Here is a 57,671-nt window from a genome sequence, read left to right as displayed (position 1 = left end):
TTTTATTTTACTAGTAATTGCAAACAGTTCGATTTACTTCATTTTCAAGAAGACCATGGAAGACAACGCAATTGAACGTTTGCAAGCAGAAACAAGCAATGTAACAAATGGGCTAAAGCAAACGAGTGCGACGGTTAAACAAGCCAATTTGCTTCGTGCCTATTTGCCTCCTAACGGGATGATTCGTATTTTACCTAAATCCGGCAGTCCTTTAGTTGTATCCGTTACGGATCAAACGAAAGAGCTTCAGGACTTACCTTATTCCTATTATTCAAATGAACAAACAAGCATCAAAGAAGATGATGGTCATCTATACGCGATTTCACACACCCCTGTCATTTGGACGAACGGTGAAGTTGTTTCTTTGGAAGTCACGGAACAACTGGCAGATGTGGAACAATCTCTGCAGACATTAAAATTTATCTTGCTCATTGCCTCTCTTGTTATATTAATTCCAACTATATTTGCTGGACGGCTTTTAAGTAAAATTATTTTGCGGCCTATCAAATCTCTTATTCATACTATGGAAGAAATTCAAGTGTCTCGCACATTCAAAAAAATTGACCTCTCTTCTCCTTCTAAAGATGAGTTAGATCAAATGGCCAACACCTTCAATAATATGATGGATTTATTAGAGGAAAACTATAAAAAGCAAGAGCAGTTCGTATCCGATGCTTCTCATGAATTAAAAACACCCCTGACCGTTGTAGAAAGCTATGCCAATATGCTAAAACGCTGGGGAATGAAGCGGCCGGATATTTTAGAAGAAGCCATCGAAGCTATTCACTCTGAGTCTTTACGCATGAAACAGCTTACGTCTCAAATGCTGGTGCTTGCGAAAGATGAGTCGCAGTGGGAGCTTCACCTGGAACACGTAGATGCGGCGGCGGTCTGTAACCAAACAATCAAGCATCTAGAACAAGCCTTTGAACGAACCATTTATTTAAATATAAAAACGGATCATCCCGTCGTAACAGCGGATGAAAAACGCTTAAAGCAGCTGCTGTACATCCTCTTAGATAATGCCATTAAATATAGTGAAAAAGCGGTAGAGGTAACCATAACAAGAAGCAAAAGCTTTATGATTACGGTCACAGATCAAGGAATTGGTATTCCAAAAGAAGACTTATCAAACGTGTATGAACGCTTTTTTCGCGTAGATAAAGCAAGAAATCGAGAAACCGGTGGTTCTGGACTTGGATTATCCATTGCTCGAAAGATTGTAGAAGCTCATAGCGGGCGTATTGAGATTAACAGCCAAGAAGGAAAAGGGACATCAGTAACGGTTTCCTTTCCTCTTTGATTTCTCGCCTTTTCTTAGAGATTTTTAAGAATTGCCTGCTATACTACTTTTTAAGATACTGGAGGTGAATGTATGAAGAAAACGGTGCTTTTTATACTTATTTTTCTTGCTGTTGGTTCAGCTTGCTTTTACGGAATAGCAAAAGCAGTGAATCGTCCTGATACACTTTTATCCGAATCTGACGTCAGCAGTATGATTCAGCAAAAATATGGCGGCACTATTGAAAATACAAGCTTTTCTCAAAAAGATGATGAACCGATTTATCGAATCACTTTGCTTAAAGATGATATTCCATACCACATCACAGTAAATGGAGAAAATGGAGAAGTCCAGTCATTAATCAAACAAAAAGTAGAGAAACAAACGTCTACTCAAACTAAAAATAATACAGAAGAAGAGCAAAAAAAGAGCGAGCAACCACTAGTTTCTCCTACATCCGACGAGCCTCTCATTTCAATGGAACAAGCAAGAGACATTGCTTTACAAAAAGTAAAAGGAACGTTTTCTTCAGTTGAAATAGAAGAGGAAGAAGGCCAAACCTTTTACGAAGTCGAAATTGATCAGTCTAAAACAAGAGAAGCTAAAGTGATGATAAATGCTTACTCCGGACATGTAGATTCCATCACCTATGAAAATGACGATGATTAAAAGTACAGCGGAAAGCTGTGCTTTTTTTATCCATTTTTATTTATTTCTAAGAAAATTTTAAACTTCTTCTTCTTTTCCTTTAAAGTTCATTAGCTAAGATAGTCTTAACAACAAATCGAGGAGGCCATAACATATGAAAGTTATTACAACCGTTTTAGCCAGTGCAGTACTAGTCGGTGGATTAGGTGCAAGCGCATATGCAATGACAGACCAGTCCAAAAGCAATGATAAGAAGCAAACCACAACGATTGAAGAAGCAAAGGCAAAAGACATTGCCCTTCAAAAAACAGACGGCGGCGACATTACAAATATCCAATTAGCCGTAGATGACGGCGTTAAACAATATGAAGTAGACATCACAAAAGGTAATAAAGAATACGATGTAGACATTGACAGCAGCAGCGGTAAAATCATTGAATTTGATGAAGAGCAAAAAGACGGTGAAGATGAGAAAGAAGAGGAACTTCAAAACGTTTCCCCTGCTATTTCATTAGATCAAGCGATAAAAACAGCTTTAAAGAGCGCTAAAGGAACCGTCAATGAAACGGATCTAGACCAAGAAAACAACCGTTTAGTATATGAAATTGAAATTGACACAGCCGATAAACGTGAAGCAACTGTTTCAGTAGATGCCAAAAACGGCGGCGTGATCAGTGTAGAAATAGATGATTAATAGAAAAAGCACACTCCAAAAGGAGCGTGCTTCTTTTTTTATACCGCTAATTTAATAACCGTTAATACAATACCAATCAAGAATCCACATAGAGCTCCGTTCACTCGAATCCACTGCAAATCTTTTCCGACATTGTTTTCCATCATATCCACAAGTGTTTCATCATCTAATTTATCTAAGTTTTCTTGAACAAGCTGTCCAATTTTCGAATGATTCTCGTCTACAAAGCTCATGATTTGCTTTTGAATAGCCGTATCAATTGCTTCTTGACGCTGTACATCCTCTTCAAGAGCATTCAGCCAGCTCTCTACGTAAGGAACGGCGTAGCTTTTCATAAATTCAGGGCTTTCAATGAATGCTATCACTTTCGCTTTCATTTTATCGACGATTTCTGTTAATTTATTCGTTACGTTTAATTCATTAATCGTTTTTTGTTTCCATGCTTCTAATTTTTCAAGAAGTTCTTCATTCTGCTCCAAGCCTTGCAGCTCTTTTCTAATTCCGTTTACCAAAGCAAGGCGGTATTCATCCTCTTCGTTACGAAGACGCCCTGTAATAGAAAGCAATAAATTTTGCAAAATAGACCCTAGCTTCTCTTCATTAATCATGCTTTGAAATGATTTGAGAGCAAATTGTAAAATACCATCAAGCTCAATATTATCAAGCGCATTTTTAGCAATACTTCCGAGCTGATACTGCGTTTCTTCTTTTTTAATCCAGCTCTCCCCTTTATTTAAAAGAACATCAAGCGCTTTTTCATCATACTGATTTTTCACCACTTCTCCAACAATCGAATGCACAATAGGCTTTAACTCTATTGCTGAAAGCGATGATTTGAGCTCTTTTTCAATAATAGGAACGACTTTCTCTGTATCCACACGATTAATCGCATCAACAAGCAGTGCGGTTCCTTTTTGTTGAATCGTTTCCGAATGAACACCTTTTCGAACAATCGGAAGCAAACGCTGTGTAAACGCAATTCTTTTTACTTTTTCTTGAATACTTTCTTTTGACAGCCAGTCGTTTTCAAGGGTTGAGACTAGCCCTCTTGTAATACGCTGTCTGTTTTTAGGAAGCAGCGCAGTGTGTGGAATAGGAATGCCTAAAGGGTGACGAAAAAGAGCCGTAACGGCAAACCAATCCGCTAATCCGCCGACTAATCCAGCTTCGAACCCACCTTGAAGCAACCGACCCCAAATTGAATCACCAAAAGGCATTGTGGCAACGAAGCCCACTCCCATAATCGCCAAAGAAATCACGGCTAAGTGCTTTGATTTCTTCTTTGGATTTGTTGTAAATACATTATTTGATTCCATTGTAGTCCTCATCCTTTATTTATTTAACTAAACATTTCATCTAGAAATATGTAACGTGATACAGAAATTTCCGCAAAAAAAAGAAAGACAAGCTTTTACCCTCGTCTTTCTAGTATATTGCCTTTTTGCTATACTTCAAACTTTTTTTCTTTTCGACTTTTATTAATAAATGAAAAAATGAGGAGTACGACCAAGATAACCGCACATACACTGGATCCAATCACATTGTTTTTGTTAAACATAAATGATACAAAAATAACAAGCAGTGCTGCTGTTGCAAAGAGCGTTGTATAAGGAAACCACTTTAATGCGAAAAACGGCTTTTCTTTATACCCTTTACGCAGCTTTAATTGAGCTAAACAAATACTTACCCAAATAAGAATAATCGTGAAGCCGGGAATGGTCATTAAATAACTAATTACATTATCCGGTGTTTTATAAGCTAAAAACACACCCATTAAAATACAAACAGCCGTAATCATCAAACCATTAATCGGAATACCGTTTTTCGAAACTTTCAAGAAGCGCTTTGATGCTTCTCCGCTTTGAGCCATAGCATAGAGCGTACGCGAAGTTGCATACATCCCTGAATTCGCTGCTGATAAAACAGCCGTTAATAAAACGAAGTTCATAATATGAGCCGCACCCGGCAGTCCGGTGATACTAAACACTTGCACAAATGGACTGTCTTGTCCTGATACAGAATTCCAGGGCATAAGGCCGCAAATAATTAAAATAGGCAAAATATAAAAGCCAATCACCCGCCATACTGTGCCTTTGATCACTTTCGGTAACACGTTTTTCACATCTTTTGTTTCCGTTACGGCCACACCAATTAATTCAGCTCCGCCGTAAGAGAACATCACAATTAAAAAGGCACTCAGCACACCGCTCATGCCGTGAGGGAAAAAGCCTCCATGAGCCGTATAATTTGCCCAGGGGTTTTGCACATCACTTGGAATCACACCGAATAAAATGAAAGCTCCCAAAATGATAAAAGCGGTAAGAGCAATTACTTTAATACCGGCAAACCAAAACTCAATTTCTCCGTAATACTTAACTTGAAATAAATTCATCCCTACAATCAGCACTGCACAGAGAAAGCTTAAGAGCCAAAGAGGTACAGAAGGGAACCAAAACTTCAAAAAGCTTCCTCCCGCAAGCAGTTCAACAACTGTCACGACAATCCAGTTCACCCAGTACAGCCACCCTACAATAAAAGAGGTTTGCGTACCGAATGCCTTATGCACTAAATTTTGTACGTTCATATTCGGATAGACAATTGCCATCTCCGCCAATGCTGTCATTACAATAAATAAGATAAGACCGCCAAATAAATACGCCAGTACAACACTTGGTCCTGCAATACCTAGCGTATCAGCACTACCTTTAAAAATACCTGTTCCAATCATACCGGCAAGCGCAATGAGCTGCACATGACGAGGCAACAGACCTTTTTTTAAATTTTGATCTTGTTTTTCCATGATGCCCGTCCCTTCTGTTCATTTTACGTGTTAGTTTAACCAAATCACTTCTTGCGCAAAAACCCCTACCGGATATTCAGTAGGGGGTGAACCAACACTGTTTTTCTTCTCTATGTTGAATGAAAATGATCTGATTTTACCACTGTTACTTTAGTCATTTTATGCGTTGAATTAATACATTGTCAATGTTATTTATTTTCCAAAAATAAAGTCAAAAGAGTATCTACACCCTTTTGACTTCTAGTCTTCTTGCAATGATGGATAAAGCATAGTTTACAATAAAATACATCATCGCGATGATCAAAAACATTGGGACTACGTAACTTTGTTTCTGTCCGTAAATGATTTGAGCGTTATGCAGCAAATCAGGAAGTGCGATCACTACTGCAAGCGACGTATCTTTTAATAAGGAAATAAATTGACTAACTAAAGGAGGTACCATTCTCCGCAAAGCTTGAGGCAGCACAACGAAACGAAGCGTTTGATAATAGTTTAAACCTGATGAACGCGCCGCTTCGATCTGTCCTTTTTCAATTGATTTCAATCCGCTTCGGATAATTTCTGAAATCATAGCAGATTCAAATACAGTGAGGGCCACAATCGCTGCTGACGTAATTTCCATATCAATTCCGATTTCAGGTAAAGCAAAGTATGTAAAAAAGATAATTAAAAGCAGCGGCAAATTCCGGATAATTTCTACGACAAAAGCGAGTACATGAGACAGAACTGGAATGCGGGCATACCTTAAAATACCTACTATACTTCCAATAAGAAAACTTAACACAATCGAAATGAATGCCACTTTTAAAGTGACCCAAAATCCTTCCATTAAGAAGGAAAGGTGATCAGGAGAATAAGCACCCATAAAATCCATCACTTTCACTCCTTTCAGCTTGTTTTACCAAGACGTTTCTCAAGATAACCAACTCCTAAGCTTAACGGAATGGTTAGAACTAAATAGAACAGAGCCACAAAAATATACACATCAAACACTACGTAAGTTTGAGAGGAAACAAGATCTGCCTGATACATTAAATCAAAACCAGCAACAATCCCTAACACGGATGAGTTTTTGACTAAATTAATGAATTGATTTCCAAGAGGAGGAATGACGATTTTAATGGCTTGAGGCAATATAATGAACCGCATCGCCTGACCGTACGTAAGGCCGGATGAACGTGCCGCTTCAAGCTGTCCTTTTGGAACAGCCATAATTCCCGCTCGTATGGCTTCGGCTATAAAAGCTGCCGTATAGATAGTTAGTCCCAGCACTCCGGCAGCTGTACCGCTGATTCCCGCCACAATAAAAATAAAAAAGACGATAACCACAAGGGGAATATTTCGAATGAACTCTACATAGACCGTACCAATTACATTTACTATTTTGAGAGGGGCTATTCGCATTACCGCAATGATCGTGCCAAGTACAAAGCTGGCCACTAAAGCGATCAGACTGGCGATAATGGTGTACTTAAAACCTTCTAAATAAAGATCCATATTGTTCGTCAGAATTGAAAAATCCAGCAATTTTCTTCCTCCTTTCAACTAAACAAGCAGGATGAGCATAATGCTGCTCATCCTGAGAAAAGAAAACTGTACGCTTATTGTTTGATCCACTTGTCGTGAATTTCATCATATTTTCCAGAGTCTTTTATCTTTTTAAGCGCATCGTTTAAGGCATCTACCAGCTCTTTGTTTCCTTTTTTCACAGCAATGCCATAAGGCTCTTCTGTGAACGGCTTTCCTACCAATTCATAAGAAGGATCTTCATCAGCCATTCCATAAAGAATAGCATCATCAGTTGTTAAAGCATCTCCTTGCTTAGATTTTAAAGCTGTAAATGCTTCTGCATAGTTTTCAAACTCTAATACCGTTGTCTCTGGTGCTTTTTCGCGAATATTAATAGCTGAAGTTGATCCTTTAACAGCCAACACTTTAGTACCTTTCTTCAAATCATCAACGCTTTTAATTTTACTGCCTTTTTTCACAAGCAGAGACTGTCCAGCTTGGAAATATACATCCGTAAAGTCTACTTCTTTTTTACGTTCATCTGTAATAGTCATTGTTGCAACAACAGCATCAATATCTCCTTTTTGAAGAAGAGGAACCCTTGTTTTGGACGTAACTTCTTTAAATTCTACCTTGTTTTCATCGCCTAAAATCTCTTTAGCCAGCTGCTTAGAAATATCAACATCAAAACCTTCTACTTCACCCGTCTTTGGATTCTTTAAGCCAAACAAACGCGTATCATTTTTAACTCCAATGACGATTTTCCCTCGGTCTTTGATTTCAGTGAGCGCATCTTTTTTAGCTGATGATCCATTCGTTTCTTCACTTTTCCCTCCGCAAGCTGCTAACATCATAGCCGCTGCTAATGAAAGCACAGCTGCCTTTAAAAACGTTTTTGATTTCTTCATATTACTCCCCCTATTAAACAATTAATGATTTAAAATACGGCTAAGAAATAAACGTGCCCTTTCTTCTTGCGGGTTTTCGTAAAACTCAGCCGGAGTTGCCTCTTCTAAGATTTTTCCTTGATCCATAAATACAATGCGGTCCGCTACTTCTTTTGCAAACCCCATTTCATGAGTTACAACTACCATGGTCATTCCTTCTTTAGCCAATGTTTTCATGACATCCAGCACTTCTCCAATCATTTCTGGATCAAGAGCAGAGGTAGGCTCATCAAAAAGCATAATTTCTGGCTTCATCGCAAGTCCCCTCGCAATAGCTACACGCTGCTGCTGGCCGCCTGACAGCTGGGATGGGTAGGCGTTAGCTTTTTCACCGATTCCGACTTTATCTAAATAGTATAGGGCTGTCTTCTTAGCTTCTTCTGACGACTGTCCCAATACTTTCATAGGTGCTAAAGTGATATTTTCTAAAACTGTTTTATGCGGATATAAATAAAAATGTTGAAACACCATACCTATATTGCGGCGCAGTTTATTAATATTTGTTTTTTTATCCGCGACCAATATATTATTTACCGTTAACTGTCCGTTAGATATTGTTTCTAAATAATTTATGCATCGCAGCATCGTGCTTTTACCTGAACCCGAAGGTCCAATTACGACGACAACTTCACCTTTTTCAATTGTTAAATTGATATCTTTTAATACGTGAAAATCACCGTAATATTTATTCACTCCGTCAAAAACAATCATTTTCCCCCTCCTAATTTGCGAACAACAATAAATATTTAAATTTTTAAAATATTTAAAATATATTAAAAATTATATTCTTACCCTTAAAGCAAAGTCAACAGTTGACAAATTATCTCTTTTTTGTAATCAAAATGAACTATCTTCAAATAAAATATGCTAGAAAAATAAAAGGCTTTGTTGGCATTTGCCGATATGTAAGCATACGTTCGCCAGGCTGAAGGTACTTGTATAAGCTTAATCAATAGATTATATTAGTTAACGCATATCTTTATACGAATTGTCTTTCATTTTTAGGGGGCAGTTCTCTCTAATCACCCCTCTTTCTAATTATCCGTCTATATCTTTATTATATTAATATATATAATTCTCTTAACGGTAAATTAACAAAAAAAGAAAATACAAGCTTCTATTCGTGTTAGAGGTTCTGACATAGATATAGTGAAATTGTATTATCCCTCTAAAAAAAACACGCTTTATTAGCGTGTGTGGTCTTTTATATTTTCCAGACTCATCTGAAAATGTGGATAGTCTTTAAACCCTTGCCAATCTCCTCCCCATTCGAATCCTAAATTTTTTGCGATATCTACAACCTCCATCCAATCAGACTGATTGTTATTATTACCGTCATATTCCATGTCCCAAATAACTCGTCCGTCTTTTAACTGAATAGCAAAATCAATAGCTAGTCCATAGTTATGATAAGACTGGCCGCCCTTTGAATAGGTAACAATATTGCCTTCTTCCGTCCTGCCTTTTGCATAAAGCTTATCTTGTTCTTCTTTTGAACGGAAACCTTCCGTAATGACAATCGAGATTCCTTGGTCACTTGCTTGTTGAACAAGTTTATTTTTCTTTTCTTCTACGACAGGATGCAAATCAGTTGCTCCTGAAAAATCTTCTAGCGTTGGACCTGGCTTTAACTCATCGCGAAACAAAAATACCAGGCTTACCGCTATCGTAACTATCAAAGCTATTCCCAATTTTTTAAGAACGTTCATCTATATAAAGTCTCCATTCTTTTTTGCTGTTGTTTAGATAAAATCATATCGAATTTCATTTTGTTATCCAATAAAAGAGCTGTAGTGTTCAACAAACGTCTATATTTTTTCGTTTTTTATCTATTTTCACCATTTTTTCACTATTGGTGGTTACATTAACAATTGTGGACAGCTCTGTACCACACCCCTATAACTTTTAAGGAGTGACAACAGCATGAAAAAGAAACTATTCGGTTATATCATGGCAAGCGGTTTAACACTAGGAGTTATGGCCGCTGCAAACTCCACGGCATTTGCAGCCAGCAAAGATGAAACAAGCTCTTCAACAGTTGTAGAGCGAACAAATGGCAGTACAACAAATACGGATGATGCAACACAACAAAAAGTTGATGATATTATGAAAAAAGCACAGGAAAAATTACAAAAACTCGGCGTAAACTTGCCTCAGCACAAAGACGGCCCCTTCAGCAATCTAGATGCGGCTACGAAGAAAAAAGCGAAAGCTATTATGGATCAGTTTCGCGACGGCACGCTGACTAAAGAACAAGCGGAAGCCAAATTAAAAGAACTTGGCGTGAATTTTCCTGAACATAGAGGCGGTCCTTTTAACAATTTAGATGCGGCTACAAAGAAAAAAGCGAAAGCTATTATGGATCAGTTTCGCGACGGCACGCTGACTAAAGAACAAGCGGAAGCCAAATTAAAAGAACTTGGCGTGAATTTTCCTGCTAAAAAGAAAGATTTTCTAAGCGGGGTAGATGCTGAAACAAAAGCGAAAGCTGAAACCATTTTGGAAAATGCAAAAAAAGAAATACAAAAGCTTGGCGTTACAATGCCGTTTGAAAATCACGAGCACAAAGCTCAATAACTAAAAAAGCTACTTGGCTGTTGAAAGCCAAGTAGCTTTTTTATGATACAGTTTTCCTTCTCACTAACGTCATGTACACACCTAATGCTAATAAATCGCAGACCATAATCACAATGCCCATCGGCAGAGCATTTTGCCCTCCTCCAAGACCAACAAGAGGAGCTACGGCTGCTCCGAGCAAGAACGGAAGCAACCCTAGAAGCGCTGAAGCACTTCCCGCGTTAGAAGCTTGATTTTCCATAGCGAGTGAAAAAACGGTTGTGTTCACAATTCCTACGCTCGATACTACAAAGAAAAGCAAGATGCAGACCAAAATAACGGACATGTGAGTAACAATCACGGCCACTAAAAGCAAGCTTCCAACAGCTGCTTGAAGCAATCCATACATAAGAAGAGTTGCTTCTTTTATTTTACCCGCTAAACGTCCTGTCACTTGAGTAGCTATAATTAGTCCAAAACCGTTAATAGCAAAAACAAAGCTGAACATCTGCGGAGATAGTCCATAAATGTCTTGAAGGACAAATGTAGAACCTGAAATATAAGCAAACATGGCACTCATAATAAAACCTTGCGCCAGCGCATATCCCACGAAGACACCATCTTTTAGCAATACGCCAAATGTACGCAGTACTTCTGTTAATCCACCTTCTTTACGGCGTTCGAGCGGAAGCGTTTCTTTTAAACCAAATAAAACGGCAAAAAACATTAGTGCACCAATCACTGCTAACACACCAAATACTCCTCGCCACGACATAATCGTCAGCAGCTGTCCACCAGCAACCGGAGCTAAAATAGGAGCTAAGCCATTTACAAGCATAAGCATGGAGAAAAACTTTGTTAAATCCGAACCTGAAAACAAGTCTCGCACGCTCGCTCTTGAAATAACCATTCCTGCTGCTCCTGCCATACCTTGAATAAATCGCAAAACGATAAAAATCCAAATAGACGGTGCAAACACGCATAAAACAGATGCAAATGCATAGGTGATTAATGCTGCTACAAGCGGCTTTTTCCTTCCGCGAATATCACTGAATGGCCCCATGACCACTTGCCCAAATGCTAAGCCCAATAAGCAAGCTGTCAGACTGACCTGCGCTAAAGAAGCTGAAGTATGCAATTCTTTCGCAAGCGTCGGCAGCGCTGGCAAATACATATCGATTGATAACGGTCCAAATGCGCTCAGTGAACCCAAAATTAAAATAAATAAAATACGATTTCCTCGGCTTAAAGACATTCCTTGGGAAATACTTTGCTGATTCATCTATTGTTGTCTCTCCCTTCAGCAGTTTTACAATAGTCTCATCTTAAACCCTCCAGCTACTGGATAGTCAAGACGTAATTCGAATTTTAATTTCCGTCAGCCGCTCTTCTTCATGATGTGAAATAAATGAATCTACAATCCGCCGAATTAAGAAAGGACCTTCTGCTTTGTATCCTTCCGCTTTAATAAAGTTCAGTAATGCATCGTAATAGACTCCTGTGGTATCTCTCTTTTCTCTCATATAAATAGATGCGTAATCTCCTTCAGGTATTAACGTAACGAGTTCATGCTTAAAAGAAACATCACTTTCGACCAATAAAAAAATGCCATCGTAATCTGTAAATTGTTGTTTTTTCGCGTTTTCTACCGATAGCATAAACCCTACTTTCCCAATCATAATCGGGGTAATATGACTAATTTTCTTTTTTAAATCACGGAGAACACTTTCAGTCCCGTCTAACGTACCTACCTCTGCTTTTACTTGCACAACTTCACGAGAAGGAAGGTGTTTTATGAACGGGGCTCCTATTTGGTTAATATGTCTCGTCTGTTCTAATTCCTTCATTCGAGTTGTTAACTGCACATTCACTCTTTGAAGGTGACGAATTTTTTCTTTTGTTACCTTCTCATATTCCGCTAAAGTTTCAATAAATTCATCCAAGCTGCTGTGCTCCATCTTTCTTTTAATTTCTTTTAAAGGAACTCCCATCAGCTTTAAATAGACAATGATATCTAATTTCTTAAATTGTTCTAACGTATAATATCGATAACCGGTTTGTGGATCAACTTCGTAAGGCTCGAACAGGCCAATTTCATCATAATAGCGAAGTGTTTTAACCGGAATATCATGCAGTCTGGCCATTTGTCCAATCGTAAATTTGTTTTGCACTATAAGTTCACCTTCTTTATGTAAAGCTGCTTGCACTTAAAGCAAGCAACACCGTAATTCTCGTCATTCATTTAGTTCTTGTACAAGCTCTTCCACAATAAGATGTGCAGGCAGTTTTTTTGCCAGCGTAAATCCGGTTCCTGCCCACAAAGAAGTGTACTCTGGATTATTCATTTGTGTAGCTTTTGCTCGAATAGGCTTTGTCATGTAATGAATATGAGGGTAGGCGGATGGTGCTGATTTATCATAGGAAATAAAAAAGGCATTCACAAATCCTCTAGCACGTTTCCCTGTAAAAGCTCGTGTGACACCTGTTTCATTAAAACGCTTATGAAGAATGCTTTCTTTATGAAGAGCACTCGCTCCGCTTTCTGGACAACAAATAAAAGCCGTACCTAACTGGGCAGCAGAAGCTCCTTCTTGTAACACACGTTTTATGTCAGACCCCGTCATCAACCCTCCCGCAGCAATCAATGGCTTTTTAGTGATTGAGCGAACTTCTTTCAGCAATTTCATAAGCGGGTAATCCACCGAACTCTCTAAAAAAGTAGATCGATGGCCGCCGGCTTCAATGCCTTGCAAACATAGCGCATCCGCTCCTGCTCTCAAAGCCACTTCGGCTTCTTGAGGTGTTGTAATCGTAACGAAAACACGGCTTCCAATTCCTTTTAAACTTGCTACAATCTCTCGATCCGGGCACCCAAATGTAAAGCTCACAGCAGGTACTCGATGTTTTTGAATGATGTCGAGCTTGGCATTCCATTCATCATCATCATTCTTTGGTATATCAACTTGACACTCCAAATATTCAGCTGCTTTTAACAGTTCTTTTTGATAACAATCAAGTGCATCAACTGCTACTTTTTCATTTGTCGGCACAAACAGATTCACTCCAAAAGGTTTTTTCGTAAGTGAGTGCATCTCTATAATTTCCTGCTCCAATTCACGCGCACTTTTATATCCCGCAGCTAGAAACCCTAGTCCTCCGCTATTAGATACTGCTGCAGCTAGTTTAGGCGTCGAAACTCCTCCTGCCATGGGAGCTTGTACAATTGGATATTTACATATATCTTCCACGCTTCTCACCTCAGCCTTTCATGCGTTCTCTCTTCATTCTACTATAACCCCAGAAAAAAAAGCCCTCCAAAAGGGCTTTTTTTCCATATATAGATTATGCTCGTTTCAAAAATTGAGATCATAAATGATGCTAAGGAATGCGCACTACCTGATTATTCCCTCAAAGGTTCACCTATGTGGATGACACTAACTCCGTAAGGGGAGTGACAGCCGCTTAGGTTTAGAAAGCCAGACCTGATTGTTCTTTGATCAGGTCTGGCTTTCTACATCGATTACTTATAATGGAGGAACTTTACGCATACAGCTTCTGGAACCGTAACGTTAGATTGAAGAAGCGTTAGCTTTCCACTTTCTTGGTCTCTTTCAAACAGTACCAAGTTTCCTGTTTCTTGATTAGATGCTACAATGAATTGTTCTGTTGGATCTAAAACAAAATCGCGCGGCCAGTCGCCTTCAGTGCCTGTCCATTCTATGAATGTTAACTGTCCAGAATCCTGATCTACTTTGAATGTTGCAATTGAGTTATGTCCGCGGTTTCCTGCATAAACAAAGCGGCCATCTGAAGAAATGTGGATAGCACTCCCTTGATTATTTTCTGTAAAATCAGCTGGAATTGTTGAAACAGCTTGTTGTTGAGTGAAGCTTCCTTTGCTTTCGTCATAAGTTAAAAATAAAACTTCAGAGCTGAATTCTGTCATTGCATACGCATAGCGTCCATTTGGATGGAACGTTAAATGTCTAGGCCCTGAACCAACAGATGTAGAAAGACTGTTGACTTCCTTCAATTTATTCTCTTCCACTTCATATGTCACGATTTTATCAATACCTAAGTCCACAACGGCCACGTGCTTTTCTCCAGGAGTAAAATCGGCATAGTGTACGTGCGGTTTTCCTTGTTGTCCTTTTTTGAGATCTGAATGAGGATGTTCCACTACGGATGCTACATATTCAATTTCCCCTGTTTCTTCATTAACAGAATACGTCTCAACGCTCCCTTTATGAAAGTTAGCAGATAAAACAAGCGTATTATCTTCATTCACTGAAACATAGCAAGGAGGCGCGCCGTCTAGCAGCTGTTTGTTTACAAACTTTAGTTGCCCCGTGTTTGGATCAACCTTAAAAGCAGCTACTCCGCCTTTTTCTCCTTCTTTAATAACTGTATAAAGATGTTCGTTGTCTTTGCTTGCATTTAAGTATGTAGGATTTTCAATTTTAGCCACGGCTTTTACTTCTACAATCTTTTTAGCCTTCGTATCTAACGTAAATGTATAGACACCTTCACTGCCTGCTTTTGTATATGTACCTGCAAATCCAATAAATTTTCCATGTTCACTCATTTTCCTATACCCCTCCTAAAGAATTGTTTTGTTTCATTTATTTTACTATATCATACCGTATTTGTTATAGAGAATGCTCCAATTCAACGTTCATTTATCAGTTTTCCCTACATGCCTATCGTCAAACCCTTCCTTTTTAAGCCTGCATCTTGCATTTTCCTACCATGGGGCGTTATGATTAAGGATGATTTTATATCGCCCCATAGCAGACGGCTTCTGTATTTCCTGGATTTTCAAATAAAGAAGAATGAACTGATGAATAGTCGACTTTCATCGCTATAACCGCTGCTCAACTTTTTTCGTAAAGTTACATCAAAAAAGGAGTGAACAACAATGATCACATTAAAAAGTGAACGCGAAATTAACTTAATGCACGAAGCAGGTAAATTATTAGCTTCTTGTCATAAAGAAATCGCTAAAATGATCAAACCAGGCATAACAACAATGCAAATTGATAAATTTGTTGAAGAGTACTTAGCAAAGCACGGAGCAACGCCGGAACAAAAAGGATACAAAGGATATCAATATGCAACGTGCGCTTCTTTAAATGATGAAATTTGCCACGGCTTCCCAACAAATAAACCGTTAAAAGACGGCGATATCGTAACCATCGATATGGTTGTAAATTTAAACGGAGGCTTAGCAGATTCCGCATGGACTCACACCGTTGGAGACATTTCAGACGAAGCACAGCGTCTAGTAGATGTTACATACGAAGCGCTTTTAAAAGGAATCGAGCAAGCACAGCCAGGAAATCGCACAGGTGACATTGGCCACGCTATTCAAAGCTATGTAGAAGGCGAAAAATTCTCTGTCGTACGCGACTTCACAGGACACGGAATTGGAAATACCATGCACGAAGCGCCTACAATTCTTCACTACGGAAAAGCTGGCAAAGGTACACGTTTAAAAGAAGGTATGGTTATTACAATTGAGCCAATGGTGAATGCTGGTACATGGCATTCTAAAATGGATAAAAACGGCTGGACGGCTCGTACAACAGACGGTAAATTATCCGCTCAATTTGAACATACACTTGCGATTACGAAAAACGGTCCTCTTATTTTAACAGCACATTAAAAAAACAGCCCTTTTGAGGCTGTTTTCTTAATGTAGAGGAAATTTAATAACAAAAACTGTGCCGCGGGAAGAAGTAGATAATAATTTAATCTGTCCTCCGTGGCTTTCTAGAATACGCTGAGCAATTGGCAGACCGAGACCTGTTCCACTATCTTTTGAAGTGGAAAACGGCTGGTACAGCGACTGCTGCATATGCAAAGGAATCCCTTTTCCATTATCTTCAATATACAGACAATAATTATCATCATGAACCTGTGAATAGATTGTAATGACTCCTTCTCCATCCATGGCTTCCATACTGTTTCGAATTAAATTATGAAGAACTTGTTTGATTTGTTTTTCATCTACCTTTAGTATATGCGGCTGCAGTTTCACATCAAAGATAAGCTTATCTTTTTCTGTAAATTTGCTTGAGTGAGTAATCAAAGGCAATAGCTCATTAATAATATCCTGCATACTGACTTTTTTCATTACCGGAGCTCCTGGTTTTGATAACAGCAGCATTTCTTCAATGATGTAATTAATCCTCTCTAACTCTTTCATAAGCAGAGGCAGGTAAAAACGCTTTTTCTCCTCATCAGAGAGAGACTGATTCATAAGAGATATAAATCCATGAATCACGGCAAGAGGATTACGAATCTCATGAGCAGCTCCGGCTGCCACTTCTCCAACTAGAGCAAGTTTCTCAGACTGATGCATTCGCTTTTCTAATTCTTCGGTATCCGATATATCAATGAAATAAAAAATTCTTCCGATGCTCTCGTTCTTCTCATTAAACAGCTGCGTTTGAGAGGCTAAAAAGCAATAGCACGTCTCTTTCGTTCCAAATAATACTTTTTTATTTTCGTGAATTTCTCCCGAATTCACCATGCTCCAAAATTCAGTATTATATTCAGGACATTCCTCCATATACCCGCAAATATCCTTTTCGTCGAGATCTAAAAACTGCTTTGCTGAGGTATTGGCAAATATACTATTTGTCTCATCTTCTATTGTGATAATTCCAACAGGCAGTGAATTTAAGATCTGCTGGCGATATGCTTTATCTTTAATGATTTTCCAAAATGAATCTTCTAAACTAACCGACATTTGATTGATAGAAGCCGAAAGCTGCTTCAGCTCGATTTGCTTTGTGTCTTGAAGAACAAGACCGTATTCTCCGTCTGCAATGTCATTCACTTTTTCAATCATTTGTTCAATTGGTTTCGTAAGGCTCGCACTCATACGATAAGAAACATAAAGAGAAGCCACAATAGCACTTACTGTTAAAATCAATAGTAAAATTAATGAATCTTTAATAATGACAGACAGTGTATCTGATAGTGTATCAAGTGAATCAACCGTCTCTTCTTTTGAACTATTAATATCTTTTTTTATCTGATGCAGATCCGGCAAATAATTTCTCTTAAGATACTCTTTTGCTCCCTCTATATCTCCGTACTTCAGCAGTCCCTGCACGTTATTAGAAATCTTAAAATCCAGCAGCTCAATTTTTTCCTTTAGTGGAATCAACGATTTTGGCACAGGCTGCTTATATCTTTCATTATTTTCGATAACTCGTGTATCATATGATTGATATTCTTCTATCAAAGAGACAGTGGGGTTCTTTAGATTATTTTTCACAATGTATTCTTTTATGTTCAGCTGCTCTTCCCAATAAGAAAGCCACACCATTTGAGGAACATCTTCATCTTTAATTTCGTTGCTTACATGATTCATTTTATCAATGGCATGCACTAAAACTAAAGAGAACCCGCTTAACATGAATGTAATCAAAAGAAGAATCGTTAATATTTGGCTACGGAATGACATGTTGCGAAATAATTGATTCATAATCATCTCTTTCTTTTTCATAGTTACTTCGGCTGTGTAGACATTCTAACTTTCGAATATAAAATTTGTTTTTCCCGCTTACTGTACATCGGTCCAAAAGGCGCTAGTTTATAAACACCGTCCCTGGCGTCAAGTTTGACTTCTCCAGATGGAAGACCTTTTTTACTAAAATAGTCTTTCATAATCACGTTGTAAGCTTGAGGAACATCATTTATCACACTTGTTAAAATAACAGACCTACCCATGTACGCCTGATCATCTAAATATCCTATTACGTACATTCCTTGTGTTTTCGCTTCTTGAATAACTTCTTGATTATACGAATTTCCTTTAGCATAGACGATATCGACACCTTGAGCTTTTAACTCGCGGAGCAGCTTTACTGCTTTTGCTCCATCGTCTCGGCTGTTTACTACTCGATAATAAAAAGCAATCGATGAATCATACGCTTTGATTCCTTGTTCGAATCCTGGATTTTTTTCTTTTGCAAATGTATCAAGTAATCCAATTTTTTTCGTTTTTGTCTTCATGGCAGCTGCCGTGCCTGCCAGGTGCTCTATTTTTGTTTGATCAAATGTATATACAGTTTGGTTTTTATACATTGAAGTACCGTGAATGGTGACGAAATGAACATGAGGATACTTAGGAGCTAGTTCTGTAAAAACGGTAGAAAATTCTCTTCCATGTCCAATTACGACTTTTGTTCCATTTTGAATAACTTTTTCAGCAGCTTCCTTCATTTTTTGGTTCGTATTTACTTCGCTAATAACTTGAGCCGAAACAGGATACTGCTGCTCGATGTTGATTTTTCCTTTATAAGCTAGACTGCCCCAGCTTTGATCTGTCAGTACATCAGAGGTGAGAATTGCAACGCTTGTGTTTTCTACTTTTTTTGTCGTTTGCTGACTTATAATCCCTTGTGTTTTCGAAATAATAATAATTAAAAACGAAGCGACAACAATCAGGGCAAGCAATAAAATCAGCCTTAACTGTCTTGATCGTTGCATAGATCTTCTCCTTTTTGTTTAGCATACTTTCATTATATAAAAAAAGCATCTAAAAAGACTACATCTTTAACGAAATTCCAACTTTTTTCGACATTTCTTTCATATCTTACCTTTTTTAACACTTTCATTCCAAAAGAAAAAAGCAGAAAACATCTGTTTTCTGCTTCTGCCTTCAATCTTCATCTTTTACATCCATATCTTCAGGGATAGGCTCATTTAGGTATTCTTCAATTTGTTTTTTGTACTTTTCCATTTGCTCTAAATGGGTGTTAAACTGCTCTTTATTTAATAAGTAGTTTTCACCATCAAATATAGCTCGTACTTTTCCTTCTTGAATCAATTTCTGCACATATTCTTCAGGAAAAGATAGATACTCTGCTGCTTCTTTTATCGTTAAATACATCCTGCTCCACCTTTTATACGTTGTAGTGTACCTCTTCTGTAGCTTTAACCATTAACTCATACTGACGCAAGCGAAGCTGGAATAATGTTAAAGGATCATGGTAAGCTTCAGGATTGGCTTTCATATGACTTAACACGTCTTGATTTTCATTAATATGCGCCTGTGTTTCTTCAATCGTTTCTTTTAAAACCTCTTTTGGCCTTTCAAAGAATAGTTCAATATCAACTTCTAAATTTTTCTCAAATAAATTAAATTGCATAAAAAACTTTGCCAGCATTGATTCTGTGATATCTTGATAGTCTTGACTTTCAATGTACTTTTTATATTGATTATAAAGCAGCGTTTGGTTTTGAAGAATGGAAGAAAACAGTTTTCCTGCTCCTTTTAACAAGAGCTGCGTTGGATTAACGCGAAGTAAAATATTTTCTTCATCCAGCTGAACCCGATTAGCCATACGATTAACGTCGCGGCGCCAGTCGTCCAGCACTTTAAAATCGCAGGCTAACGTTAATTTTTGCTCATTGTACATCTTATTTAATGACTCTGCTACTTCTTCAATGTCTACTTGACTCGCAATCAGCTCTTCATTTGATGTAGCAATCCAGTCCTTTAAAGAAATGCGGAACTTGGGCAGGACATCTTGCTGCAAGTGCTCTTCCACGCGCATATTCATTTGTTTATTTAGCTCAATATGAACCGTACTAAAATCACTGTCTTCCTTCACTAATTCTGAAGACTTTTTGAGTAAACGAGGGATTTTATTTTTTAGCTTTTTGCTAATATCCTCTTTGATTCCGTGATAAGCCGAAACAATACTACTCGCTTTTTCTTGTTCTAAGTCATCTACTCGATGCAAGAAGCCATTTAATCGCACAAGCATATCTTCGTTCCATTTAATGCTTTCAATCAAATGATTTTCTGTTTGATTTCTCTTCTCCACTAAGCTCTTTAGCATGCTTTGAATGAAGAACAGCAGTCTGCGCGCACGCTCTTCTACTCCAACGTCGTTTGGATCGTAATAGAAATTAGCTTTAATAAACTGAGCCAAGTCTCCGTGGTGCTGACTCGATACGTAGTGAGGCGTATAGGCTAATACATGTGCCTGCGGGAAATCAGCTCCAATGCTTGCTTCAAATTCTTTTGTAATTCGCTCAATCGTTGCTTGATTATAAAGACTGTCCATATTGTTGATGACAAAATGAACTGGCGTATTTGGCGCATGCTCTTTTATCTCCAGCAATAATTCTTTTTCTTCATCAAGCAGCGATTCTTTTGCATCAAGCACAAACAGTAAACCATCTGCTAAAGGAGCATATTTAAATGCATCCTGCTCACGTGCCTCTTGTTCTGTAAAGCTTGGCGTAATAATGCATGAACAATTATGCTTATCAAGGAACGCAAAAGGTTTTTTCACTTCTACAAGCGCCTGGTGAGGAGATTGCTCCGCTCCGTCAATCGTTTCCATCGGAATGATTTCTTGATCAGCGATTTGCTGGATAGATTCTTCCTCATCATGAATGAACACAAAGGTTGTTTCGTGATTTTGCGGTACCTTTTCTTCTGTAATCGATCCCACAAATGAAGACGTTGCAGCATTTGTTCCTGTAATTAATAAGTGTGTCGTATGAGCATCTAATAAAAAATCTACCCACCATTTAAAGGTGTGCCCCACTTCTAAACCATTTTCATTAGCCCATTTAATAATGCCATGGCAAAGCTTGTAGTGATATTCAAGACCATCAATGTCGTTACGCGCCTCAAAAATTAATCTGCCTGCATTTTCGATTGTAATGGTATCAATAGTTGACGGAAACTTTTCATTCCATGAAAGTACGGCTGCAGACGGAAATAACGCACGTGACTTATTGGTAATTTTAAGCCAGTTTGTTAATACGTTCGGAATGACTTCATGCAATTCCTTTACAGAATGATCACTTTCCATTAAGTCGGTATACGTCTCTTGATAAAGAGTTGAAATCTCTTGCCAATAATCATAGAGGCCCACTTCAATATTCAAGAAAATATCATTGATAGTTTTAATCCAAGCAAGATAAGGAGGCTGGCTCTTATATTGTTTCCATAAAGCTGAGACAAGCTGTTTGAAATACACTTGATCCACTTTGTAAAATGCAATCATCACTTGATAAAAATAGTTAGGGATAAAGTTTGCTGTATATCCTTTATCTACGTAAGTCTTTAATACCGCAAACCAATTTAACGATTCTGTCCGAATACACTCATCTACCGCAAGCTCCACTGCGCTGTTAAAGTCTTCTTGCTCTTCATAAAATCTGCGTGCAATCGCCGTGACGTTTGGATAATCCGGCTGAGAAGCAACCAGCTCGTTAATGACTTCATAAGCTCGTTCAATATTGTTATGGTCCGTATAAAGCGAAAACAGCTTTAGCGCTATTTCAGCTTTTAATACTTTTGAATCCGTTTCGATGGATAGGTAAAGCTCTTCAGCTAGCGTAGACAATCCCAACTCATAATGCGCGTCGGCTGTATTTTTCTTCGCCCACAGCTTAAATTCACCATTTACATTCTCCCACTTAAAAATCGCGGACTCAAAATCTTGATTATGGAAGTAAACTTCTCCCTGGGCTAAGCGAACGAGCGATAAGTCGTACCACTCTTTTTGCTGCTCTTCGTAATAAGCTTGTCCAAGGACCTTTACAGGCGGCTGATTTTCATTTTCTTGCATAAACGTTTCGTAATATTTCTTTTTCGTTAACTGATATTCTACCGTCATATAGTCTCTCCTTTTTGATGTCAATATTTTATGTACTCTATCAAATTCCCTTTTTTATACTTTTCATACACGATATTTTCTTACTCATATTTTACGCAAAAAAAGCCTCAAGAACTACTCTTAAGGCTTTTTTTATAACTTTTATACTATAAAAATGGCTATTTATCATAAATGGGCGCTGAAATAACAAATATATTAATAGGCATCCCGTCGAAACAGCCCCATTACTTCTACCGTTTCCGTAATATTTACGAAAGCTTCAGGATCCACCGATTGAATTAACTGCTTGAGGTTTGCAAGCTCATAGCGTGAAATCACCGTCATTAATATTTTACGGTCTTCTCTTGAATAAGCTCCTTCACCGTTCATTAACGTCACGCCGCGCACCAAATTCGTAAGAAGCTGCTGCTTCATTTCTTCACCTTTTCTCGTAATAATGGTTAACGTGAGCTTAATATGGCGAGTATGAATTGCATCCACTACTTTTCCTGTGACGAAAATCGAAAGCATCGTATATAAAGCCGCGTCCCAATTCACAAAAAAACCTGAAACAAACACAACCACGGCATTCATCGCTGATAATATAGCGCCAAGCGGGAATTCTTTTTTATGCGTAAGAAGCATCGCAATAATATCAAATCCACCTGTCGAAGCTGACTGACGAAAAACAAACCCTACGCCAATTCCAGTTAAAACTCCTCCAAAAACAGCTGACAGAATAGGATCTGTACTAACAGCTCTCAAGGGAATCACGTATAAAGCAATTGATAAAGCCACAACGGACAGCAGGGTATGTAAAACAAACCGCTTTCCTAACTTCATAAAACCAATAATTAAAAGGGGTAAATTCAACAAAAAATTCATTGTTCCCGTGCTTGCAGGCGTTAAAATTCCTATAATCATAGCAATACCGCTAATGCCGCTGCTTAACACTTTATGGGGGATTAAAAACCAATTGTATGCAAATCCAATTAACACAGAACCTGCTATAATAGCAATTGCTCTATACATGATGTCCCTTCACCTCTTACCACAAATATAATGTTTTCATTTATTGCTTCTTTATTATAATTCCTAAAATATTGAAAACCTTAAAAAAAGTATATTCAGAAATTTGTTGTGTTGGTGGGGTGGACAAACGGCAAAATAAAACGGACATAACGGCAATTAGCGCTTTTATATCGAGTTTTATCTGCTTTTGGTATGAGCACTCTAACTTTGTCTTTTTCTTGCTTATTCAAAATAAAAAGCTGCTATCTTTACTAAGATAGCAGCTTTGATGAAGAGTTATTTTAATTTTAAGACCGCCACATTCTCCACATGTGTCGTATGCGGAAACATATCAACAGGCTGAACTTCAACCGTCTCATATCCGCCTTTTTCTAAAATAGCTAAATCACGCGCAAGAGTTGCTGGTCCGCATGACACATAGACAACTTTTTTCGGCTTCATGTCAATGATGGTATTCAAAAGAGCTTCGTCGCATCCTTTTCGCGGCGGATCTACGACGATGACGTCCGCTTTGATGCCTTGTTTGTACCAGTTTGGAATGACGACTTCTGCTTCGCCTACTTCAAATTCAGCGTTGTGAATACCGTTTAGCTCAGCGTTTCGCTTTGCATCTTCAATCGCTTCAGGCACGATTTCAACGCCATATACTTTTTTCGCTTTTTGAGCGAGAAATAACGAGATTGTTCCGATTCCACAGTAGGCGTCAATTACCGTTTCTTCTCCTGTTAAATCTGCATACTCAAGCGCTTTGTCATAAAGCACTTTCGTTTGCTCAGGGTTTACTTGGTAAAATGATTTTGCTGAAATGGCAAATTTAACGTCGCCGATATAGTCGTAAATATATTCTTCTCCCCAAAGTACGTTCGTTTGGTTCCCTAAAATGACGTTTGTACGCTTGCTGTTTACGTTTTGAACAATTGATTTTACGTTCGGCACGGCTTCGATAATGTCTTCTATAATACGCTTTTTGTTTGGCAGCTCAGCTGTACGAGTCACAATTACAACCATGATTTCACCCGTTACAAGCCCGTAACGTGCCATGATATGACGAAGCGAGCCTTTATGTTTTTGTTCTTGATAAGCAGAAACGCCATGCTTTTCACAGATTGATTTGACTGCTTGAACAACATCATCATTTGCCTGCTGCTGAATCAAACAGGCATCCATGTTAATGATGTCGTGGCTTCGCTGCTGATAAAACCCAGCGACCAAACCGCCTTCTCGTTCTGCTACGGGCACTTGAGCTTTGTTTCGATAGCGCCAAGGATCGTTCATTCCTAGCGTCGAATGTACCGGAACGTCAGGTAAATGACCAATTCGCGCCATGACGTCTTTTACTTGCTTTTGTTTAAATTGCAGCTGTCCTTCATAGCTTACATGCTGCAGCTGACAGCCTCCGCACTGCTTGTAGACCGGACAAGGTGCTTCAACACGCTGTTCACTAATTGTATGGTGTTTGATAAGCTTGCCAAACGCATAGCCTTTTTTTACTTTAATGACTTTTACTTGGCCGCTTTCGCCGGGCAGCGCATTTTGAACGAAAACAGGAAATCCGTTCACTTTCGCTACACCCGCTCCGTCATGCGTTAAATCTTCAAACGCAACATCTATATATTCATTTTTTTCTACAGGTGGTTTTAATTTTTCCATTTATCGTTACATCCTTTTAGTCATTTGAAAATGCTGAACTGATTGTACCATAAGAGCGAAAGCCAAACAAAGAAAAGCATGAAAAAAGATCGCAATTAGGCGATCTCATTTTTTTCCATCAATTCAGCTGTTGCTTTTGGAACAAAGATTTCTACATGGCGATATAAGTTTACAAATTCTCCAGGCAATAACCCTCCGTACTCGCCATCTAGGTTTAGCTGCATTTTATCATTCGTATGAATTTTAACACGGTTCGCTTTTGTATAAATAATATGAGGATCATTGATATGTTCTCCTCGCAGCGCAAGTGTCGCAATTCGAATAAATTCAGCTAAATTTGCTTTCTTTAAAATAATCAAATCAAACATACCGTCATCTAAAGAAGAATCTGGTGCCAGCTTTTCAAAGCCGCCGACTGAGTTCGTTAAGGAAACGAGGAAGAACATAATCTCGCCGCCAAAGAATTTTCCGTCATACTCAATTTCAACAGATGTTGGTTTAATAGAAGGAAGCATTTCCATGCCTTTTAAATAGTAAGCTAGCTGTCCAAGCATTGTTTTTAACTTGCTTGGCACTTCATATGTTAATTCAGTTAAACGGCCGCCTCCGGCGATATTTACAAAGTAATGCGTTTCTCCGTCGTTTGTTACACAGCCCAAGTCAATTGGCTTTGTTACGCCTTCTACAATGACATCAATAGCGCCTTCAATCGTGCGCGGCACATTAATGGCACGAGCAAAGTCATTGGTTGTTCCAACAGGAATAATACCTAGCTGCGGGCGATAGTCTTGTCCGGCAATACCGTTTACGACTTCATTGATGGTACCGTCTCCACCGGCTGCAATTACAACGTCAAAACGACGTTCTACCGCTACTTTAGCAGCTTCTGTTGCATCACCAGCACAAGTTGTAGCATGACAAGATGTTTCGTAGCCTGCTTGCTCTAGCTTTTGCAAGACTTCCGGTAAGTTTTTCTTAAAAATTTCACGGCCCGATGTCGGGTTATAAATAATTCTCGCTCTTTTCATATTCATCATCCTAATAATGATAATTTGTCACAAATCTTTGCCTACTTTTATCAGTGAAAGAATGCCCCCTCACATTACATCATCAACAAGAGGGGGCATGAACAAACATATTATAAAGAAATTAACCTTGATATACAATATTCACGTTTCGGTTTTTATTCATACCTTCAGCGCGATCGCCCTTACTCATAATAAATGTGAGATGGATATCCACCTCACATTTAGTTATCAAATTTAGCGTTTATTAATTTCTTCTAAAAGAATTTTATTAACCATCGGTGGGTTCGCTTGGCCTTTTGAAGCTTTCATAATTTGACCAACTAAGAAGCCAATTGCACGATCCTTACCGTTTTTGAAATCTTCAATAGATTGAGGGTTTGCATCTAATGCATCTGTTACGAATTTACGTAAAGTTGCATCATCAGAAATTTGTACAAGACCTTTTTCTTTTACAATTTTCTTTGCATCTCCGCCATTTTCAATTAATTCTTTGAATACTTTTTTCGCAATTTTAGACGAAATTGTACCTTCTTGAATTAATTGAATCATACCAGCTAGACCTTCAGGTGTTAAGGCTACATCTGAAAGTTCTTTTTGGTTTGAGTTTAAGTAAGCAGAAACTTCACCCATTAACCAGTTAGAAGATAGCTTCGCGTCTCCGCCCGCAGCAAGCGTTGCTTCAAAGAAATCAGACATTTCTTTTGTTAGCGTTAATACCATTGCATCATAAGCAGGTAAGCCAAGCTCTTCTACATAGCGCTTTTTACGAGCATCTGGAAGTTCAGGAATCGAAGCACGAACACGTTCTTTCCACTCTTCGTCGATGTGTAATTCTAATAAGTCAGGCTCTGGGAAGTAGCGGTAGTCGTCAGATCCTTCTTTTACACGCATTAGAATTGTTTCGCCCGTAGACTCGTCAAAACGGCGTGTTTCTTGCTCGATTAAGCCACCAGACAATAACACTTTTTCTTGACGAATTTCTTCGTGTTCAAGACCACGGCGCACATAGTTAAATGAGTTTAAGTTCTTTAACTCAGCTTTTGTACCGAACTCTTCTTGTCCAACTGGACGTAAAGAAATATTGGCATCACAGCGAAGTGAACCTTCTTCCATTTTACAATCAGATACGCCTGTATATTGAATAATTGATTTTAATTTTTCTAAATAAGCATATGCTTCTTCAGGAGAACGCATATCTGCTTCTGATACAATCTCAATTAGAGGTGTACCTTGACGGTTGAAGTCTACTAGTGAATAGCCATCGCCTGTATGCGTTAACTTACCAGCATCTTCTTCTAAATGAAGTCGGTTGATACGAATACGCTTCGTTTCACCTTTAACTTCTACTTCAATCCAACCGTTCTCGCCAATTGGTTTATCAAATTGAGAGATTTGATAAGCTTTTGGGTTATCCGGATAGAAATAGTTTTTACGGTCAAACTTTGTATCTGTTGCGATTTCACAGTTTAGCGCAAGCGCTGCTTTCATTGCAAAATCAACTGCTTCTTTGTTTAACACAGGTAATACTCCAGGATAACCTAAGTCAATTACACTTGTGTTAGCATTTGGAGCCGCACCAAATGCGTTTGGACTTGCTGAGAAAATTTTAGATTTTGTCTTAAGCTCAACGTGTACTTCAAGACCAATAATCGTTTCAAAGTTCATCTTTATCTCACCCCTTACAGTGCTGGTTTCGCTTTATGATGCTCAGTTGCTTGTTCGAATGCATGAGCAACACGATAGATTGTGCTTTCGTCGAAATGCTTACCGATAATTTGTAACCCTAATGGCAATCCATTTGATAAGCCGCAAGGCACAGAAATACCAGGTACTCCAGCAAGGTTTACTGGGATTGTTAAAATATCGTTTGCATACATTGTTAATGGATCGTCTGTTTTCTCACCAATTTTGAATGATGGAGTTGGTGTAGTCGGTCCAATGATAACGTCATAGTTTTCAAATACAGACTCAAAGTCTTGCTTAATTAACGTACGTACTTGCTGTGCTTTTTTGTAGTAAGCATCATAATAACCAGAGCTTAACGCAAATGTTCCAAGCATGATACGGCGTTTTACTTCGTTTCCAAAGCCTTCGCTTCGAGACTGCTTGTACATTTCGATTAAGTTCTCAGCATTATCTGTACGATATCCGTAGCGAACGCCGTCAAAACGAGATAAGTTAGCAGACGCTTCAGAAGAAGATAATAGATAATACGTAGCTAATGCGTATTTAGAGTGTGGAAGCGATACTTCTTCCCAAGTTGCGCCTAGTCCTTCTAACACTTTTAGTGCATCTAAAACAGACTGGCGAGCTTCTTCGCCCACACCTTCGCCTAAGTATTCTTTTGGAACAGCAATTTTAAGACCTTTTACGTCACCTGTTAAAGCAGATACATAATCCGGCACATCAACATTAGCAGAAGTAGAATCCATTGGGTCTACGCCTGAAATTGCTTGAAGTAAGTATGCATTATCTTCAACAGAGTTTGTGATTGGTCCGATTTGATCTAAAGAAGATGCAAATGCCACTAATCCGTAACGAGATACGCGACCATACGTTGGTTTTAATCCGACAACACCGCAATAAGCAGCTGGCTGACGAATTGAGCCACCTGTATCAGAACCTAAAGAAAACGGAACTTCGCCTGCTGCTACAGCTGCAGCTGAACCACCGCTAGATCCACCTGGTACGTAATCTAAATTCCATGGGTTGCGCGTTAACTGAAGACCTGAGTTTTCAGTTGAAGAACCCATTGCGAATTCATCCATATTTAATTTACCGATGGTTACCGCTTCAGCTGCCTGCAATTTTTGAACAACTGTTGCATCATAAATCGGATCAAAGTTTGCTAGAATTTTACTAGAACAAGTTGTACGTAAATCTTTTGTGACAATATTATCTTTTACACCGATTGGCATACCAAATAATAGGCCAAATTCATCTTTTGTTTGTAGTGCTTCATCTAGCTCTTTTGCATAAGCACGAGCATTGTCTTCATTAAGCGCTAAGAACGCACCTACTTTATCATCTACTTCATTAATACGTTTATATGATTCGTCTACTAAATCTTGTACACGTACTTCTTTCTTGTGTAAAAGGCTATGTAGTTCTGAAAGTTTACGATCGAATAAAGACATCGTAAAGCCTCCTTCCTTATTCTAAAATAGTTGGTACTCGAATGTAGCCATCCTTGTGGTCTGGCGCATTTTTTACTACGTCTTCAATTGGTAAACCTTTAGCTGGCTTATCTTCACGCATTACGTTTTTCATATCCAATACGTGAGAAGTTGGTTTTACATTTGTAGTATCTAACTCATCTAATTGTTCTGCATATGTAATAATAGCATCTAATTGTTTTGTAAATAGTTCTGCTTCGTCATCCGTCACCGCAAGTCTCGCTAAGTTTGCAACGTGTTTTACTTGATCAACAGAAATTCTTGACATGTTCCTTCACCTCCGAATATTCGTCCCACTACAATATACTGATAATACCAAACTTCACTAGCAACAGGCAACATTTCTGAGACTAGTTCCTAAAATATTAAAAACCCCGCCAGGCAAGACAGGGCTTACATTTATCACTTCTATTTTATACCAAATCCATTTCATTCAAACAACATTCCATACTTTTCCTTCGTCATAAAATATTTCTCTCTTGCATAGGTATAAAATAACCTTCTTTTTAGAAAAGATAGATAGAAAGAGAAACATGCTTCAGATGAACATACCACCATGTTTTAATTTCACTAGTCTTTGGGAAAGTAAAGAAAACGAATAACTACTTTACCGTAAAAGAGGTGCTATAAAAATTGAATAAAATACTTATACAGTCAGTCATCCACCAGCGCCCTGTGTATCAGCAAAGCGGAAGATGGTTTGTATTAGATGAAGAATTCAAGTGGGATTTGTCCACCTTGCAAAAAGATGTTTTTGCTTGTTTAAATAAAGCCTTTCATATTCCTATAATTTTTTGTGATTCATGCGAAGCCAATAAAATTGTCTCTGCTCTTGGAGAAGAAGAAGCAGAATACCTGCAGTTTGCATCAGGCGTTTACTGGCGAGAAGTCGGCATTATATTTATTTTTAAATTTGATGACTATCTTCCGCTTATTGAAACGATCTTTCACGAGCTGCGCCACTATATTCAAGATCACATCCCTTATTATCAGAAAGAATTTGAGCTGGATAAAAAGCGCCCGTATGAAGAGCGGACAACTGAACAAGATGCATTTGCATTTGCTGCTTATTATCGTGCTAAGTTTACAAGACAAAATTCTCACGCCATTCCTTCATAGGAGGCAATTTCATAGAATTAGAAAAAGACACTGCTTGAGCAGTGTCTTTTTTGCTTACTCTTCGTAAATATGAACGAACGGCTTGTCCTCATCTGCTTTTCTAACAATGAGAGCTTCAGGTCCGCTTACTGAGTTAATAGAGATACTCGTTTCCATATATGAAGGGAAATGATCAAGCATTAAACCAGCAACGTACTGAGTAAATCCTACAATTTCACCTTTTCCGTAAAATTGGACGGGAATATCAATTGTCATTTTTTGAAGCTGTCCATCTTTGTAATACCCTTTCCCTACTACGCTTGTAAAGTTCGGGAAGTAGTCTTCGATTTGCGCTTTGAACTCATCAAATTTCATCGCATCATCTCGGTGATCTTTTGTTGCATCTGATGATGGGAATAAATAATATTTCTCGTCTAAATCATCCCAGCTGCCAACGGCCGTATCATTTGAACCTGCATTTCCGACAGCCATAAAGTTACCTGGTGTTAAAGAAGCCTTAGCACTTTGTTTAAATAACGCTACTCGAATTGGAACGTTTTCTAAGCCCTTGATATTACGCATCCGCTGCACAATTTCATCGGCCATCTTTTTGCCTTGCTCTTCAATATTTTTATCAGTTAGTTGTTTTTCACGAGCATAACCATTTTCTTCTGTATAATAATGAACAGAATTCATCGCCAGGCCAATTGTGACGCCTCCAAGTTTTACCTTGTCGTCTCCGTCTTGGATAAGGTAATCTTGCTCAGTAATGTTCGCTAAGTACATTGGACTTGTTTCGTTACGAGTTTTCAAATCGCCTTTTTCTGTATCAATTGGGTTTAATCCATTATTCTTAAGTTTCTTTTTCGCCGTAGCATCTTTTGTTTTGCTTTGAAGATCTTTAAACTGTTTATCGCTCAGCTTACGGCTTAACCATGAGCGAATAGTATCTTTATCAAGGTACTGGCCTTCTTGATACACATATTTTTTTGGAGAATAGCTATCTGTCGATAAGCGCATTAAACCTGTTTCAAATTCTTGCGCATCCAAGCGGTTGTTTAAGTTTGCTGCTACTAAGCCTCTTGCCACTCCCGCTTTAAATGGAAGAATTGTTCGGTAATAATCATCTGAAATACTATACTTCGGAATAACTGCTTTTTCTTTCTTGTTGTTGGTTTGTTGAACAGTCTCTTTATCGTCCGAAAGATTCGGTGCACACGCTGAAGTTACAAGCATGACCGCAAGAGAAAGTAACAATATCTTTTTCAACTACACACACCTCTTATTTATTTAATTCCGTAAGTAGCCTTGCCTCATCCCATACTTCAATTTCAAGCTCGTTAGCTTTTGTCAGTTTGGAACCAGCCTCTTCCCCTGCCACAACAAGGTCTGTCTTTTTACTTACGCTTCCTGTGACTTTACCGCCAAGTGCTTCAATTTGTGCTTTTGCCTCATTGCGAGATAGCTGTTCAAGCTTACCTGTTAATACAACGGTTTTACCAGCAAAAACAGAATCTACATTTTCTACACTTACAAGCTTGGGTCCTTTGTATGTAAGGTTTACTCCATACTCTTTTAATTCATGTATAAGTTCTTGAACCTCTTCTTGTGTAAAGTAAGCGACAATAGCATCAGCCATTTTGGCACCAATTTCATTAATTGCCACTAATTCATCATACGTTGCTTTTGTTAACTTGTCTATGGTTTCAAAGTGCTGAGCTAACGTCTTTGCAGCTTTTGCTCCGACATGGCGAATGCCCAAGCCAAAAAGCAAACGCTCAAGCGAATTTTTTTTCGATGCTTCGATGGCCGCAATCAAATTATCAGCAGATTTCTCACCCATGCGCTCAAGCTCGATTAACTGCTGTTTTGTCAGCGTATAAATATCCGCTACATCTTTAATTAACTGTTCGCGAAATAATTGCGATATAACTTTTTCACCAAGTCCATCAATGTTCATCGCATTGCGGGACACGAAATGAATAAGTCCTTCACGAATTTGAGCAGGACAGCTTGGATTAATGCAGCGAAGCGCAACTTCTCCTTCTAAACGCACCAGTTCACTTTCACATTCCGGGCAGTGAGTAGGCATCGTAAACTCTTGCTCTTCTCCCGTTCGCTTCTCCTCAATCACATTCACTACTTCAGGAATAATATCTCCTGCTTTTTTCACTACGACATAATCTCCGATGCGAATGTCTTTTTCACGAATCAAATCTTCATTGTGAAGAGACGCACGCTGTACCGTCGTACCTGCTACTTGAACCGGCTCCAAAATAGCTGTTGGCGTAATGACCCCTGTCCGGCCTACCGTCAGCTCAATATTTACAAGCTTGGTTACAACTTCTTCAGCAGGAAACTTATAAGCAATAGCCCAGCGTGGACTTTTGGCCGTTGTTCCAAGCTCAGCCTGCTGATCAAATGAATCTACTTTTACAACAATGCCATCAATATCATAAGATAGTTCTGGACGTTGCGTTTGCCAGCTTTCGATGTAAGCAATCACATCATCAATGGTTTCACACGTCTGTCTTTCTCTATTTGTTTTAAAACCAAGCTCATCGAGCAAATTCAAACTTTCGCTGTGAGAGTCGATTTCTAATTCTCCTGTATCAGTCATGGCATATACAAAGATATCTAAATTACGTTTTGCCGCAATTTTAGGATCTAGCTGACGCAGTGAGCCTGCAGCTGCGTTACGCGGGTTAGCAAACGGAACTTCATCCCTTTCCATTTTTGCTTCATTAAGTGCTTCGAATGATTTTCTCGGCATAAATGCTTCTCCGCGAACTTCCATTGATAACGGTTCTTTAATTCCCAGTGGAATAGAGCGAATTGTTTTTAAGTTTTCAGTAATATTTTCACCCGTCGTACCGTCTCCGCGCGTAGCCCCCAGTACTAAGTATCCATCTTCATAGCGAAGAGATACAGCTAGGCCGTCAATTTTAAGTTCGCATACATAAGAAAACTCATCTCCAACGGCTTGGCGCACTCGGCGATCAAAATCCCGAAGGTCTTCTTCATTAAATGCATTTCCTAAACTTAGCATAGACGTTTGATGCTGAACCTTCTCAAACGCATCGAGCACTTGGCCGCCGATGCGCTGAGTAGGTGAGTCAGCTGTTTTTAATTCTGGAAATGATTCTTCTATCTCAATTAACTCATTCATTAACTTATCGTATTCTGCATCTGGAACAGATGGCTGATCTAACACATAATATTCATAGCCATATTGATTTAATAAGTCACGTAATTCTTGAACGCGTGATTTTGCTGTCTCAAACTCCATATTCTAGCTCCTTTTCACGATTACACTTTCGTAACCGGGGCAAATTTAGCAAGCAGTCTTTTTACACCTGTAGGACTAGGAAAAGCAATGTCTAATTCTTTTGAATCTCCTTCTCCTTTTACACTTACAACTGTACCAATTCCCCATTTTTTATGCTCGGCCTTATCTCCAACGCTCCATCCAATTGATTCACTGCCTGTTGACACAAGCTTCGTTTTTGCCACGGCCGCTTGTCGGCGCGCTGCAAACGGCGAAGCTGAAGCCCCTGAACGACCAGCAGCAGGTTTGCGCATTGCTTCATTTAAAGATTCCACAAGCTCGCTTGGGATTTCCCCAATGAAGCGCGACTTTGGATTAACGTTTGTTTTACCAAATAGTGTGCGCATTTGAGCATTTAATAAATACAATTCTTGTTCAGCACGTGTAATCCCTACGTAGGCTAGGCGTCGTTCTTCTTCCATTTCATTATCTTCGAATAATGATCGGCTATGAGGGAATACGCCTTCTTCCATACCCATTAGGAAAACAACCGGGAACTCTAGACCTTTTGCTGAGTGAAGCGTCATCAGAATCACTTGTTCGTTCTCTTCTTCTTCCTCATCATCAAGCTTATCGATATCAGCAACAAGTGCTAAATCGGTTAAAAATGCTACTAGGCTTTTATCTTCGCTTGCTTCTTCAAACGTTTTTGTAACAGATAAAAACTCATCAATATTCTCTAAGCGACTTTGTGCTTCAATTGTTTTTTCTACTTTAAGCGCTTCACGGTATCCTGTTCTTTCTAATACTTGTTCCACAAGCTCTGTTACAGACATATAGTCTTGCATTTGAGCTAAGTTTGAAATCATTGATTGGAAGTCACGAAGTGCCTTTGTTGCTTTGCCCGTTAACCCCATCAATTCTACTTCATCAAGCGCTTTGAAAATAGAAATGTCATGAACGTTTCCGTAATTGGCTACTTTATCGACTGAAGTAGCTCCAACTCCGCGCTTTGGAACGTTCACAATACGAGCTAAGCTAATGTCATCATCTTGGTTGGCAATTAAGCGCAAGTACGCAAGCAAATCTTTAATCTCTTTGCGGTCGTAGAACTTAATGCCGCCGACAATTGTATAATTAATATTGGATTTTAACAGCACTTCCTCCATCACACGAGACTGTGCATTTGTACGATACAAAATGGCAAAATCACTGTATTTACGCTTTCCGCTGTCTACTGCTTCTTTAATTTTACGTGCTACAAACTGTGCCTCATCATGCTCACTCATTGCTTGGTAATGATAAATCTTCTGGCCTTCATCGTTTTCCGTCCATAAGTTTTTCACTTTACGATTCATATTGTTTGCAATGACGCCGTTTGCCGCAGCCAAAATCGTTTTCGTTGAACGATAATTTTGTTCAAGCAAAATGGTTTTGGCTTTTGGGTAATCTTTTTCAAATGACAAGATATTTGTAATATCAGCCCCGCGCCAGCGGTAAATAGACTGATCTGAATCCCCTACTACGCATACATTTTCAAATCGTGCAGCTAGCAAACGAACAAGCATATATTGCGCATGGTTTGTATCTTGATACTCGTCCACATGAATATATTGAAACTTGCGCTGATAGTACGTTAACACTTCAGGAACTCGTTTAAATAACTGAATCGTTGTCATAATTAAATCATCAAAATCGAGCGCTTGGTTTTTCTTTAAGCGCTTTTCATACTCTTTGTAGACTTTGCTTACAACTTCTTCATATGGTCCCGCTGCTGTTTTATCAAATTCTTCCGCTACTTTCAGCTCATTTTTAGCTGAACTAATGCTTCCTAATAGCGAGCGCGGATCGAATTTTTTAGGGTCGATGTTTTGATCTTTTAAAATATTTTTAATAACGGACAGCTGATCCGTTGAATCTAAAATCGTAAAGTTGCGATTAAAGCCAATACGATCAATATCTCTTCGTAAAATACGTACGCACATCGAGTGGAACGTTGAAATCCAGATATCTTCCGCTACTCCGCCAACGATACTTGCCACACGCTCTCTCATCTCACGAGCTGCTTTGTTTGTAAAAGTAATGGCTAAAATATTCCAAGGTGCAACTTCTTTTTCTGCCATTAAAAACGCAATTCGATGCGTTAATACACGTGTTTTTCCACTTCCTGCACCGGCCATAAGTAATAGTGGTCCGTCTGTTGTTTTAACTGCCTCTTGCTGCTGAGGGTTTAATCCTGTTAATAATTTTTCACTTAAAAAATTCACGTTTTCACCGCCTATATCGAACATATATTCTCTATTCTACTTTATTTATTTTTCACTGTGCAATATTCTTTTTTACTGCTTTTACAGTTTTTAACGCTTCCGCTAAATTTGTATAAATAACATTTCCTACAATAACCGTATCGGCTAGCTCTCCCATCTCACTCGCTTGCTCTTTTGTCTCAATACCTCCGCCGTAAAATAACTTCGTCTCATTTAGCGAATTTTTAACTTCTGCCACTAATTCAGGATCTCCATACGTTCCGCTGTATTCTAGATAGAAAACGGGCAAATGAAACATGCGTTCAGCCATACGAGCATACGCTACAACGTCTTCTGTGTTCAAATCTGTTTTCGCTTCCGTTAGCGCAGCTACTTTTGCTTCGGGGTTAAGTACGCAGTATCCTTCTACAAAAATTTCATCCCAGTCCATGATTTCTCCGTATTCCTTCATCGCCCCGTGATGTAAATCAACAATCCACTTTGGATCCTTGCTGTTTAAAACGGTCGGAATAAAATAAGAATCAAACCCAGGTGTTACAGAGTCAATTGTTGATACTTCAAGCGCACACGGCACCGTATAGCGGCGAATCCGCATTAACAGCTGCAGTACATTGTCTAGAGTCACTCCGTCAGATCCTCCGACAAGAACCGCATCCGTGCCGGATTCGCAAATTTTTTCTAAATCTGCATCTGAAATCTCTTTATTAGGATCTAATTTAAAGACATGTCTCCACTCTTTAATATCATACATATATGTTCCTCCATTTCTTTACACTTAAAAGTTCGCGCTCGTCCATTTGTTCATTATAACAAAACTAAGAGGGTGAAATGAAAGGAAAACCGAACTTTTCATTACGTTTTTTGTTTTCAAAAAATATGTATAAAAGATATGGTTTTATCCTCAAATTCCGGAAGAAAACATCACAAAAAAAGCCCATTTTGCACAAGGTTATTGTTTCTCTGCATAGGATATGCTAATATATAGCTACTAAAATTCATATGATATACGCTGAAGGATCAATAGTACTTAAATCCTCTTCACAAAGCGAACTAGGGACGGTGGGAGCCTAGAGAATGGTTTAAGGAAAAGGCAATCTGGAGTATATACAGACGAAGGTGGATACATTTTGTATCAACCAGGGTGGAACCGCGGGAAAAACTCTCGTCCCTGGGCATATTGTTGATATGCCCAGGGACGAGAGTTTTTTTGTACCCGCTCTTTTTGTTTCGCTTGAATCACTACCATTTACAGGAGGAATTAGAATGTCAAAAACAATGGATCAAATCGTATCTCACGCTAAACACCGCGGCTTTGTATTTCAAGGATCTGAAATTTACGGCGGTCTTGCAAATACATGGGATTACGGCCCGCTTGGCGTAGAATTAAAAAACAATATTAAAAAAGCATGGTGGAAAAAATTCATTCAAGAATCTCCATACAACGTTGGTTTAGACGCTGCGATTTTGATGAACCCAAAAACATGGGAAGCTTCTGGTCACTTAGGAAACTTTAATGACCCAATGATCGACTGTAAGGATTGTAAAGCTCGTCATCGTGCCGATAAATTAATTGAAGAAAAACTTCAAGAAAAAGGCATTGAAATGATCGTAGACGGCCTTTCATTTGATGCAATGGCTGACTTAATTAAAGAACATGAAATTACATGTCCTGAGTGTGGTTCAGCTAACTTCACTGAAATTCGTCAATTTAACTTAATGTTCAAAACGCACCAAGGTGTAACTGAAACATCAACAAATGAAATTTACCTTCGTCCTGAAACAGCTCAAGGTATTTTCGTAAACTTTAAAAACGTTCAGCGCTCAATGCGTAAAAAGCTTCCGTTCGGTATCGGCCAAGTGGGTAAAAGCTTCCGTAACGAAATTACACCTGGTAACTTCACATTCCGTACGCGTGAATTTGAACAAATGGAACTTGAATTCTTCTGTAAACCAGGCACTGAATTAGAGTGGTTTAACTACTGGAAAGAAACATGTAACAAATGGCTTCTTTCTCTTGGTATGAAAGAAGAAAACGTTCGTCTTCGCGACCATGATGATGATGAACTTTCTCACTACAGTAATGCAACAACGGACTTTGAATACAAGTTCCCATTCGGCTGGGGCGAACTATGGGGCGTAGCTTCTCGTACAGACTATGACTTAAAGCAGCATATGGAACACTCTGGAGAAGACTTCCAATATGTTGATCAAGAAACAAACGAACGCTATGTACCTTACTGCATCGAGCCTTCTTTAGGCGCTGACCGTGTAACATTAGCTTATATGATTGATGCATATGAAGAAGAAACGTTAGAAGATGGCTCTTCTCGTACAGTTATGCAGCTTCACCCTGCTTTAGCACCATTTAAAGCTGCTGTATTGCCACTTTCTAAAAAGCTTTCTAACGAAGCTCGCGCTGTCTTTGAAGATTTAGCAAAATACTTTATGATTGACTATGATGATGCTGGTTCAATCGGGAAACGTTACCGTCGCCATGATGAAATCGGTACACCGTTCTGTATTACATTCGACTTCGATTCATTAGAAGACAATCAAGTAACAATCCGTAACCGCGACACAATGGAACAAAAACGTGTTGCAATTAGCGACCTTAAAAATATCATTGAAGAAGCAACTCAATTTTAATTAAAAAATAAGCGTATGGCTGCTTCAGCCATACGCTTTACTTTTGATTTGAATCTTCTTGAAGGCGTTCTAACACCATTTGATACGCATCGCTTCCATAATTCAAGCAGCGTTTAACACGGGAAATAGTTGCTGTGCTTGCTCCAGTTTCCGTCTCAATTTTATGGTACGTGTTGCCTTCTCTTAGCATTCTTGCCACTTCTAAGCGCTGTGCTAATGATTGAATTTCATTAACTGTACATAGGTCATCAAAAAATTGATAGCATTCTTCAATGTTTTCTAATGATAAAATCGCTTGAAATAGCTGATCTAATTCTTTTCCTCGTAGTTTGTTGATTTGCATCGTATCGAACTCCTTTATCATTGGCTTTCTTTACTGGTTGTTTCTATCTATAAAATACAGTTTCTATATTTATTTGCACATACATTCATTCTGTATGAAGACAGCCAATTTCATACAAATTTCAAATTCCTTTGATACTTTTATATTTTAACGCATTATAGACGGAAAAAGTACTTTTTTATTCATAACATCATAAATTCCTACTGGCGTGATACGAATATAAGGCAAATGTGTAGACGAAAAGAACAGCAGTGAATAGACAGGATCATCGTGTTTGTATCCTCGCTCCCCCAGCACTTTCTTGAGTTCTACCTCTCGTTTACTTAACTCCTCCATCGGCAGATTCGACATGACTCCTTTTAACGGAAGATCCAGTTCGTATACTACTTTCTCATCTTCGGTAATGACAATACCGCCTCCAATTTCTTTCATACGTTTAAATGCACACATCATATCTTTTTTCGATTTTCCAATTAAAATAAAATCACCTGTATTTGAAAATGAACTCGCCAGTCCCGATACATTTGTCGCAAATCCTTTTAACAGCGTATTGATCCGCCACTTGCCTTCTCGGTCCACCAGCACTAAAAAACTTTCATCATGATCAGAGGCTAATACATCTCCGCTCACATTCAAGTGAATTGAATACGGCTCCATAATAACAGCATTTTTCATTTTTACGCCTACTGGCATGGAAAATTGAAAATCGTCCATCGTTAAATCAAAGTCCAACTCTAGCGGTGAAAAACCAAACTTTCCCCAAGGAAATTCTACTGAGGCTAATGCTTGTTCTTTGCCTTCTTTTTTCATCCACTTTCCTTTTGCTAGTACAGAGACCGGAGTAGGCCGCATAGGATCTTCTAAAATATTAATATTAGCCACACAGCCTGTTGCTACATGCCCGTGCAAATGTTCCATGTTATAATAGCGAGCAATATTTACAGACACCATATTATAAGCATCTAACACGGGAACCCCTTCTGAAATAGCTAATGTAATTAACATATCTGACACGCCATTTTGGTAAAAAGAAGGCGGAGAACCGTCTGTATTCATCGTAATATGGTCAAAATAATCTACCTGCAGCTCTTTTAACTCCTGTAGCAATTTTGGCAAATCTGGCCGAATTGAAGAGTGGCGCAAAGCAACGTCATAGCCTTGCGTTAACCGAGCAACAACATCTTCCCCTGTCATAGACTCATGATCGCTGTCTGCCCCTAGTAATTTCATTTTTGCCAAGGTAAATGCTGATGCCCCCGGGAAATGTCCTTCAATATGCTTTCTCATCCTTTTTGTCTCTTGAACCCAGTGAAGCATTAAATCATCCCCGTCTAAAAGCTTCGGCCAACTTGTCAGTTCGCCTCCTTGTAAGACAGCTTCATTTTGTAGCCAAGAAGTAATGTTCGTATGTGAGAAGATGTCAGCCTCTTCATCAATTTCCGTCTGCGAATCAAATCTGCACCACCAGTACAGCGATTGTGGTAACGTTTTCATTTCTTCAATCAATGAAAATGCCGTTTTTTGTTCAAGCTGTAAAGCGAGAATTAAATTATCATTAAATAAAGTCGTTGTTCCGTGCTTGGCTGCATATTGGGAAAAAGTCTGGGGATTATATAACTGAAACGGGTGAACATGCGGCTCAATATACCCAGGAACCACATATTTCTCACTGCAGTCTATAATCTCTGTAGAAGCGTCTGTGTGCTTAGGCATCTGTGAGCCAACGTATACAATACGATCTTGGTAAACCCAAATATGTGCTTTTTTCCACTGCTTCATTCGAGCGTTCAAATATGTTGCATCTTTTAAGACAATAGTTGGTGCTTTTTGACCGTTTAATACTAAGAGCTGCTGTCTAATATGTTTGCTTTTCCAGCGGTATCTTTGTTCCGGCATGCTAAATTCCCCCTAATTTACTATGTATTTTTATCGTAACACATCCTTGATGTAAACGCATTCAGAAACTGTTATTAATTTTATGAATAAAGGTGATAAAACATGAAACCAAATATCGGCATTGTTAACGCATTAATTCGACTTACACTGGGCTTTACCCTTCTTTCTTGGACAACATCTCGTTTATCTCGCAGACCGTACAAAGATTCATACATCTTCCTAGGATTAATGGGAGCTTTAAAAGTGGCAGAAGGTATCACACGTTTTTGCCCCCTTACGTACGCTTATGATTCATGTCAAAAACACGATGAACATGAACACCATCCAAATGGAAATGAAGAAACGTATAATCCTTCGTAAGGTAAAAAGGAGAGCCTAAGCTCTCCTTTTTTATTTTAAAGCTGCTTTTGTTAATGCACGATGGCCGATGTCTTTGCGGTAGAAAAAGCCTTTTTCTAAATCGATATGAGCCATTTGTTTGTATACTTCTTGCTGCGCTTCTTGAAGAGTTGCTCCTTTAGCACCTACTAATAGAACACGGCCGCCGTTTGAAACGTATGTGTCGTTTTCTAAAGCTGTACCAGCGTGGAAAACAAGCGCGTCTTCACTAATCGCATCCAATCCGTTAATTGGCGCACCCTTTTGATAATCTTCTGGGTAGCCTGCTGCTGCTAATACGATTCCGATAGCCGCTTCATCATCCCATTCAATTTCTACTTTTTCTTCTTTCAAAATGCGAAGAAGCACATCGACTAAATCGCTTTTCATACGCGGCAGTACAACCTGTGTTTCAGGATCTCCAAAACGCGCATTAAATTCAATAACTTTTGGTCCTTTTTGTGTTTGAATTAGACCAGCATATAGAATTCCTGTATACTCACAGCCTTCTTCAGCTAATCCTTTAGCCATTGGAAGTAAGATGTTTTCTACAGCCTCTTGTACTTCTGCATCACTGATTTGCGGAACAGGAGAGTAAGCTCCCATGCCTCCTGTATTCGGACCTTGATCGCCGTCAAAAGCACGCTTATGATCTTGTGCAATTACCATTGGATATACATTTGTACCACGTACAAATGCCATTAATGAAAATTCTTCACCATCCAAAAATTCTTCTACAACTACTTTTGCACTTGCTTCTTTAAATTTTTGGTCAACTAGAAAATCACGTAATGTATCTACAGCTTCTTCCACTGTTAAAGCAACAGTTACACCTTTACCAGCCGCTAAGCCGTCTGCTTTAATAACAATTGGAGCGCCTTGCTTTTCCACATATGCTTTTGCTTCCTCGTAAGACGTAAATGTTTCATACGCTGCGGTTGGAATATCATACTTTTTCATGAGCTCTTTTGCAAAGCTTTTGCTTCCTTCAATCATCGCTGCTTGTTTGCGCGGTCCAAAGACTGGAAGACCTTCTTGTTCAAATCGATCAACAATGCCTTCAATTAACGGATTTTCTGGTCCAACAATTGTTAATTCAATCTTGTTTTCTTTTGCAAATAGCACAAGCTCTTCTTGGCTGCTTTCATCGATTGGTACAATCGTTGCCACATCTCTCATGCCCGGATTTCCTGGTGCTACAAACACTTCGTTAACAAGTGGACTTTTTGAAGCTTTCCATGCAATTGTATGCTCTCTTCCGCCTTTTCCAATAACTAAAACATTCACGTTCTTCACCTCATTAATGTTTAAAATGTCTTACGCCTGTAAATACCATTGCAATGCCGTATTCATCTGCTTTTGCAATTGACTCTTCATCACGAATTGATCCGCCTGGCTGAATAATAGCTGTGATTCCTGCTTTAGCTGCTGCTTCTACTGTATCCCCCATTGGGAAGAACGCATCTGAACCTAAAGCTGAACCTTGTGCTTTTTCACCAGCTTGTTCAATCGCAATTTTTGCAGCGCCTACGCGATTCATTTGACCAGCCCCTACGCCGATTGTCATGTCATCTTTTGCAAGTACAATAGCATTAGACTTAACATTTTTAACAACTTTCCATGCTAATTTTAAATCTGCCCACTCTTTTTCTGTTGGCTCGCGTTTCGTTGGAACAGTAATCGTTGCATCATCAAATCCGAACACATCTTCATCCTGAACAAGCACGCCGCCTTTTACAGATGTTAAGAAAGCTTCTTTTTCTGCTTTTTCATCAAGCTCTATCGTTAGTAAACGAAGGTTTTTCTTAGCTGTTAATACATCTAATGCTTCTTGATCGAACGCAGGAGCAATGATGATTTCTAAGAAAATTTCTTTTAACTGAATAGCCGTTTCACGGTCGATAGGACGGTTAGCTGCTACGATACCGCCAAAGATAGATGTAGGATCCGCTTCGTATGCTTTTTGATAAGCTTGAGCAATTGTTTCACCCACACCTACACCGCAAGGATTCATATGTTTGATCGCTACGATAGCCGGCTCTTTGAATTCTTTTACGATTTGAAGAGCTGCATTTGCATCGTTGATATTATTGTATGATAACTCTTTTCCATGCAGCTGCGTAGCTGTTGCAATAGAACCTTTTTGTGTTAACGGCTTTTTATAGAAAGAAGCTTGTTGGTGAGGATTTTCTCCGTATCGTAAGCCTTGAACACGCTCATACGTTACTGTTAATTTCTCAGGAGTTGTTTCACCTGTAATGTTTGTTAAGTATTCAGCGATTAATGCATCATAAGCTGCCGTATGACGGAATACTTTTGCTGCTAATCGTTGATTGGTTTCAAATGAAACATTGCCATCAGCTTTTAACTCTTCTACTACGGTTGCGTAATCGCTTGGATCTACTACAACTGAGACAGAACGATAGTTTTTCGCAGCTGAACGAAGCATTGTAGGTCCACCGATGTCAATATTCTCAATCGCTTCAGCAAGCGTTACATCCTCTTTTTCAATTGTCTTTTTAAATGGATATAAGTTTACAACTACAAAGTCGATTGGCGAGATATTATGCTCTTTCATTTGTGCTTGATGCTCTTCATTATCGCGTAACGCTAATAAAGCACCGTGAACGTTAGGATGCAATGTTTTTAAACGGCCGTCTAAAATTTCTGGGAAATCAGTTACTTCAGAAATTCCGATAACGTCAATACCGTTTTCTTCTAGAGTACGCTTTGTACCGCCAGTTGAAATAATTTCTACTCCTAAGTCCTTTAATTCTTGTGCAAATGAAACAATACCTTCTTTATCAGATACGCTAATAAGTGCGCGTTTTGCTGTCATTTTGTAAACTCCTCCTGATCCGATCTCTCATTTAAAATCTTTCTTTCACTACTACTCTACCATAGTAAAGGATTAAAACTTTTTTGACAAGGTTACATCCTATTTATTTAACTGCGGCTTGTTCAAATAATTCATTTAGTACCGCGGGATAAAATTGATGTTCAATTTCATGAATATGGGCCTCAACTGTTTCTCTTGTATCGCCTTTTTCAATGCGAATAGCCTGCTGATCAATAATTGGTCCTGTATCCATTCCTTCATCTACAAAATGCACGGTAATTCCAATCACTTTTACTCCTGCATCAAAAGCCTGACCAATAGCATCAATCCCAGGAAATGCAGGTAAAAGCGACGGATGAATATTAACAATACGATTTTTGTATGGCTTAAGCAACGTCGAACCAACTAATCGCATATATCCTGCTAAAACAAGAAATTCTACTTTAGCTGATGTAAGCTCTGCAAGAATTGCTTCCTCGTACGCTTCTTTATTTTCATAGTTTTTAGGCGAACAAACAAAGCATGGTATTCCACATGCTTTTGCTCGTTCAATTACGTATGCATCCGGTTTATTACAAACAACAAGCGCAATATTTGCTTTTAATCGACCTGACTGAGTTGCTTCGTAGATGGATTGAAAGTTACTGCCGTTTCCAGAAGCAAACACTGCAATATTTATCATGCAAACGTCCCTCCAGCAAATTCAACACCTGTTCCTTCTTTTACACGTCCGATAACAAATGCTTTTTCGCCTTCGTTTTCAATTGTTTCAATGACTTTATTCATATCTTCAGGTTCAACAGCTAAAACAAATCCGATTCCCATGTTGAATACTTCAAACATTTCTTTACGGTCCAGCTTGCCTTGCTCTTCAAGGAAATCAAACACGTATGGAATTGGCCAAGAACCGTAATCGATTTCTACACCTAAACCTTCAGGAAGCATACGAGGGATATTTTCAACAAATCCGCCTCCAGTAATATGAGCCATACCTGCAATCTTAGCTGCATGTAATGCTTTTAGGACCGGCTTCACGTATATTTTTGTTGGTGTTAATAACTCAACTCCAAGCTTTTCATTAAAACCAGAGTAAGTTTCGTGAAGATTTAATCCTTGATCATCAACAATTTTACGTACAAGAGAGTAGCCGTTGCTGTGAATACCGCTAGATGAAATACCGATTAACAGCTGACCAGCTTCAATCTCATCTCCAGTAATAATTTCTGACTTTTCTACTGCTCCTACTGTAAACCCAGCAAGATCATATTCATCTTCTTCGTACAAACCTGGCATTTCAGCTGTTTCTCCGCCAATTAACGCACAGTTGGATTGTTCACAGCCGTCTGCAATTCCTTTTACAATCGATTCAATTTTTTCAGGAACTGCTTTCCCGCAAGCAATATAATCTAAGAAGTAAAGAGGCTCTGCTCCTTGTGCTAACACGTCGTTTACACACATGGCAACTGCATCCACACCAATTGTGTCATGCTTATCCATTTGAAAAGCAAGCTTCAATTTTGTTCCTACTCCATCTGTACCAGAAACAAGAACAGGTTCTTTTAAATTCAATGTAGATAAATCGAACATTCCGCCAAAGCCGCCGACTGTTCCCATAATACCTGCACGAGCAGTTCGTTCTACGTGCTTTTTAATACGTGAAACAGCTTCATATCCTGCTTCTAAGTCAACTCCAGCTTGTTTATATGAATATGACATGTTGTCACTCCTTTTTTACGTTAAAACTAACAAGTTACCTTTTCATGAGGGTGTACAGTATCTGGATAAATTTCAGTTGGATACTTTCCAGTGAAACATGCCATACACTGTCCGCCGTTGCCTTCATACTGTCTGCCGATTGCATCTACTAATCCTTCGTTGCTTAAGAAAACAAGTGAATCAGCTTCAATTAATTCACGAATTTCTTCAACAGAGCGCGTAGCAGCAATTAGCTCAGAAGATGACGACGTGTCAATTCCATAAAAACATGGATTTTTAATAGGTGGTGAACTGATGCGTACATGTACTTCAGTTGCTCCTGCTTCTCGAAGCATACGAACAATGCGACGGCTTGTTGTGCCGCGAACGATAGAATCATCTACCATAACAACACGTTTACCCTCTACAATTTTACGTACTGGAGACAGCTTCATTTTTACACCTTGTTCACGCAGTTCCTGTGAAGGTTGAATGAATGTACGGCCTACGTATCGATTCTTAATTAAACCTAATTCGTATGGGATACCTGACTGTTCTGCAAAACCGATCGCTGCTGAAATACTTGAATCTGGAACGCCTGTTACAACGTCTGCTTCAATTGGTGACTCAACTGCAAGTTGTTTCCCCAAATTTTTACGTGCAGAGTGGACATTGATTCCATCAATATTACTATCTGGTCTTGAGAAATAAATATATTCCATACTGCAAATTGCGCGGTTTACGTTTAATGTGAAACGTTCTGATTGAATACCTTCATCGTTAATAATGAGTAATTCACCCGGCTCTACATCACGCTCATGAACTGCTCCAACAATATCAAATGCACATGTTTCAGAAGCTACTACATAAGCATCACCTAATCGTCCAATTGATAGCGGACGCAATCCGTGAGGGTCAAGTGCAACCATCATCGTATCTTCTGTTAAGATAACGAATGCGTATGCGCCTTTAACCATTGATAAAGCATTTTTTACTTTATCTTTCATATCTTCATAGCCGCTTCGTTTAATTAAGTGAGCCAGTACTTCTGTATCCGATGTTGATTGAAAAATACTCCCTTGGTTTTCCAGCTGATGCTTTAATGCATTTGCATTAACCAAGTTTCCATTATGAGCTAACGCAAGGCTTCCGCTATGAGAGCGGAAGTGAAGGGGTTGAACATTTTCAAACCCTCCGCCTCCAGCTGTTGCATAACGAACGTGTCCAATTGCTGCTTTACCGTTTAGTTGCTCTAACTCTCCGTGGCCAAATACTTCGTTAACAAGACCGACGCCTTTCATTACTGTCACTTTTTCTCCGTCTGTTACAGCAATACCAGCGCCTTCTTGTCCGCGGTGCTGCAAGCTATGCAAACCGTAATAAGCAATCTGGCTTGCATTTTCATGTCCCCATACACCGAATACGCCACATTCTTCGTTTAAGCCTTTGATTTCAGCAAGCATGGAAGCGCTCCTTTCCAAGCAGTAGTTAATTCTTCAACTGATAATTGAACAAGAACATTTTCTTGATGTTTAACAGTTAATGTTGCGTCTTCTGTTACGCGTCCTACTAATATTACATCTTGTACAAGCATTTCGAATTTTTCTTTATTCTCTGGAGAAACCGTTACGATAAAACGTGATTGTGTTTCACTGAATAGCTCTGCTGTTGCTTCGCCGTCTACCGTTACGTCCACACCTAATCCGCTGCCGTTCATCACTTTTTCAGCTAGGGCTACCGCGAATCCTCCTTCTGCAATATCGTGAGCAGATTGAACTGCACCTTCACGAATTGCTTGAAGAAGCTGATCTTGACGTGTTTTTTCAACTGCTAAATCTAATTTAGGTGAATGCCCAAATACCGTACCGTTTTCTAGTACTTTTTGAAGCTCAGTACCTGCGAATTCTGCTTCAGCTTTACCAATAACATAGATTAAGTCATCTTTTTGCTTCGCATATTGAGTTGTAATATGGTTGATATCGTCGATCAAACCAACCATTCCGATAACAGGAGTTGGGTAAATTGCTTCACCTTTTGTTTCATTGTAAAGAGATACGTTACCGCCGATAACCGGAGTCGATAGCTCACGGCAAGCGTCGCTCATACCGTCTGTTGCTTTTTCAATTTGCCAGAAGATTTCTGGTTTTTCAGGGTTACCGAAGTTTAAGCAGTCTGTAATTGCAAGAGGCTGTGCACCTGAACATACAAGGTTACGAGCAGCTTCTGCTACTGCAATACGGCCGCCTACTTCTGGGTCTAGGTATAAATAGCGAGAGTTACAGTCTGTTGTCATCGCTAATGCTTTATTTGTATCACGTACACGAACAACCGCCGCGTCAGATCCAGGAGATACAACTGTGTTTGTACGTACTTGATAGTCATATTGGTTGTAAACCCACTCTTTGTTTGCAATAGTAGGCTGTTTTAAAAGTGTTACTAACATATCACTGTGATTTTCAACAGTAGGAGCATATGCTGATTGCTCTTGGAACTCACGATAGTATGCTGGTTCTTGAGATGGCTTGTGGTACACCGGTGCATCTTCTGCTAATGCATCTACAGGAACATCTGCGACTACTTCTCCGTTATGAGTTAAACGAAGGCGCTTATCGTCGGTTACGTGACCAACTGAAACAGCTTCTAATCCGTATTTTTCTACGATTTCTACGATTTCATTTTCACGGCCTTTTTCAACAACGATGAGCATGCGCTCTTGAGATTCTGAAAGCATCATTTCATATGGTGTCATACCTGTTTCACGCTGAGGTACAAGATCAAGGTTCATTTCAATACCAGAACCTGCTTTACTTGCCATCTCTGCTGAAGAACTTGTTAAGCCCGCAGCACCCATATCTTGAATACCGACTAAAGCGTCACACTTGATAAGTTCTAAGCAAGCTTCAAGAAGAAGTTTTTCCATAAATGGATCTCCTACTTGTACAGCAGGACGCTTTTCATCTGACTGATCAGATAGTTCTTCAGAAGCGAATGTTGCCCCGTGAATACCGTCGCGGCCCGTTTTTGCTCCTACGTACATAACCGTGTTGCCAACGCCTTTAGCTTGACCTTTTTGAATGTCTTCGTGATTAATTAAACCCACACACATAGCGTTAACAAGCGGATTTCCTTCATATGAAGCTTCAAACTGAATTTCTCCGCCTACTGTTGGGATTCCTACACAGTTACCGTAACCTGCGATTCCCGCTACTACTTCCTCAAACAAATGACGAACCTTTGGAGAAGTTAATTCACCAAAACGCAAAGAGTTTAAAAGTGCAATCGGTCTTGCTCCCATTGAAAAGACGTCACGAATGATACCACCTACACCAGTTGCTGCTCCTTGATAAGGTTCAATCGCTGATGGATGGTTATGACTTTCGATTTTAAATACAACGGCTTGGTTGTCACCAATATCAACGATACCAGCTCCTTCACCAGGACCTTGTAATACTTTTTCACCCGTGATAGGGAATTTTTTCAGTACAGGCTTAGAGTTTTTATAACTGCAGTGCTCTGACCACATAACAGAGAATAAGCCTGTTTCTGTATAATTAGGAGTACGACCAAGCAGTTGCTCTACATTCGCAAACTCTTCGTCTGTTAATCCCATGTCTCGATATAACTTTTGTTCTTTAATTTGCTCTACATTTGGTTCAAGAAGTAACGACATTTTGTTCCCTCCACTGCTTTACGATTGATTGAAATAATTTAAGTCCGTCCGCGCTTCCTAAAAGATCGCTTACCGCTCTTTCTGGGTGAGGCATCATTCCTAATACGTTGCCTGTTTCGTTCGTAATCCCTGCAATATCTTGAAGACTTCCGTTTGGATTATCACCTGCGTATTGGAAAAGAATCTGGTTGTTTTCAATCAATTTTTGTAACGTGTGTTCATCACAATAGTAGTTGCCTTCACCGTGTGCCACTGGAATAGCAATTACTTCATCTTTGCCATAAGCATTTGTAAACATTGTTTCGTTATTAGCTACTTTCAAATTCACTGTTTTACAGATGAATTTTAAGTTTTCATTACGGCGCATAGCACCTGGCAGTAATCCTGCTTCTAATAAAATTTGGAATCCATTACATACACCTAGTACTGGCTTTCCTTGGCTTGCTGCTTTTTTTACAGCGTCCATTACATTTGAGAAGCGAGCGATAGCACCTGAACGAAGGTAATCTCCATATGAGAAACCACCTGGAAGCAAGATACCATCATATTGATCTAATGATTCTGTATCGTGCCAAACGTAATCTACTTCTTCACCAAGCTCATCTTTGATAGCATGATACATATCGACGTCACAGTTTGATCCTGGAAAAACAATTACAGCAAATTTCACTGTACGACAACCTCCTCAACCTCGTAACGGTAATCTTCAATTACTGTATTAACTAAAAGCTTTTCACACATTTCTTTTACGCGTTCATCTAATGAATCTGTGCTGTCGATTGTTAGCTCTAAAAATTTACCGATGCGTACTTCTTCTACTTCTTCATAAGACATACGGTGCAATGAATTTTTAACGGCTACTCCTTGAGGGTCTAATACACTTTCTCTTAATGTGACAAATACTTTTACTTTATACATGGTTGGGTTATCCTCCGATTCGCTGTAAGATTTTTTCGTATGCTTCTGTTAAACCGCCTAAATCTCTGCGGAATACATCTTTATCTAATTTTTCGTTCGTATGAACATCCCAGAAGCGGCAAGTGTCAGGTGAAATTTCATCCGCTAAAATAATGTCGCCTTGAGAAGTACGGCCGAATTCTAATTTAAAATCCACTAAGAAAATATCTTTATCTTTGAAAAATTTCGATAATATTTCGTTAATTTGAAGTGCTTGTGCCTTTAAACTATCAATCTCTTCTTGAGTTGCAGCTTTAAGGAAAATCGCATGTTCTGCAAGAATTAATGGATCACCAAGCGCATCATCTTTGTAGTAAAGTTCAACGATTGGCTGTTCAAAACGAATACCTTCTTCTACGCCAATTCGCTTCGCCAGGCTTCCTGCTGTAGCATTTCGTACAACAACTTCAAGCGGGACAATTTCTACTTTCTTAACCGCTTGTTCATGATCTGAAAGCTGCTTCACAAAGTGAGTTGTAATCCCTTGCTCATGTAACATTGAAAATAGTAAACTACTAATTTGATTGTTCAACTGTGCTTTTCCGCTAATCTCCGCTTTTTTCTGACCGTTGAATGCTGTAGCTTCATTTTTGTAAGCAACCCACAATACATCTTGCTCATCAGTAGCGTAAATCTTTTTCGCTTTTCCTTCATAAAGTAACTCTTGCTTTTCCATGCTGTCACCTCTACATACAGAATATTCAGATACACTTTCTTAGATAAAGGCAAGGACGTGCCTTGCCTTTTTTATTAAAGACCTAAACGTTCAAAAATCATATCTACATTTTTTAAATGGTGCTTATGATCGAAACAATCTTCAATCTCTTCTGGTGATAAGTGGCGAGTAATACGTTCTTCGCCTTCAATTAAAGAACGGAAAGGAACTTGCGTTTCCCATGCTTCCATTGCTTTTGGCTGTACTAAGTCGTATGCTTCTTCGCGTACCATGCCTTTATTGATTAGTGTTAACAGTACACGCTGTGAGTAAATTAATCCTAGTGTACGATCCATGTTGCGCTTCATGTTGTCAGGGAATACTGTTAAGTTTTTAACAATGTTTGCAAAACGATTTAACATGTAATTTAAAGCAATCGTTGCATCAGGTAAGATGACACGCTCTGCCGATGAATGAGAGATGTCACGCTCATGCCAAAGCGGTACATTATCATAAGCTGTAACCATATAGCCGCGAATTAAGCGAGCAAGTCCCGTTACGTTCTCAGAACCGATTGGATTACGTTTATGAGGCATTGCAGATGAACCTTTTTGACCTTTTGCAAAGTACTCTTCAACCTCACGTGTTTCACTCTTTTGAAGACCGCGAACTTCTACTGCAAATTTCTCAATAGATGTCGCAATTAACGCTAGTACTGACATATAGTGTGCATGGCGGTCACGCTGTAGTGTTTGCGTAGAGATTGGTGCTGGTGAAATTCCTAACTTCTCACATACGTATTTTTCAACGAAAGGATCGATGTTAGCGAACGTTCCAACTGCTCCTGACATTTTACCGAATTCCACTTCAGCTGCTGCACGTTTTAAACGCTCTAGGTTACGCTTCATTTCTTCGTACCATAATCCCATTTTCAAACCAAATGTCGTTGGCTCAGCGTGTACACCGTGCGTACGTCCCATCATAACCGTATACTTATGTTCTTGAGCTTTTTCCTTTAGTACTTCTACAAAGCGCTCTACGTCACTTAGCAAGATTTCATTAGCTTGCTTTAATAAATAAGATAGAGCTGTATCAACTACGTCAGTTGAAGTCAAACCGTAGTGTACCCACTTGCGCTCTTCACCAAGCGTTTCAGATACTGCACGAGTGAAAGCTACTACGTCATGACGCGTTTCTAGTTCAATTTCATTGATGCGGTTAATATCAAAAGATGCATTTTGACGAATTAACTTCACATCTTCTTTCGGAATATGTCCTAATTCTGACCATGCTTCGCAAGCTAGAATTTCAACTTCTAACCAAGCTTTAAATTTATTTTCTTCTGTCCAAATAGCTGCCATTTCTGGTCTTGTATAACGTTCAATCATGTTGTTACTTCCTCCGTTCTTTCCCAAATTCCTAGAGATTCGGCTTTTTCTATCGCCTCATCTATCTTATCAGCTAATACCGTGATATGTCCCATTTTTCTCTTCTCTTTTGCAACTTTTTTTCCGTACAAATGCAAGTGCATATCATCTAAACATTCGATTTTTGCCATTGTGTTCTCAATATGTTCCCCTAATAGATTAACCATAACAGCAGGTTTTAATAAAGTCGGCTGTGCTAGGGTCCAGTTACAAATGGCTCTTACGTGCTGTTGAAATTGAGAAAGATCACAAGCATTGATTGAATAATGACCTGAATTATGAGGTCTAGGTGCCATTTCATTTATATAAAGCTGACCTTCTTCAGTTAGGAACATCTCAACTGCTAATGTACCAACTAAATCTAATCCTTTTGCTATTTCTTGCGCATATTGAAGAGCTTTCGCTTCTTGATCTGCTGTAATACGTGCTGGAACAATTGTTTGGTGTAAAATATGATGCTTATGAATGTTCTCAGCTACTGGTAAACATACCGTTTCGCCTTTTGCATTGCGGTGCACAATAACTGATACTTCTTTATCTAAATTCATCCACTGTTCTACAATACATTCCGATTGCGCTAATAGCTCAGCTGCTTCACGAATATTATTTTCATTTTTCACTAGAACTTGCCCTTTACCGTCATATCCGCCTCGGCAAGTTTTTACAACACAAGGATAACCAATTGTTTCGACAGCTTTTAAAAGTTCTTCTTCAGTCGTAACGATTGCGTAGTCAGGAACGTCTAGATTAAGCTTTGTAATCATTTCTTTTTCTAAACGGCGATTTTGTGTAACGGCTAGTAAATGACTGCCCTGTGGCACGTAGCATTTTGTTTCTAGCCATTTCATCATCTCAACATCAACGTTTTCAAATTCATAGGTGATGACATCTGACACTTCAGCAAGCTTTTCAACCGCTTTTCTATCATCATAGTTGCCAATGACTTTAATATCTGCTACTTGACCGCAAGGAGAATCTTCTGTTGGTTCAAGCACTGCAATGTAATAACCCATTTCTTTAGCAGATAGTGCAATCATTCTCCCAAGCTGTCCACCGCCTACGATTCCAATTGTTTTACCAGGAGGTATAAGTAAATTAGACAAGTTGATCACTACTTTCTAACACGGATGATTTAATAGACTCTCTACGATTTTCAAGTTGATCACTTAACGTTGGATCCTGTGTTGCTAAGATTTGTGCTGCTAGCAACCCAGCGTTCGTAGAACCAGCTTTTCCAATAGCTACTGTAGCTACCGGTACGCCGCCTGGCATTTGAACAATCGATAAAAGTGAATCTAAACCGTTTAAGTTACTTGATTTAACTGGTACACCTATTACAGGTAAAATTGTTTTTGCAGCAATCATACCAGGTAAGTGAGCAGCGCCACCAGCGCCAGCAATAATAACTTTAATCCCTCGTTCTTTAGCAGTTTCAGCATACTCAAACATATAATCCGGCGTTCGATGTGCTGATACAACTTTCTTTTCATATTCAATATTTAATTCATCTAAAATGTCACACGCATATTTCATAGTGCTCCAGTCTGACTGACTGCCCATTACAACAGCAACTTTTACATTCATGAATAAAAGCTCCTTTTTCACGTTATAAAAAAACCTAGGGTATGTTATGGCTCACTAAAGGAAAGCCACAACTACCCTAGGTTTCATGTATCAACATTCCTTTTGAAAAGGAATCATGTTTACCTATTTAGTAATTGTACTCTCCTCATAGTCCAATGATTTACGGTCATCGGGTAGAAACTCGTGGGCCATATTCCCACTATTATATGAGGTTTCGGATATCTCAATTGACAACTTAATAATAACAGCCAAACCAGAAAAAAGTCAACCCGAAAATCGAATGTTTACTATTTTTATCATTAAAATGTTCGTATTTAGAGACTTTTCCCCTCGAAAACAATCTGTTGCTTTACCGGAATATACTCTTTTTTACCATTTATTTCTTTTTCTTCAAAGATAGGCTTTTCCATTCGTCGAACGGGCATATACCCATCTTTTTTCATCCGATCTAAACAACTTGCGATTGTTTCATTTTCCTGTAATTCGTATAGTACTTTTTTTGATTTCTTAACCAAAATGCAGCCTCCAGTTTGAAAGAAGTTTCTTACAACGTCAAAAAGAACTTTTATACTAAAAAATTAAATGAATCCACTATAGTGTAACATAATTTAAAAGTTAAATTCACGCTGTAATTTTTAGAAACAAAAAAGACTAGTCATTGAATGACTAGTCTTTTTATTGGCCTGGCAACGTCCTACTCTCACAGGGACAAAGTCCCAACTACCATTGGCGCTAAAGAGCTTAACTTCCGTGTTCGGTATGGGAACGGGTGTGACCTCTTCGCTATCGCCACCAGACAAGAGATTGCTCTCTCAAAACTAGATAACAGTTTGCTGAGTAAAGCTTACGCTTTTAAAAGTTTGGTTAAGTCCTCGATCGATTAGTATCAGTCAGCTACACATGTCGCCACGCTTCCACCTCTGACCTATCAACCTGATCATCTTTCAGGGATCTTACTAGCTTGCGCTATGGGAAATCTCATCTTGAGGGGGGCTTCATGCTTAGATGCTTTCAGCACTTATCCCGTCCACACATAGCTACCCAGCGATGCCTTTGGCAAGACAACTGGTACACCAGCGGTGTGTCCATCCCGGTCCTCTCGTACTAAGGACAGCTCCTCTCAAATTTCCTACGCCCACGACGGATAGGGACCGAACTGTCTCACGACGTTCTGAACCCAGCTCGCGTACCGCTTTAATGGGCGAACAGCCCAACCCTTGGGACCGACTACAGCCCCAGGATGCGATGAGCCGACATCGAGGTGCCAAACCTCCCCGTCGATGTGGACTCTTGGGGGAGATAAGCCTGTTATCCCCGGGGTAGCTTTTATCCGTTGAGCGATGGCCCTTCCATGCGGAACCACCGGATCACTAAGCCCGACTTTCGTCCCTGCTCGACTTGTAGGTCTCGCAGTCAAGCTCCCTTGTGCCTTTACACTCTACGAATGATTTCCAACCATTCTGAGGGAACCTTTGGGCGCCTCCGTTACATTTTAGGAGGCGACCGCCCCAGTCAAACTGCCCACCTGACACTGTCTCCCGGCCCGATCAGGGCCGCGGGTTAGAATTTCAATACAGCCAGGGTAGTATCCCACCGACGCCTCCACCGAAGCTAGCGCTCCGGCTTCTCAGGCTCCTACCTATCCTGTACAAGCTGTACCAAAATTCAATATCAGGCTACAGTAAAGCTCCACGGGGTCTTTCCGTCCTGTCGCGGGTAACCTGCATCTTCACAGGTACTATAATTTCACCGAGTCTCTCGTTGAGACAGTGCCCAGATCGTTACGCCTTTCGTGCGGGTCGGAACTTACCCGACAAGGAATTTCGCTACCTTAGGACCGTTATAGTTACGGCCGCCGTTTACTGGGGCTTCGATTCAGAGCTTCTCCCAAAGGATAACCCCTCCTCTTAACCTTCCAGCACCGGGCAGGCGTCAGCCCCTATACTTCGCCTTGCGGCTTCGCAGAGACCTGTGTTTTTGCTAAACAGTCGCCTGGGCCTATTCACTGCGGCTCTCTCGGGCTATACACCCTACCAGAGCACCCCTTCTCCCGAAGTTACGGGGTCATTTTGCCGAGTTCCTTAACGAGAGTTCTCTCGATCACCTTAGGATTCTCTCCTCGCCTACCTGTGTCGGTTTGCGGTACGGGCACCTCCCGCCTCGCTAGAGGCTTTTCTTGGCAGTGTGGAATCAGGAACTTCGGTACTATAATTCCCTCGTCATCACAGCTCAGCCTTTATGATGAGCGGATTTGCCTACTCATCAGCCTAACTGCTTGAACGCGCATATCCAGCAGCGCGCTTACCCTATCCTACTGCGTCCCCCCATTACTCAAACGGCGGGGAGGTGGTACAGGAATATCAACCTGTTGGCCATCGCCTACGCTTTTCAGCCTCGGCTTAGGTCCCGACTAACCCTGAGCGGACGAGCCTTCCTCAGGAAACCTTAGGCATTCGGTGGACAAGATTCTCACTTGTCTTTCGCTACTCATACCGGCATTCTCACTTCTAAGCGCTCCACCAGTCCTTACGGTCTGACTTCACTGCACTTAGAACGCTCTCCTACCACTGACATCAAAGATGTCAATCCACAGCTTCGGTGATACGTTTAGCCCCGGTACATTTTCGGCGCAGAGTCACTCGACCAGTGAGCTATTACGCACTCTTTAAATGGTGGCTGCTTCTAAGCCAACATCCTGGTTGTCTAAGCAACTCCACATCCTTTTCCACTTAACGTATACTTGGGGACCTTAGCTGGTGGTCTGGGCTGTTTCCCTTTTGACTACGGATCTTATCACTCGCAGTCTGACTCCCATGGATAAGTCTTTGGCATTCGGAGTTTGACTGAATTCGGTAACCCGTTGGGGGCCCCTAGTCCAATCAGTGCTCTACCTCCAAGACTCTCACAACATGAGGCTAGCCCTAAAGCTATTTCGGAGAGAACCAGCTATCTCCAGGTTCGATTGGAATTTCTCCGCTACCCACACCTCATCCCCGCACTTTTCAACGTGCGTGGGTTCGGGCCTCCATTCAGTGTTACCTGAACTTCACCCTGGACATGGGTAGATCACCTGGTTTCGGGTCTACAACCACATACTAAACGCCCTATTCAGACTCGCTTTCGCTACGGCTCCGCCTTATCAGCTTAACCTTGCATGGGATCGTAACTCGCCGGTTCATTCTACAAAAGGCACGCCATCACCCGTTAACGGGCTCTGACTACTTGTAGGCACACGGTTTCAGGATCTCTTTCACTCCCCTTCCGGGGTGCTTTTCACCTTTCCCTCACGGTACTGGTTCACTATCGGTCACTAGGTAGTATTTAGCCTTGGGAGATGGTCCTCCCAGCTTCCGACGGAATTTCACGTGTTCCGCCGTACTCAGGATCCACTCAAGAGGGAACGAAGTTTCAACTACAGGGTTGTTACCTTCTTCGACGGACCTTTCCAGGTCGCTTCATTTACTTCGTTCCTTTGTAACTCCGTATAGAGTGTCCTACAACCCCAAGAGGCAAGCCTCTTGGTTTGGGCTAATTCCGTTTCGCTCGCCGCTACTCAGGAAATCGCATTTGCTTTCTCTTCCTCCGGGTACTTAGATGTTTCAGTTCCCCGGGTCTGCCTTCAATATCCTATGTATTCAGATAAAGATACTGTTCCATTACGAACAGTGGGTTTCCCCATTCGGAAATCTCCGGATCAAAGCTCACTTACAGCTCCCCGAAGCATATCGGTGTTAGTCCCGTCCTTCATCGGCTCCTAGTGCCAAGGCATTCACCGTGCGCCCTTTCTAACTTAACCATTAGCGAATAAATGGTACAACATAATGTTGTGTTATTTATTGGTTTGATTAAAGAAAAGTTTCACTTTTCCTCAGCAATTACTGTTATCTAGTTTTCAAAGAACAATCGCAACCAAAATTCTTCTTATTAGATAAGAAGAAAGTAGTGTGCTTTCTATAATTGAGAGATTGAACTCTCAAAACTGAACAA

The 57,671-nt window shown here is 39.6% G+C and carries 48 protein-coding genes, 2 rRNA genes and 1 riboswitch (1 of these 51 running past the window's edge); of the genes, 8 read left to right on the top strand and 42 right to left on the bottom strand.

Annotated features, from left to right (window positions below; genetic code table 11):
- The 3 genes from JNUCC25_RS01650 to JNUCC25_RS01640 all read left to right on the top strand — a co-directional run.
- Positions 1-1,303, top strand: the 3' portion of a protein-coding gene (locus JNUCC25_RS01650; protein WP_029324631.1) for a HAMP domain-containing sensor histidine kinase. Its footprint begins 44 nt before the window's first position; only the last 1,303 of its 1,347 coding nucleotides appear in the window; its start codon lies off the left edge, out of view; its stop codon occupies positions 1,301-1,303.
- Between the two features lie 72 nt (positions 1,304-1,375).
- The gene (locus JNUCC25_RS01645; protein ID WP_029324633.1) at positions 1,376-1,951 is read left to right on the top strand and encodes a PepSY domain-containing protein; all 576 of its coding nucleotides are present in this window, start codon (positions 1,376-1,378) and stop codon (positions 1,949-1,951) included.
- A gap of 133 nt (positions 1,952-2,084) precedes the next feature.
- The gene (locus JNUCC25_RS01640) at positions 2,085-2,624 is read left to right on the top strand and encodes a PepSY domain-containing protein (protein ID WP_013055078.1); all 540 of its coding nucleotides are present in this window, start codon (positions 2,085-2,087) and stop codon (positions 2,622-2,624) included.
- A gap of 38 nt (positions 2,625-2,662) precedes the next feature.
- Here JNUCC25_RS01640 and JNUCC25_RS01635 read toward each other — a convergent pair whose 3' ends face one another.
- From JNUCC25_RS01635 to JNUCC25_RS01605, 7 genes are all read right to left on the bottom strand, one after another.
- The gene (locus JNUCC25_RS01635) at positions 2,663-3,940 is read right to left on the bottom strand and encodes a DUF445 domain-containing protein (RefSeq protein WP_013055077.1); all 1,278 of its coding nucleotides are present in this window, start codon (positions 3,938-3,940) and stop codon (positions 2,663-2,665) included.
- 128 nt (positions 3,941-4,068) lie between these two features.
- A complete protein-coding gene (locus JNUCC25_RS01630) occupies positions 4,069-5,424 on the bottom strand; it encodes an amino acid permease (RefSeq protein WP_013055076.1) in 1,356 nt (451 codons plus the stop codon).
- 223 nt (positions 5,425-5,647) lie between these two features.
- The gene (locus tag JNUCC25_RS01625; protein ID WP_013055075.1) at positions 5,648-6,298 is read right to left on the bottom strand and encodes an amino acid ABC transporter permease; all 651 of its coding nucleotides are present in this window, start codon (positions 6,296-6,298) and stop codon (positions 5,648-5,650) included.
- A gap of 14 nt (positions 6,299-6,312) precedes the next feature.
- Positions 6,313-6,951: an amino acid ABC transporter permease gene (locus tag JNUCC25_RS01620; protein WP_013055074.1), complete on the bottom strand. Its 639-nt coding sequence runs from the start codon at positions 6,949-6,951 to the stop codon at positions 6,313-6,315.
- Between the two features lie 74 nt (positions 6,952-7,025).
- Entirely contained in the window at positions 7,026-7,841 is an 816-nt protein-coding gene (locus JNUCC25_RS01615) for a transporter substrate-binding domain-containing protein (RefSeq protein WP_029324636.1), read from the bottom strand.
- Between the two features lie 21 nt (positions 7,842-7,862).
- A complete protein-coding gene (locus JNUCC25_RS01610) occupies positions 7,863-8,591 on the bottom strand; it encodes an amino acid ABC transporter ATP-binding protein (RefSeq protein WP_013055072.1) in 729 nt (242 codons plus the stop codon).
- A 476-nt stretch (positions 8,592-9,067) separates the two neighbouring features.
- Complete coding sequence (locus JNUCC25_RS01605) at positions 9,068-9,589, bottom strand: M15 family metallopeptidase (RefSeq protein ID WP_013055071.1); 522 nt, start codon at positions 9,587-9,589, stop codon at positions 9,068-9,070.
- A gap of 214 nt (positions 9,590-9,803) precedes the next feature.
- On the opposite strand from JNUCC25_RS01605, the gene JNUCC25_RS01600 reads away from it, so the two are divergent.
- Positions 9,804-10,457 carry a hypothetical protein gene (locus tag JNUCC25_RS01600; protein ID WP_064471265.1) on the top strand — a complete coding sequence of 218 codons (654 nt, stop codon included), beginning with the start codon at positions 9,804-9,806 and terminating at the stop codon, positions 10,455-10,457.
- 40 nt (positions 10,458-10,497) lie between these two features.
- Here the strand turns inward: JNUCC25_RS01600 and JNUCC25_RS01595 are convergent, their stop codons facing one another.
- The 4 genes from JNUCC25_RS01595 to JNUCC25_RS01580 all read right to left on the bottom strand — a co-directional run bounded on the left by JNUCC25_RS01595 (position 10,498) and on the right by JNUCC25_RS01580 (position 15,021).
- Positions 10,498-11,718 carry a multidrug effflux MFS transporter gene (locus tag JNUCC25_RS01595; protein WP_454222687.1) on the bottom strand — a complete coding sequence of 407 codons (1,221 nt, stop codon included), beginning with the start codon at positions 11,716-11,718 and terminating at the stop codon, positions 10,498-10,500.
- Positions 11,719-11,785: 67 nt separating this feature from the next.
- Positions 11,786-12,607, bottom strand: a complete 822-nt coding sequence (locus JNUCC25_RS01590) for a MerR family transcriptional regulator (protein ID WP_029324644.1) — start codon at positions 12,605-12,607, stop codon at positions 11,786-11,788.
- A 63-nt stretch (positions 12,608-12,670) separates the two neighbouring features.
- Positions 12,671-13,684, bottom strand: coding sequence for an NAD(P)H-dependent flavin oxidoreductase (locus JNUCC25_RS01585; RefSeq protein ID WP_029324646.1), 1,014 nt, complete (start codon positions 13,682-13,684; stop codon positions 12,671-12,673).
- Positions 13,685-13,956: 272 nt separating this feature from the next.
- Positions 13,957-15,021 carry a lactonase family protein gene (locus JNUCC25_RS01580; protein ID WP_029324648.1) on the bottom strand — a complete coding sequence of 355 codons (1,065 nt, stop codon included), beginning with the start codon at positions 15,019-15,021 and terminating at the stop codon, positions 13,957-13,959.
- A gap of 333 nt (positions 15,022-15,354) precedes the next feature.
- On the opposite strand from JNUCC25_RS01580, the gene map reads away from it, so the two are divergent.
- Entirely contained in the window at positions 15,355-16,101 is a 747-nt protein-coding gene (gene map, locus JNUCC25_RS01575; RefSeq protein WP_013055065.1) for a type I methionyl aminopeptidase, read from the top strand.
- A 27-nt stretch (positions 16,102-16,128) separates the two neighbouring features.
- Here map and JNUCC25_RS01570 read toward each other — a convergent pair whose 3' ends face one another.
- The 10 genes from JNUCC25_RS01570 to gatC all read right to left on the bottom strand — a co-directional run bounded on the left by JNUCC25_RS01570 (position 16,129) and on the right by gatC (position 29,229).
- Positions 16,129-17,934 (bottom strand): ATP-binding protein, encoded by a 1,806-nt coding sequence (locus JNUCC25_RS01570; RefSeq protein ID WP_025601308.1) that lies wholly within the window; start codon positions 17,932-17,934, stop codon positions 16,129-16,131.
- Between the two features lie 23 nt (positions 17,935-17,957).
- Positions 17,958-18,941 carry a BMP family ABC transporter substrate-binding protein gene (locus JNUCC25_RS01565; RefSeq protein WP_025601306.1) on the bottom strand — a complete coding sequence of 328 codons (984 nt, stop codon included), beginning with the start codon at positions 18,939-18,941 and terminating at the stop codon, positions 17,958-17,960.
- A gap of 172 nt (positions 18,942-19,113) precedes the next feature.
- Positions 19,114-19,344 carry a helix-turn-helix domain-containing protein gene (locus JNUCC25_RS01560; RefSeq protein ID WP_013055062.1) on the bottom strand — a complete coding sequence of 77 codons (231 nt, stop codon included), beginning with the start codon at positions 19,342-19,344 and terminating at the stop codon, positions 19,114-19,116.
- Between the two features lie 13 nt (positions 19,345-19,357).
- Positions 19,358-22,096, bottom strand: coding sequence for a GTPase domain-containing protein (locus JNUCC25_RS01555; RefSeq protein WP_454222683.1), 2,739 nt, complete (start codon positions 22,094-22,096; stop codon positions 19,358-19,360).
- Between the two features lie 195 nt (positions 22,097-22,291).
- The gene (locus JNUCC25_RS01550; RefSeq protein ID WP_013055060.1) at positions 22,292-23,107 is read right to left on the bottom strand and encodes a YitT family protein; all 816 of its coding nucleotides are present in this window, start codon (positions 23,105-23,107) and stop codon (positions 22,292-22,294) included.
- Positions 23,108-23,383: 276 nt separating this feature from the next.
- Positions 23,384-24,757: a 23S rRNA (uracil(1939)-C(5))-methyltransferase RlmD gene (gene rlmD, locus JNUCC25_RS01545; protein WP_029324650.1), complete on the bottom strand. Its 1,374-nt coding sequence runs from the start codon at positions 24,755-24,757 to the stop codon at positions 23,384-23,386.
- A 95-nt stretch (positions 24,758-24,852) separates the two neighbouring features.
- Complete coding sequence (locus tag JNUCC25_RS01540) at positions 24,853-25,785, bottom strand: diacylglycerol kinase (protein WP_016762783.1); 933 nt, start codon at positions 25,783-25,785, stop codon at positions 24,853-24,855.
- A 234-nt stretch (positions 25,786-26,019) separates the two neighbouring features.
- Entirely contained in the window at positions 26,020-27,450 is a 1,431-nt protein-coding gene (gene gatB / locus JNUCC25_RS01535; RefSeq protein ID WP_013055057.1) for an Asp-tRNA(Asn)/Glu-tRNA(Gln) amidotransferase subunit GatB, read from the bottom strand.
- 14 nt (positions 27,451-27,464) lie between these two features.
- The gene (gene gatA / locus JNUCC25_RS01530) at positions 27,465-28,922 is read right to left on the bottom strand and encodes an Asp-tRNA(Asn)/Glu-tRNA(Gln) amidotransferase subunit GatA (RefSeq protein WP_013055056.1); all 1,458 of its coding nucleotides are present in this window, start codon (positions 28,920-28,922) and stop codon (positions 27,465-27,467) included.
- 16 nt (positions 28,923-28,938) lie between these two features.
- On the bottom strand, positions 28,939-29,229 hold the full coding sequence (gene gatC, locus JNUCC25_RS01525; RefSeq protein ID WP_013055055.1) for an Asp-tRNA(Asn)/Glu-tRNA(Gln) amidotransferase subunit GatC: 291 nt from the start codon (positions 29,227-29,229) through the stop codon (positions 28,939-28,941).
- Between the two features lie 365 nt (positions 29,230-29,594).
- Here gatC and JNUCC25_RS01520 point away from each other — a divergent pair, with 365 nt between their 5' ends.
- Positions 29,595-30,080, top strand: coding sequence for a DUF3920 family protein (locus JNUCC25_RS01520; RefSeq protein WP_029324660.1), 486 nt, complete (start codon positions 29,595-29,597; stop codon positions 30,078-30,080).
- Between the two features lie 54 nt (positions 30,081-30,134).
- On the opposite strand, the gene JNUCC25_RS01515 is transcribed toward JNUCC25_RS01520, so the two are convergent.
- From JNUCC25_RS01515 to JNUCC25_RS01500, 4 genes are read right to left on the bottom strand one after another with little or no spacing between them, the layout of a single operon-like run.
- A complete protein-coding gene (locus JNUCC25_RS01515; protein ID WP_013055053.1) occupies positions 30,135-31,328 on the bottom strand; it encodes a CamS family sex pheromone protein in 1,194 nt (397 codons plus the stop codon).
- Between the two features lie 13 nt (positions 31,329-31,341).
- The gene (ligA, locus tag JNUCC25_RS01510; protein ID WP_454222681.1) at positions 31,342-33,348 is read right to left on the bottom strand and encodes an NAD-dependent DNA ligase LigA; all 2,007 of its coding nucleotides are present in this window, start codon (positions 33,346-33,348) and stop codon (positions 31,342-31,344) included.
- Positions 33,349-33,368: 20 nt separating this feature from the next.
- A complete protein-coding gene (gene pcrA, locus JNUCC25_RS01505) occupies positions 33,369-35,594 on the bottom strand; it encodes a DNA helicase PcrA (RefSeq protein WP_013055051.1) in 2,226 nt (741 codons plus the stop codon).
- Between the two features lie 52 nt (positions 35,595-35,646).
- A complete protein-coding gene (locus JNUCC25_RS01500) occupies positions 35,647-36,345 on the bottom strand; it encodes a heptaprenylglyceryl phosphate synthase (protein ID WP_029324664.1) in 699 nt (232 codons plus the stop codon).
- A 512-nt stretch (positions 36,346-36,857) separates the two neighbouring features.
- Between JNUCC25_RS01500 and JNUCC25_RS01495 the strand changes: the two genes are divergently transcribed.
- Positions 36,858-38,240 (top strand): glycine--tRNA ligase, encoded by a 1,383-nt coding sequence (locus JNUCC25_RS01495; protein ID WP_013055049.1) that lies wholly within the window; start codon positions 36,858-36,860, stop codon positions 38,238-38,240.
- Between the two features lie 37 nt (positions 38,241-38,277).
- Here the strand turns inward: JNUCC25_RS01495 and JNUCC25_RS01490 are convergent, their stop codons facing one another.
- Positions 38,278-38,583, bottom strand: coding sequence for a YerC/YecD family TrpR-related protein (locus JNUCC25_RS01490; RefSeq protein ID WP_013055048.1), 306 nt, complete (start codon positions 38,581-38,583; stop codon positions 38,278-38,280).
- A 147-nt stretch (positions 38,584-38,730) separates the two neighbouring features.
- Positions 38,731-40,479: an adenine deaminase C-terminal domain-containing protein gene (locus JNUCC25_RS01485; RefSeq protein ID WP_029325693.1), complete on the bottom strand. Its 1,749-nt coding sequence runs from the start codon at positions 40,477-40,479 to the stop codon at positions 38,731-38,733.
- A 102-nt stretch (positions 40,480-40,581) separates the two neighbouring features.
- Here JNUCC25_RS01485 and JNUCC25_RS01480 point away from each other — a divergent pair, with 102 nt between their 5' ends.
- Positions 40,582-40,839 (top strand): YgaP family membrane protein, encoded by a 258-nt coding sequence (locus JNUCC25_RS01480; RefSeq protein WP_016762773.1) that lies wholly within the window; start codon positions 40,582-40,584, stop codon positions 40,837-40,839.
- 30 nt (positions 40,840-40,869) lie between these two features.
- Here the strand turns inward: JNUCC25_RS01480 and purD are convergent, their stop codons facing one another.
- From purD to JNUCC25_RS01405, 15 genes are all read right to left on the bottom strand, one after another.
- Complete coding sequence (gene purD, locus JNUCC25_RS01475; RefSeq protein ID WP_016762772.1) at positions 40,870-42,144, bottom strand: phosphoribosylamine--glycine ligase; 1,275 nt, start codon at positions 42,142-42,144, stop codon at positions 40,870-40,872.
- A 13-nt stretch (positions 42,145-42,157) separates the two neighbouring features.
- Entirely contained in the window at positions 42,158-43,696 is a 1,539-nt protein-coding gene (gene purH, locus JNUCC25_RS01470; RefSeq protein ID WP_013081443.1) for a bifunctional phosphoribosylaminoimidazolecarboxamide formyltransferase/IMP cyclohydrolase, read from the bottom strand.
- A 103-nt stretch (positions 43,697-43,799) separates the two neighbouring features.
- Entirely contained in the window at positions 43,800-44,378 is a 579-nt protein-coding gene (purN, locus tag JNUCC25_RS01465; RefSeq protein WP_013055043.1) for a phosphoribosylglycinamide formyltransferase, read from the bottom strand.
- The gene (gene purM / locus JNUCC25_RS01460; protein ID WP_029325686.1) at positions 44,375-45,412 is read right to left on the bottom strand and encodes a phosphoribosylformylglycinamidine cyclo-ligase; all 1,038 of its coding nucleotides are present in this window, start codon (positions 45,410-45,412) and stop codon (positions 44,375-44,377) included. The genes purN and purM overlap by 4 nt, the downstream gene beginning before the upstream one ends.
- Before the next feature lie 26 nt (positions 45,413-45,438).
- Positions 45,439-46,854, bottom strand: a complete 1,416-nt coding sequence (purF, locus tag JNUCC25_RS01455) for an amidophosphoribosyltransferase (RefSeq protein ID WP_013055041.1) — start codon at positions 46,852-46,854, stop codon at positions 45,439-45,441.
- Positions 46,830-49,061, bottom strand: coding sequence for a phosphoribosylformylglycinamidine synthase subunit PurL (gene purL, locus JNUCC25_RS01450; protein WP_064471263.1), 2,232 nt, complete (start codon positions 49,059-49,061; stop codon positions 46,830-46,832). The genes purF and purL overlap by 25 nt, the downstream gene beginning before the upstream one ends.
- Positions 49,045-49,731 (bottom strand): phosphoribosylformylglycinamidine synthase subunit PurQ, encoded by a 687-nt coding sequence (purQ, locus tag JNUCC25_RS01445; protein ID WP_013055039.1) that lies wholly within the window; start codon positions 49,729-49,731, stop codon positions 49,045-49,047. Before purQ ends, purL begins: the two co-directional genes overlap by 17 nt.
- The gene (purS, locus tag JNUCC25_RS01440) at positions 49,728-49,979 is read right to left on the bottom strand and encodes a phosphoribosylformylglycinamidine synthase subunit PurS (protein WP_013055038.1); all 252 of its coding nucleotides are present in this window, start codon (positions 49,977-49,979) and stop codon (positions 49,728-49,730) included. The genes purQ and purS overlap by 4 nt, the downstream gene beginning before the upstream one ends.
- A gap of 7 nt (positions 49,980-49,986) precedes the next feature.
- Positions 49,987-50,694, bottom strand: a complete 708-nt coding sequence (gene purC / locus JNUCC25_RS01435; protein ID WP_013055037.1) for a phosphoribosylaminoimidazolesuccinocarboxamide synthase — start codon at positions 50,692-50,694, stop codon at positions 49,987-49,989.
- A gap of 74 nt (positions 50,695-50,768) precedes the next feature.
- A complete protein-coding gene (gene purB / locus JNUCC25_RS01430) occupies positions 50,769-52,061 on the bottom strand; it encodes an adenylosuccinate lyase (protein ID WP_013055036.1) in 1,293 nt (430 codons plus the stop codon).
- Positions 52,058-53,203: a 5-(carboxyamino)imidazole ribonucleotide synthase gene (gene purK, locus JNUCC25_RS01425; RefSeq protein ID WP_064471262.1), complete on the bottom strand. Its 1,146-nt coding sequence runs from the start codon at positions 53,201-53,203 to the stop codon at positions 52,058-52,060. Before purK ends, purB begins: the two co-directional genes overlap by 4 nt.
- Positions 53,196-53,684 carry a 5-(carboxyamino)imidazole ribonucleotide mutase gene (gene purE, locus JNUCC25_RS01420; RefSeq protein ID WP_013055034.1) on the bottom strand — a complete coding sequence of 163 codons (489 nt, stop codon included), beginning with the start codon at positions 53,682-53,684 and terminating at the stop codon, positions 53,196-53,198. The genes purK and purE overlap by 8 nt, the downstream gene beginning before the upstream one ends.
- A gap of 128 nt (positions 53,685-53,812) precedes the next feature.
- Positions 53,813-53,914, bottom strand: a riboswitch (purine riboswitch).
- A gap of 84 nt (positions 53,915-53,998) precedes the next feature.
- Entirely contained in the window at positions 53,999-54,199 is a 201-nt protein-coding gene (locus JNUCC25_RS01415; protein WP_029325482.1) for an NETI motif-containing protein, read from the bottom strand.
- Positions 54,200-54,365: 166 nt separating this feature from the next.
- Positions 54,366-54,481 (bottom strand): 5S ribosomal RNA (gene rrf, locus JNUCC25_RS01410).
- A 63-nt stretch (positions 54,482-54,544) separates the two neighbouring features.
- Positions 54,545-57,480 (bottom strand): 23S ribosomal RNA (locus tag JNUCC25_RS01405).
- Between the last annotated feature and the right edge of the window lie 191 nt (positions 57,481-57,671).

The sequence above is a fragment of the Priestia sp. JNUCC 25 genome, assembly GCF_053667915.1.
This window is presented reverse-complemented; position numbering and strand designations above follow the sequence as displayed.

Excerpts from the sequence above, each read along its gene's own strand:
- JNUCC25_RS01645 (WP_029324633.1), top strand. The coding sequence starts at position 1,376 with ATGAAGAAAACGGTGCTTTTTATACTTATTTTTCTTGCTGTTGGTTCA.
- JNUCC25_RS01640 (WP_013055078.1), top strand. The coding sequence starts at position 2,085 with ATGAAAGTTATTACAACCGTTTTAGCCAGTGCAGTACTAGTCGGTGGA.
- JNUCC25_RS01635 (WP_013055077.1), bottom strand. The coding sequence starts at position 3,940 with ATGGAATCAAATAATGTATTTACAACAAATCCAAAGAAGAAATCAAAG.
- JNUCC25_RS01630 (WP_013055076.1), bottom strand. The coding sequence starts at position 5,424 with ATGGAAAAACAAGATCAAAATTTAAAAAAAGGTCTGTTGCCTCGTCAT.
- JNUCC25_RS01625 (WP_013055075.1), bottom strand. The coding sequence starts at position 6,298 with ATGGATTTTATGGGTGCTTATTCTCCTGATCACCTTTCCTTCTTAATG.
- JNUCC25_RS01615 (WP_029324636.1), bottom strand. The coding sequence starts at position 7,841 with ATGAAGAAATCAAAAACGTTTTTAAAGGCAGCTGTGCTTTCATTAGCA.
- JNUCC25_RS01610 (WP_013055072.1), bottom strand. The coding sequence starts at position 8,591 with ATGATTGTTTTTGACGGAGTGAATAAATATTACGGTGATTTTCACGTA.
- JNUCC25_RS01605 (WP_013055071.1), bottom strand. The coding sequence starts at position 9,589 with ATGAACGTTCTTAAAAAATTGGGAATAGCTTTGATAGTTACGATAGCG.
- JNUCC25_RS01600 (WP_064471265.1), top strand. The coding sequence starts at position 9,804 with ATGAAAAAGAAACTATTCGGTTATATCATGGCAAGCGGTTTAACACTA.
- JNUCC25_RS01595 (WP_454222687.1), bottom strand. The coding sequence starts at position 11,718 with ATGAATCAGCAAAGTATTTCCCAAGGAATGTCTTTAAGCCGAGGAAAT.
- JNUCC25_RS01580 (WP_029324648.1), bottom strand. The coding sequence starts at position 15,021 with ATGAGTGAACATGGAAAATTTATTGGATTTGCAGGTACATATACAAAA.
- map (WP_013055065.1), top strand. The coding sequence starts at position 15,355 with ATGATCACATTAAAAAGTGAACGCGAAATTAACTTAATGCACGAAGCA.
- JNUCC25_RS01570 (WP_025601308.1), bottom strand. The coding sequence starts at position 17,934 with ATGAATCAATTATTTCGCAACATGTCATTCCGTAGCCAAATATTAACG.
- JNUCC25_RS01565 (WP_025601306.1), bottom strand. The coding sequence starts at position 18,941 with ATGCAACGATCAAGACAGTTAAGGCTGATTTTATTGCTTGCCCTGATT.
- JNUCC25_RS01560 (WP_013055062.1), bottom strand. The coding sequence starts at position 19,344 with ATGTATTTAACGATAAAAGAAGCAGCAGAGTATCTATCTTTTCCTGAA.
- JNUCC25_RS01555 (WP_454222683.1), bottom strand. The coding sequence starts at position 22,096 with ATGACGGTAGAATATCAGTTAACGAAAAAGAAATATTACGAAACGTTT.
- JNUCC25_RS01550 (WP_013055060.1), bottom strand. The coding sequence starts at position 23,107 with ATGTATAGAGCAATTGCTATTATAGCAGGTTCTGTGTTAATTGGATTT.
- rlmD (WP_029324650.1), bottom strand. The coding sequence starts at position 24,757 with ATGGAAAAATTAAAACCACCTGTAGAAAAAAATGAATATATAGATGTT.
- JNUCC25_RS01540 (WP_016762783.1), bottom strand. The coding sequence starts at position 25,785 with ATGAAAAGAGCGAGAATTATTTATAACCCGACATCGGGCCGTGAAATT.
- gatB (WP_013055057.1), bottom strand. The coding sequence starts at position 27,450 with ATGAACTTTGAAACGATTATTGGTCTTGAAGTACACGTTGAGCTTAAG.
- gatA (WP_013055056.1), bottom strand. The coding sequence starts at position 28,922 with ATGTCTTTATTCGATCGTAAACTTTCAGAACTACATAGCCTTTTACAC.
- gatC (WP_013055055.1), bottom strand. The coding sequence starts at position 29,229 with ATGTCAAGAATTTCTGTTGATCAAGTAAAACACGTTGCAAACTTAGCG.
- ligA (WP_454222681.1), bottom strand. The coding sequence starts at position 33,348 with ATGGAGTTTGAGACAGCAAAATCACGCGTTCAAGAATTACGTGACTTA.
- JNUCC25_RS01500 (WP_029324664.1), bottom strand. The coding sequence starts at position 36,345 with ATGTATGATATTAAAGAGTGGAGACATGTCTTTAAATTAGATCCTAAT.
- JNUCC25_RS01495 (WP_013055049.1), top strand. The coding sequence starts at position 36,858 with ATGTCAAAAACAATGGATCAAATCGTATCTCACGCTAAACACCGCGGC.
- JNUCC25_RS01490 (WP_013055048.1), bottom strand. The coding sequence starts at position 38,583 with ATGCAAATCAACAAACTACGAGGAAAAGAATTAGATCAGCTATTTCAA.
- JNUCC25_RS01485 (WP_029325693.1), bottom strand. The coding sequence starts at position 40,479 with ATGCCGGAACAAAGATACCGCTGGAAAAGCAAACATATTAGACAGCAG.
- JNUCC25_RS01480 (WP_016762773.1), top strand. The coding sequence starts at position 40,582 with ATGAAACCAAATATCGGCATTGTTAACGCATTAATTCGACTTACACTG.
- purH (WP_013081443.1), bottom strand. The coding sequence starts at position 43,696 with ATGACAGCAAAACGCGCACTTATTAGCGTATCTGATAAAGAAGGTATT.
- purN (WP_013055043.1), bottom strand. The coding sequence starts at position 44,378 with ATGATAAATATTGCAGTGTTTGCTTCTGGAAACGGCAGTAACTTTCAA.
- purM (WP_029325686.1), bottom strand. The coding sequence starts at position 45,412 with ATGTCATATTCATATAAACAAGCTGGAGTTGACTTAGAAGCAGGATAT.
- purF (WP_013055041.1), bottom strand. The coding sequence starts at position 46,854 with ATGCTTGCTGAAATCAAAGGCTTAAACGAAGAATGTGGCGTATTCGGT.
- purL (WP_064471263.1), bottom strand. The coding sequence starts at position 49,061 with ATGTCGTTACTTCTTGAACCAAATGTAGAGCAAATTAAAGAACAAAAG.
- purS (WP_013055038.1), bottom strand. The coding sequence starts at position 49,979 with ATGTATAAAGTAAAAGTATTTGTCACATTAAGAGAAAGTGTATTAGAC.
- purC (WP_013055037.1), bottom strand. The coding sequence starts at position 50,694 with ATGGAAAAGCAAGAGTTACTTTATGAAGGAAAAGCGAAAAAGATTTAC.
- purB (WP_013055036.1), bottom strand. The coding sequence starts at position 52,061 with ATGATTGAACGTTATACAAGACCAGAAATGGCAGCTATTTGGACAGAA.
- purE (WP_013055034.1), bottom strand. The coding sequence starts at position 53,684 with ATGAATGTAAAAGTTGCTGTTGTAATGGGCAGTCAGTCAGACTGGAGC.